60 protein-coding genes and 2 tRNA genes (1 of these 62 cut by a window edge) are annotated in these 54533 nt (G+C 71.0%); 38 read left to right on the top strand and 24 right to left on the bottom strand.

Annotated features, from left to right (window positions below):
• Positions 1 to 191: 191 nt before the first annotated feature.
• Positions 192 to 1385 (top strand): histidine kinase, encoded by a 1194-nt coding sequence (locus ACFVSL_RS14495; RefSeq protein ID WP_386941680.1) that lies wholly within the window; start codon positions 192 to 194, stop codon positions 1383 to 1385.
• Positions 1382 to 2050 carry a response regulator gene (locus ACFVSL_RS14500; protein ID WP_386941681.1) on the top strand — a complete coding sequence of 223 codons (669 nt, stop codon included), beginning with the start codon at positions 1382 to 1384 and terminating at the stop codon, positions 2048 to 2050. Before ACFVSL_RS14495 ends, ACFVSL_RS14500 begins: the two co-directional genes overlap by 4 nt.
• 4 nt (positions 2051 to 2054) lie before the next feature.
• Here ACFVSL_RS14500 and ACFVSL_RS14505 read toward each other — a convergent pair whose 3' ends face one another.
• Complete coding sequence (locus ACFVSL_RS14505) at positions 2055 to 3065, bottom strand: serine hydrolase domain-containing protein (protein WP_386941682.1); 1011 nt, start codon at positions 3063 to 3065, stop codon at positions 2055 to 2057.
• A gap of 104 nt (positions 3066 to 3169) precedes the next feature.
• Between ACFVSL_RS14505 and ACFVSL_RS14510 the strand changes: the two genes are divergently transcribed.
• From ACFVSL_RS14510 to leuA, 3 genes are all read left to right on the top strand, one after another.
• A complete protein-coding gene (locus ACFVSL_RS14510; RefSeq protein WP_386941683.1) occupies positions 3170 to 3931 on the top strand; it encodes an ABC transporter ATP-binding protein in 762 nt (253 codons plus the stop codon).
• Positions 3931 to 5328, top strand: a complete 1398-nt coding sequence (locus ACFVSL_RS14515) for an FtsX-like permease family protein (protein WP_386941684.1) — start codon at positions 3931 to 3933, stop codon at positions 5326 to 5328. The genes ACFVSL_RS14510 and ACFVSL_RS14515 overlap by 1 nt, the downstream gene beginning before the upstream one ends.
• Before the next feature lie 258 nt (positions 5329 to 5586).
• The gene (leuA, locus tag ACFVSL_RS14520; RefSeq protein ID WP_386941685.1) at positions 5587 to 7359 is read left to right on the top strand and encodes a 2-isopropylmalate synthase; all 1773 of its coding nucleotides are present in this window, start codon (positions 5587 to 5589) and stop codon (positions 7357 to 7359) included.
• A 9-nt stretch (positions 7360 to 7368) separates the two neighbouring features.
• On the opposite strand, the gene ACFVSL_RS14525 is transcribed toward leuA, so the two are convergent.
• Complete coding sequence (locus tag ACFVSL_RS14525; RefSeq protein ID WP_386941686.1) at positions 7369 to 8055, bottom strand: trimeric intracellular cation channel family protein; 687 nt, start codon at positions 8053 to 8055, stop codon at positions 7369 to 7371.
• Between the two features lie 52 nt (positions 8056 to 8107).
• On the opposite strand from ACFVSL_RS14525, the gene recO reads away from it, so the two are divergent.
• Together recO and ACFVSL_RS14535 are read left to right on the top strand one after the other, a co-directional pair.
• Positions 8108 to 8860, top strand: coding sequence for a DNA repair protein RecO (recO, locus tag ACFVSL_RS14530; RefSeq protein WP_386941687.1), 753 nt, complete (start codon positions 8108 to 8110; stop codon positions 8858 to 8860).
• 7 nt (positions 8861 to 8867) lie between these two features.
• Positions 8868 to 9674, top strand: coding sequence for an isoprenyl transferase (locus ACFVSL_RS14535; RefSeq protein WP_386941688.1), 807 nt, complete (start codon positions 8868 to 8870; stop codon positions 9672 to 9674).
• 27 nt (positions 9675 to 9701) lie between these two features.
• On the opposite strand, the gene ACFVSL_RS14540 is transcribed toward ACFVSL_RS14535, so the two are convergent.
• From ACFVSL_RS14540 to ACFVSL_RS14565, 6 genes are read right to left on the bottom strand one after another with little or no spacing between them, the layout of a single operon-like run.
• Entirely contained in the window at positions 9702 to 11423 is a 1722-nt protein-coding gene (locus tag ACFVSL_RS14540) for an ABC1 kinase family protein (RefSeq protein WP_386941689.1), read from the bottom strand.
• Between the two features lie 51 nt (positions 11424 to 11474).
• Positions 11475 to 12047: a PadR family transcriptional regulator gene (locus ACFVSL_RS14545; RefSeq protein WP_386941690.1), complete on the bottom strand. Its 573-nt coding sequence runs from the start codon at positions 12045 to 12047 to the stop codon at positions 11475 to 11477.
• 43 nt (positions 12048 to 12090) lie between these two features.
• Positions 12091 to 12639: an AAA family ATPase gene (locus tag ACFVSL_RS14550; RefSeq protein WP_386941691.1), complete on the bottom strand. Its 549-nt coding sequence runs from the start codon at positions 12637 to 12639 to the stop codon at positions 12091 to 12093.
• 29 nt (positions 12640 to 12668) lie between these two features.
• Positions 12669 to 12842, bottom strand: coding sequence for a hypothetical protein (locus ACFVSL_RS14555; protein WP_386941692.1), 174 nt, complete (start codon positions 12840 to 12842; stop codon positions 12669 to 12671).
• Positions 12839 to 13504 carry a DsbA family protein gene (locus tag ACFVSL_RS14560; RefSeq protein ID WP_386941693.1) on the bottom strand — a complete coding sequence of 222 codons (666 nt, stop codon included), beginning with the start codon at positions 13502 to 13504 and terminating at the stop codon, positions 12839 to 12841. The genes ACFVSL_RS14555 and ACFVSL_RS14560 overlap by 4 nt, the downstream gene beginning before the upstream one ends.
• Positions 13505 to 13561: 57 nt before the next feature.
• Complete coding sequence (locus ACFVSL_RS14565) at positions 13562 to 14038, bottom strand: aminoacyl-tRNA deacylase (RefSeq protein WP_386941694.1); 477 nt, start codon at positions 14036 to 14038, stop codon at positions 13562 to 13564.
• Between the two features lie 93 nt (positions 14039 to 14131).
• On the opposite strand from ACFVSL_RS14565, the gene dusB reads away from it, so the two are divergent.
• The 10 genes from dusB (at position 14132) to ACFVSL_RS14615 (ending at position 26292) form a co-directional block, all read left to right on the top strand.
• Entirely contained in the window at positions 14132 to 15304 is a 1173-nt protein-coding gene (gene dusB, locus ACFVSL_RS14570) for a tRNA dihydrouridine synthase DusB (protein ID WP_376944934.1), read from the top strand.
• Positions 15305 to 15308: 4 nt separating this feature from the next.
• Positions 15309 to 16565 (top strand): deoxyguanosinetriphosphate triphosphohydrolase, encoded by a 1257-nt coding sequence (locus ACFVSL_RS14575; protein WP_386941695.1) that lies wholly within the window; start codon positions 15309 to 15311, stop codon positions 16563 to 16565.
• A 73-nt stretch (positions 16566 to 16638) separates the two neighbouring features.
• Complete coding sequence (gene dnaG, locus ACFVSL_RS14580) at positions 16639 to 18519, top strand: DNA primase (RefSeq protein ID WP_386941696.1); 1881 nt, start codon at positions 16639 to 16641, stop codon at positions 18517 to 18519.
• Positions 18520 to 18707: 188 nt separating this feature from the next.
• Positions 18708 to 20333 carry an ABC transporter substrate-binding protein gene (locus ACFVSL_RS14585; protein ID WP_386941697.1) on the top strand — a complete coding sequence of 542 codons (1626 nt, stop codon included), beginning with the start codon at positions 18708 to 18710 and terminating at the stop codon, positions 20331 to 20333.
• A 99-nt stretch (positions 20334 to 20432) separates the two neighbouring features.
• Positions 20433 to 21521 (top strand): ABC transporter permease, encoded by a 1089-nt coding sequence (locus tag ACFVSL_RS14590; protein WP_386941698.1) that lies wholly within the window; start codon positions 20433 to 20435, stop codon positions 21519 to 21521.
• 1 nt (position 21522) lies between these two features.
• Complete coding sequence (locus ACFVSL_RS14595; RefSeq protein WP_386941699.1) at positions 21523 to 22608, top strand: ABC transporter permease; 1086 nt, start codon at positions 21523 to 21525, stop codon at positions 22606 to 22608.
• Positions 22605 to 24293, top strand: a complete 1689-nt coding sequence (locus tag ACFVSL_RS14600) for an ABC transporter ATP-binding protein (protein WP_386941700.1) — start codon at positions 22605 to 22607, stop codon at positions 24291 to 24293. Before ACFVSL_RS14595 ends, ACFVSL_RS14600 begins: the two co-directional genes overlap by 4 nt.
• A complete protein-coding gene (locus tag ACFVSL_RS14605; protein WP_386941701.1) occupies positions 24293 to 25147 on the top strand; it encodes an ABC transporter ATP-binding protein in 855 nt (284 codons plus the stop codon). The genes ACFVSL_RS14600 and ACFVSL_RS14605 overlap by 1 nt, the downstream gene beginning before the upstream one ends.
• Positions 25144 to 26106, top strand: coding sequence for an NAD(P)-dependent oxidoreductase (locus ACFVSL_RS14610; RefSeq protein WP_386941702.1), 963 nt, complete (start codon positions 25144 to 25146; stop codon positions 26104 to 26106). The genes ACFVSL_RS14605 and ACFVSL_RS14610 overlap by 4 nt, the downstream gene beginning before the upstream one ends.
• Before the next feature lie 113 nt (positions 26107 to 26219).
• Positions 26220 to 26292 (top strand) — tRNA-Asn (locus ACFVSL_RS14615).
• A gap of 59 nt (positions 26293 to 26351) precedes the next feature.
• Here the strand turns inward: ACFVSL_RS14615 and ACFVSL_RS14620 are convergent.
• Both ACFVSL_RS14620 and ACFVSL_RS14625 read right to left on the bottom strand, forming a co-directional pair.
• Positions 26352 to 27272 (bottom strand): patatin-like phospholipase family protein, encoded by a 921-nt coding sequence (locus ACFVSL_RS14620; protein WP_386941703.1) that lies wholly within the window; start codon positions 27270 to 27272, stop codon positions 26352 to 26354.
• Positions 27273 to 27464: 192 nt separating this feature from the next.
• Complete coding sequence (locus ACFVSL_RS14625) at positions 27465 to 28049, bottom strand: helix-turn-helix domain-containing protein (protein WP_386941704.1); 585 nt, start codon at positions 28047 to 28049, stop codon at positions 27465 to 27467.
• A gap of 102 nt (positions 28050 to 28151) precedes the next feature.
• Here ACFVSL_RS14625 and speB point away from each other — a divergent pair, with 102 nt between their 5' ends.
• The 7 genes from speB to ACFVSL_RS14660 all read left to right on the top strand — a co-directional run bounded on the left by speB (position 28152) and on the right by ACFVSL_RS14660 (position 34248).
• Positions 28152 to 29144, top strand: coding sequence for an agmatinase (gene speB / locus ACFVSL_RS14630; RefSeq protein WP_386941705.1), 993 nt, complete (start codon positions 28152 to 28154; stop codon positions 29142 to 29144).
• A 136-nt stretch (positions 29145 to 29280) separates the two neighbouring features.
• Positions 29281 to 29703 (top strand): YybH family protein, encoded by a 423-nt coding sequence (locus ACFVSL_RS14635; RefSeq protein ID WP_386941706.1) that lies wholly within the window; start codon positions 29281 to 29283, stop codon positions 29701 to 29703.
• Between the two features lie 35 nt (positions 29704 to 29738).
• A complete protein-coding gene (locus tag ACFVSL_RS14640) occupies positions 29739 to 31142 on the top strand; it encodes a purine-cytosine permease family protein (RefSeq protein ID WP_386941707.1) in 1404 nt (467 codons plus the stop codon).
• Complete coding sequence (locus ACFVSL_RS14645; RefSeq protein WP_386941708.1) at positions 31135 to 31821, top strand: cyclase family protein; 687 nt, start codon at positions 31135 to 31137, stop codon at positions 31819 to 31821. Before ACFVSL_RS14640 ends, ACFVSL_RS14645 begins: the two co-directional genes overlap by 8 nt.
• 72 nt (positions 31822 to 31893) lie before the next feature.
• On the top strand, positions 31894 to 33129 hold the full coding sequence (locus tag ACFVSL_RS14650) for a Fic family protein (protein ID WP_386941709.1): 1236 nt from the start codon (positions 31894 to 31896) through the stop codon (positions 33127 to 33129).
• A complete protein-coding gene (locus ACFVSL_RS14655; RefSeq protein WP_386941710.1) occupies positions 33122 to 33946 on the top strand; it encodes an AzlC family ABC transporter permease in 825 nt (274 codons plus the stop codon). Before ACFVSL_RS14650 ends, ACFVSL_RS14655 begins: the two co-directional genes overlap by 8 nt.
• Entirely contained in the window at positions 33943 to 34248 is a 306-nt protein-coding gene (locus ACFVSL_RS14660; RefSeq protein WP_386941711.1) for an AzlD domain-containing protein, read from the top strand. Before ACFVSL_RS14655 ends, ACFVSL_RS14660 begins: the two co-directional genes overlap by 4 nt.
• A 66-nt stretch (positions 34249 to 34314) precedes the next feature.
• Here the strand turns inward: ACFVSL_RS14660 and def are convergent, their stop codons facing one another.
• Entirely contained in the window at positions 34315 to 34881 is a 567-nt protein-coding gene (gene def / locus ACFVSL_RS14665) for a peptide deformylase (RefSeq protein WP_386941712.1), read from the bottom strand.
• Positions 34882 to 34921: 40 nt separating this feature from the next.
• On the opposite strand from def, the gene ACFVSL_RS14670 reads away from it, so the two are divergent.
• The 5 genes from ACFVSL_RS14670 (at position 34922) to ACFVSL_RS14690 (ending at position 38905) form a co-directional block, all read left to right on the top strand.
• Positions 34922 to 35839 (top strand): DMT family transporter, encoded by a 918-nt coding sequence (locus ACFVSL_RS14670; RefSeq protein ID WP_386941713.1) that lies wholly within the window; start codon positions 34922 to 34924, stop codon positions 35837 to 35839.
• Between the two features lie 157 nt (positions 35840 to 35996).
• A complete protein-coding gene (locus ACFVSL_RS14675) occupies positions 35997 to 37244 on the top strand; it encodes a glycosyltransferase (RefSeq protein WP_386941714.1) in 1248 nt (415 codons plus the stop codon).
• Positions 37245 to 37254: 10 nt separating this feature from the next.
• Positions 37255 to 37328: transfer RNA gene (locus ACFVSL_RS14680), tRNA-Ile, on the top strand.
• Positions 37329 to 37413: 85 nt separating this feature from the next.
• The gene (locus ACFVSL_RS14685; RefSeq protein WP_386941715.1) at positions 37414 to 38253 is read left to right on the top strand and encodes a helix-turn-helix domain-containing protein; all 840 of its coding nucleotides are present in this window, start codon (positions 37414 to 37416) and stop codon (positions 38251 to 38253) included.
• A gap of 61 nt (positions 38254 to 38314) precedes the next feature.
• Positions 38315 to 38905, top strand: coding sequence for a dihydrofolate reductase family protein (locus ACFVSL_RS14690; protein WP_386941716.1), 591 nt, complete (start codon positions 38315 to 38317; stop codon positions 38903 to 38905).
• A gap of 52 nt (positions 38906 to 38957) precedes the next feature.
• Here ACFVSL_RS14690 and ACFVSL_RS14695 read toward each other — a convergent pair whose 3' ends face one another.
• The 8 genes from ACFVSL_RS14695 to ACFVSL_RS14730 form a co-directional block, all read right to left on the bottom strand.
• A complete protein-coding gene (locus ACFVSL_RS14695; protein ID WP_386941717.1) occupies positions 38958 to 39539 on the bottom strand; it encodes a YceI family protein in 582 nt (193 codons plus the stop codon).
• Between the two features lie 137 nt (positions 39540 to 39676).
• Positions 39677 to 40675: a glutathione synthase gene (locus ACFVSL_RS14700; protein ID WP_386941718.1), complete on the bottom strand. Its 999-nt coding sequence runs from the start codon at positions 40673 to 40675 to the stop codon at positions 39677 to 39679.
• The gene (locus ACFVSL_RS14705; protein WP_386941719.1) at positions 40672 to 41853 is read right to left on the bottom strand and encodes a flavohemoglobin expression-modulating QEGLA motif protein; all 1182 of its coding nucleotides are present in this window, start codon (positions 41851 to 41853) and stop codon (positions 40672 to 40674) included. Before ACFVSL_RS14705 ends, ACFVSL_RS14700 begins: the two co-directional genes overlap by 4 nt.
• Positions 41854 to 41971: 118 nt before the next feature.
• Positions 41972 to 42601, bottom strand: coding sequence for a response regulator (locus ACFVSL_RS14710; protein WP_386941720.1), 630 nt, complete (start codon positions 42599 to 42601; stop codon positions 41972 to 41974).
• Positions 42594 to 43850: a sensor histidine kinase gene (locus ACFVSL_RS14715; RefSeq protein ID WP_386941876.1), complete on the bottom strand. Its 1257-nt coding sequence runs from the start codon at positions 43848 to 43850 to the stop codon at positions 42594 to 42596. Before ACFVSL_RS14715 ends, ACFVSL_RS14710 begins: the two co-directional genes overlap by 8 nt.
• Complete coding sequence (locus tag ACFVSL_RS14720; protein WP_386941721.1) at positions 43847 to 44551, bottom strand: ABC transporter permease; 705 nt, start codon at positions 44549 to 44551, stop codon at positions 43847 to 43849. Before ACFVSL_RS14720 ends, ACFVSL_RS14715 begins: the two co-directional genes overlap by 4 nt.
• A gap of 36 nt (positions 44552 to 44587) precedes the next feature.
• A complete protein-coding gene (locus ACFVSL_RS14725; RefSeq protein ID WP_386941722.1) occupies positions 44588 to 45505 on the bottom strand; it encodes an ABC transporter ATP-binding protein in 918 nt (305 codons plus the stop codon).
• Between the two features lie 152 nt (positions 45506 to 45657).
• Complete coding sequence (locus ACFVSL_RS14730; RefSeq protein ID WP_386941723.1) at positions 45658 to 46008, bottom strand: hypothetical protein; 351 nt, start codon at positions 46006 to 46008, stop codon at positions 45658 to 45660.
• Positions 46009 to 46110: 102 nt separating this feature from the next.
• On the opposite strand from ACFVSL_RS14730, the gene ACFVSL_RS14735 reads away from it, so the two are divergent.
• The 8 genes from ACFVSL_RS14735 to ACFVSL_RS14770 all read left to right on the top strand — a co-directional run bounded on the left by ACFVSL_RS14735 (position 46111) and on the right by ACFVSL_RS14770 (position 50358).
• Positions 46111 to 46449 carry an ATP-dependent DNA ligase gene (locus ACFVSL_RS14735; protein WP_386941724.1) on the top strand — a complete coding sequence of 113 codons (339 nt, stop codon included), beginning with the start codon at positions 46111 to 46113 and terminating at the stop codon, positions 46447 to 46449.
• The gene (locus tag ACFVSL_RS14740; RefSeq protein ID WP_386941725.1) at positions 46446 to 46694 is read left to right on the top strand and encodes a hypothetical protein; all 249 of its coding nucleotides are present in this window, start codon (positions 46446 to 46448) and stop codon (positions 46692 to 46694) included. Before ACFVSL_RS14735 ends, ACFVSL_RS14740 begins: the two co-directional genes overlap by 4 nt.
• Before the next feature lie 39 nt (positions 46695 to 46733).
• A complete protein-coding gene (locus ACFVSL_RS14745) occupies positions 46734 to 47054 on the top strand; it encodes a hypothetical protein (RefSeq protein WP_386941726.1) in 321 nt (106 codons plus the stop codon).
• A 188-nt stretch (positions 47055 to 47242) separates the two neighbouring features.
• Positions 47243 to 47584, top strand: a complete 342-nt coding sequence (locus tag ACFVSL_RS14750; RefSeq protein WP_386941727.1) for an ATP-dependent DNA ligase — start codon at positions 47243 to 47245, stop codon at positions 47582 to 47584.
• A 107-nt stretch (positions 47585 to 47691) separates the two neighbouring features.
• A complete protein-coding gene (locus ACFVSL_RS14755) occupies positions 47692 to 48435 on the top strand; it encodes an SRPBCC domain-containing protein (protein WP_386941728.1) in 744 nt (247 codons plus the stop codon).
• 167 nt (positions 48436 to 48602) lie between these two features.
• Entirely contained in the window at positions 48603 to 49358 is a 756-nt protein-coding gene (locus ACFVSL_RS14760) for a hypothetical protein (protein ID WP_386941729.1), read from the top strand.
• A complete protein-coding gene (locus ACFVSL_RS14765; RefSeq protein WP_386941730.1) occupies positions 49355 to 49786 on the top strand; it encodes a phage holin family protein in 432 nt (143 codons plus the stop codon). The genes ACFVSL_RS14760 and ACFVSL_RS14765 overlap by 4 nt, the downstream gene beginning before the upstream one ends.
• Positions 49783 to 50358, top strand: a complete 576-nt coding sequence (locus ACFVSL_RS14770) for a DUF3618 domain-containing protein (protein WP_386941731.1) — start codon at positions 49783 to 49785, stop codon at positions 50356 to 50358. The genes ACFVSL_RS14765 and ACFVSL_RS14770 overlap by 4 nt, the downstream gene beginning before the upstream one ends.
• Before the next feature lie 110 nt (positions 50359 to 50468).
• Here ACFVSL_RS14770 and ACFVSL_RS14775 read toward each other — a convergent pair whose 3' ends face one another.
• From ACFVSL_RS14775 to ACFVSL_RS14785, 3 genes are read right to left on the bottom strand one after another with little or no spacing between them, the layout of a single operon-like run.
• On the bottom strand, positions 50469 to 51227 hold the full coding sequence (locus ACFVSL_RS14775; protein WP_386941732.1) for a hypothetical protein: 759 nt from the start codon (positions 51225 to 51227) through the stop codon (positions 50469 to 50471).
• Positions 51224 to 52435 (bottom strand): globin domain-containing protein, encoded by a 1212-nt coding sequence (locus tag ACFVSL_RS14780; RefSeq protein WP_386941733.1) that lies wholly within the window; start codon positions 52433 to 52435, stop codon positions 51224 to 51226. The genes ACFVSL_RS14775 and ACFVSL_RS14780 overlap by 4 nt, the downstream gene beginning before the upstream one ends.
• Positions 52436 to 52439: 4 nt before the next feature.
• Positions 52440 to 52844, bottom strand: a complete 405-nt coding sequence (locus ACFVSL_RS14785) for a group 1 truncated hemoglobin (protein WP_376945014.1) — start codon at positions 52842 to 52844, stop codon at positions 52440 to 52442.
• A gap of 204 nt (positions 52845 to 53048) precedes the next feature.
• On the opposite strand from ACFVSL_RS14785, the gene ACFVSL_RS14790 reads away from it, so the two are divergent.
• Positions 53049 to 53240, top strand: a complete 192-nt coding sequence (locus ACFVSL_RS14790; RefSeq protein WP_386941734.1) for a hypothetical protein — start codon at positions 53049 to 53051, stop codon at positions 53238 to 53240.
• 24 nt (positions 53241 to 53264) lie between these two features.
• Here the strand turns inward: ACFVSL_RS14790 and ACFVSL_RS14795 are convergent, their stop codons facing one another.
• Together ACFVSL_RS14795 and ACFVSL_RS14800 are read right to left on the bottom strand one after the other, a co-directional pair.
• The gene (locus tag ACFVSL_RS14795) at positions 53265 to 53828 is read right to left on the bottom strand and encodes a dihydrofolate reductase family protein (protein WP_386941735.1); all 564 of its coding nucleotides are present in this window, start codon (positions 53826 to 53828) and stop codon (positions 53265 to 53267) included.
• A gap of 100 nt (positions 53829 to 53928) precedes the next feature.
• Positions 53929 to 54533: the 3' portion of a hypothetical protein gene (locus ACFVSL_RS14800; RefSeq protein WP_386941736.1), read on the bottom strand. The gene runs 166 nt beyond the window's last position; only the last 605 of its 771 coding nucleotides appear in the window; the start codon falls outside the window, past its right edge; its stop codon occupies positions 53929 to 53931.

A 54533-nucleotide genomic window follows, 5' to 3' on the forward strand; every position in this document is an offset into this window, starting at 1 on the left:
GGTGGGCCGTGGGTAGCTCGGCCGGCTCGGGTTCTGATCGGCAGTGCGACTCGGGTGGGCCGAGGGCAGCTCGGCCGGCTCGGGTTCTGATCGGCGCTCCTCGGCCTCAGGTGTGCGCCGCGCGTACGACTCGAGGATGATTCAGCCCGCGAACGGCGAATCCACACCCATCCAGCGCGTACGGTGGATCGGTGCCCACCACGATCAGCCGCGCCAAGCTCACGACCGACATCGTGCTCGCCGGCGTGTTCGCGCTCGTGTGCCTGCCCTTCGCCCTGCTCGGCGGCGCAGCCGACCTCGTGATCCTGGCGGGCTTCACCGGCGCGCTCGCGATCCGGCGCTTCGACGTGCGGTGGTCGCTCGCGATCGCCTGGGCCTCCGCGCTGACGCAGATGCTCCTGCTGCGCGACCTGCAGCTCTACGACGCCGCGGTGCTCGGCGTGCTCTACTCGACCGCGGCCCACGGTGGCCGGGTCGTGAAGTGGCTTGGCCTCGGGTCGGCCGGGGTCGGAGCGCTGCTCGCCACCGGGTACCTCGCCGTCGTGAAGCCGCTGCTCGGCGGGGCGTCGGCGATCGGGGGCGGCGATGCGATCGGCATGCTCGTGCTCACCGGGATGCTCTTCGTCGCCTCGATCGCGGTGCTCGTGCTCGCCTGGACGGCCGGGCTCCTCGTGCGCGCCGTGCGCGACAACCGCGAGGTCGCGCGCCGCGAAGAGGTCGCGAACCGCGAACGCGAGCTCGCGCAGTACCGCTACGTCGTCGAGCAGGAGCGCAACCGCATCGCCCGCGACATGCACGACGTGGTCGCGCACTCGCTCGCGGTCGTGATCGCGCAGGCCGACGGCGCGCGCTTCGCGGCGCGCACGAGGCCCGAGTCGGCCGTCGACGCGCTCGGCACGATCGCGGGGGTGGCGCGCGGCGCGCTCGGCGACGTGCGGCTGCTGCTTGCCGAGCTCCGTCACCATGAGAGCGCCTCCCCGCAGCCCGTGCTCGACGACCTCGGCGCGCTGCTCGAGCAGGTGCGTGCGGCCGGACTCGACGTGCGGTTCTCCGAGTCGGGCGATCGCCCCGAGCTCGGCACGGGTCACCAGATCGCGGTCTACCGCATCGTGCAGGAGGGCCTCACGAACGCGCTCCGCCACGGCGACACGACGAAGCCGGTCGTCCTCGAGCTCGCCTGGGACCAGGCGGGCGTCGAGCTCCGACTCGTCAACTCGCAGCGTCCGGATGCCCCGGCGCCCGACTCGCACGCGTTCCGCCACGGCATCCCGGGCATGCGCGAGCGCGCGCAGCTGACGGGCGGCAGCCTGCACGCGGCGGCCGGCGAGGACGGCCTGTTCCGCCTGACCGCCCGCATCCCCGCCCAACCCGGAAGGTCCGCATGAGCATCCGAGTCGCCCTCGTCGACGACCAGGCCCTGTTCCGCGCCGGCGTGCGCATGCTCGTCGAGTCGCAGCCCGACCTCGACGTGGTGGGCGAGGCGGGCGACGGCGTCGCGGCGATCGCCCTCGCCGCGGCCGAGCGCCCCGACGTCATCCTGATGGACGTGCGGATGCCGCTCGCGGACGGCATCGCCGCGACCGAGCGGATCCTCGCCGACGCCGATCGCGACGGCAGGCCCGCCCCGAAGGTGCTCGTCCTGACGACCTTCGACCTCGACGAGAACGCCGCCCGTGCGATCCGCGCCGGCGCGAGCGGCTTCGTGCTGAAGGACGCCGACCCCGAGTTCCTCCTCGCGGCGATCCGCACCGTGCACCAGGGCAACCAGGTGATCGCCGCCTCGGCGACCCGCGCGCTGTTCGCGCACGTCGGCGCGGCCACCGCTGGTCGCCCGGCCCCGGCGGCCTGGTCCGAGCTCACGCCCCGCGAGCGCGAGATCTTCGCCCTCGCCGCGCGCGGGCTCTCGAACAGCGAGATCGCCGCGTCCGAGTATCTGAGCGAGGCGACGGTGAAGACGCACGTGAGCCGGATCCTCGCGAAGCTCGGCCTCCGCGACCGGGTGCAGCTCGTCGTCTTCGCCTACGAGCACGACCTGCGGTCGGCCGACTGACGCCCTACACGGTGTCCGTGAGCAGCGAGACGACCGGCCATGCACCCTCGGAGCTGTTGCCGAGCACGCTCAGGGTCGTCGCGGTGTCCCGGTTGTGAACTGAACGGAATGACACGCCCGCGTCGTGCCCGTCGATGAAGAGTCGGTGGCGCTTCGCGCCGAGTGAGATGCCCATCCCGTATCGCACGCCCTCGAACCCCGGCCGGGTCATCCGCTCGAGGGTCTCCTCGTTCACGATCCGGCCGTCGGTGAGCGCACGCCAGAACCGGTGGAGGTCGTCGGCGGTGGTCCAGATGCCGCCGTCGCCGTTGCCCCGCACGGGCAGGTGCAGCACGTTGGTGCGATCGCCCTCCTCGAAGAGATAGCCGAGGGCGGCGTCGCCGGGGAGCTCGTCCGACCTCAGGAAGGACGTGCTCGCCAGGCCGGCACGCGCGCAGATCTCGGCGTCGACGAGGTCGTGGTACGGCGTCCGGCTCGCGCGCTCGGCGACCAGCGCGAGCACGATGTAGCCGCCGTTGCAGTATGCGAACCGCGTTCCGGGCGGGGACGCCTGCGGGTGGCCGTCGATGACGGGCACGAACGCCTCGGTCTCGGCGAGGAGGTGGACGGGGGCGGACAGCACGTAGTCGGAGGCATTCCAGTCGGCTGTCTCGTCGAGGTAGTCGCCGATGCCGGAGGTGTGCGTGAGCAGCTGCGCGACCGTCACGTCGTCGTCGATGAGCGGCAGGTCGGTGCCCAGGATCGCGCGGACGCGAGTGTCGAACGAGAGGACGCCCGCTTCGATGAGCCGGAGCACGGCCAGCGCCGTGAAGGTCTTGGCGCCGCTGGCGATCGCGAACCGGGTCCGCGTGGTGTTCGGCACCCGCAACGCGCGGTGCGCGTAGCCTTCGACCCGCTCGAAGCGGCGTTCGTCACCGACGTCGATCGTCACGACTCCGGTGAACGTGGCCTTCCTCACCGCGGCGTCGAGCGCGGCTTCGTCGGGAACCGGGGACGTGGCGGGTTCGGCGTGCATCCTGCGAGCCTAACGGTGCGCCGTCAGCGTCATCCCAGAGGATGACGGCGAACCGTTCGATGGTCGGATGACCCGGGCTGCGGTGCATCCGTAACGTCGAAGACATGCAGATCCAACCCTCTGACCTCGGTCTCATCGCCCGCGTCGCGGGCCTCGCCAAGCGCTACGGCCGCGGTGCCGGCTCGGTGACCGCGCTCGACGACGTCTCGCTCGGCCTCCGCCGCGGTGAGTTCACGGCGATCATGGGGCCCTCGGGCTCGGGCAAGTCGACGCTCATGCACATCATGGCGGGTCTCGACTCGCCGACGGCCGGCCGCGTGTGGCTCGGCGACACCGACATCACCGAGCTCGGCGACGCCGCGCTCACGGTGCTGCGCCGGCGCCGCATCGGGTTCATCTTCCAGTCGTTCAACCTCGTGCCGACCCTCGACGTGCGCGGCAACGTGATGCTGCCGTTCGAGCTCGACGGCCGTCGGCCCACCCGAGACGAGCAGGCGTGGATCGACGAGCTCTTCGACACGCTCGGCCTCGGCGGCCGCCTCACCCACCGACCGCACGAGCTCTCGGGCGGCCAGCAGCAGCGCGTCGCCATCGCGCGGGCCCTCGCGACGCGCCCCGACCTCGTCTTCGCCGACGAGCCCACCGGCAACCTCGACTCCCGCACCGGGCGCGAGGTGCTCGGTCTTCTCGCCGTCGCGAGCGCCCGGTACGGGCAGTCGATCGCCATGGTGACGCACGACCCGGTCGCGGCGAGCCACGCCGATCGCATCCTGTTCCTCGCCGACGGCAGGATCGTGCGCGACGCGGGCCGCTCGACCCCCGAGGAGATCTCCGCGTTCATGCTGTCGATGGAGTTGGCGGCCTGATGCGCACCCGGATGAAGGACCAGTGGCCGACGCTGCTGGTCGCCGCCCTCGCCGGCACCTTCGGCGTGCTGCTGCTGCACGTGACCGGCCTGCTCGCCGCCGCGATCCGCGCCGACGACGTCACCGGGGAGAGCGACACCGTGGCCCTCATGCTCGGCTTCCTCGCGACGGTGTTCGTCGTGATCGCCGTGTACGTGAGCGCGATCGTCACCTCGAACACCGTGGCGACCGTCGTCGCGGGTCGCACCCGCACGATCGCGCTGCTGCGGCTCATCGGTTCGAGCGCCCGCGCGCAGCGCGCCCAGATCGCCAAGGAGGGGCTCGTGGTCGGGATCGCCGGCGCCGCGATCGGCGTCGTCGCCGGCACCGGTGCGGCCTACGGCGTCGAGCAGTTCGCCGTCGCGAACCGGATGCTGCCGCCGACCGAGTACGACTACCTCAATCCCGCCGTGGTGCTGCCCGCCGTCGCGGTCGTCCTCACGACGTGGCTCGCCTCCTGGGTGGGGTCGCGTCGAGTGCTCCGGGTGCGGCCGATCGAGGCGATCTCGAACTCGAACGCGCAGGACCGTGAGGAGCTCGGCCGCCGGAGGGGCCGCAACATCGCGGCGATCGTGCTGGTCGCCATCGGCATCGGCCTGCTCGTCACGGGCGTCGTGGTCGGCCTCACCGACCCGATGGGCGTGCTCATCGGCCTCGCCGGAGGCATCCTCTCGTTCACGGGCGTCGTGCTCGGTGCCGACGTCGTGATGCCGCCCGTGCTGCGACTCGTCGGCCGCCTGTTCGGCCGCTCGCCGGCCGCGCGACTCGCCGCCGAGAACGCCGTGCGCAACCCCGAGCGGAGCTCCCGCATGACGATCGGACTCGTCATCGGCGTCACGCTCGTGACGACCTTCTCGGTGACGATGGAGTCGTACCGGGCGATGCTGCTCGCCGCGCAGGAGGCGCAGCCCGAGGTGTACGCCGGCATCGAGACCATGCTCGACGCGACGATCGCCGTGTTCACGGTGCTCATCGGCTTCAGCGCCCTCATCGCCGCCATCGGCATGGTGAACACGCTCTCGCTGAGCGTGATGCAGCGCACCCGCGAGCTCGGGCTGCTGCGCGCGCTCGGCTTCGACCGGGGCCAGCTGCGCCGCATGATCGTCGTCGAGAGCGCCGCGCTCACGGTCGCCGCGACGCTCACCGGCCTCGTGCTGGGCTTCGGCTACGGCTGGGTCGGGGCGCAGGCGCTCCTCGGCGGGGCCCAGGGGCACCCGGTGTTCGTGCTGCCGGGCGTGCCGTGGATCATGATCGGCGCACTCGTCGTCGCGGCGGGCGTGCTGACGCTCGTCGCATCCATCGCCCCGGCGCGACGCGCGATGCGCGTCTCGCCGGTGGTCGCCCTCGCGGTCGACTAGGGGGATCGCGAGGGACGGGAGGGAAGGGCGGGCGGCGGCCTCGGGGGAGGCCGCCGCCCGCTTCCGTGCGTCGGGCACCCGCGTTCGCACCGCCCGGGCGTCACATGCATGCGGCCGCCGCGCTCGGATGTTAGCCTTGTGCCGTGCTTCACGGCCTGCTTCTCCTTAGCTGCCGCAGCGAGTCCTAGTTCGAAGGCCTCCCTCGCTGCGGAGTTCGTCGTCGGCTGAATCCATCCGAACAAGCGAGAAGAGCACCCCATGCAGAACACCCAGCAGCCCTCGGCGATGCCCGTCCACCGGTACCGCCCCTTCCACGAGCAGATCTCGGTCGAGCTGCCCGACCGCACGTGGCCGTCCAAGCGCATCGAGCAGGCGCCCCGCTGGTGCGCCGTCGACCTGCGCGACGGCAACCAGGCCCTCATCGACCCGATGAGCCCCGAGCGCAAGCGCATCATGTTCGACCTCCTCGTGAAGATGGGCTACAAGGAGATCGAGGTCGGGTTCCCGAGCGCGAGCCAGACCGACTTCGACTTCGTGCGCAGCCTCATCGACGAGCACGCGATCCCCGACGACGTCACCATCCAGGTGCTGACGCAGGCGCGCGACCACCTGATCGAGCGCACCTACGAGGCGATCGCGGGCGCGAAGCAGGCGATCGTGCACCTCTACAACTCGACGAGCATCCTGCAGCGCGAGGTCGTGTTCCGCACCGACAAGCAGGGCATCATCGACATCGCCCTGCACGGCGCGCGCAAGTGCCGCGAGCAGGAGGCGACGATCCCCGCCACCACCGTCTACTACGAGTACTCGCCCGAGAGCTACACCGGCACCGAGCTCGAGTTCGCGGTCGACGTCTGCAACCAGGTGCTCGAGATCCTCGAGCCGACGCCCGAGCGCAAGGTCATCATCAACCTGCCCGCCACCGTCGAGATGGCGACGCCGAACGTCTACGCCGACTCCATCGAGTGGATGAGCCGCCACCTCGCGCACCGCGAGAACGTCATCCTCTCGCTGCACCCCCACAACGACCGCGGCACCGCCGTCGCCGCCGCCGAGCTCGGCTACCTGGCCGGCGCCGACCGCATCGAGGGCTGCCTCTTCGGCAACGGCGAGCGCACCGGCAACGTCGACCTCGTCGCGCTCGGCGTGAACCTCTTCACGCAGGGCATCGACCCGCAGATCGACTTCTCCGACATCGACGAGGTCAAGCGCACCGTCGAGTACTGCAACCAGCTGCCCGTGCCCGAGCGGCACCCCTGGGCGGGCGACCTCGTCTACACCGCGTTCTCGGGCTCGCACCAGGACGCGATCAAGAAGGGCTTCGAGGCGATGGCCGCCGAGGCCGAGCGCCGCGGGGTCTCCGTCGACGAGCTCGAGTGGGCCGTGCCGTACCTGCCGGTCGACCCGCGCGACCTCGGCCGCAGCTACGAGGCCGTCATCCGCGTGAACTCCCAGTCGGGCAAGGGCGGCGTGGCCTACCTGCTGAAGACCGACCACGCCCTCGACCTGCCGCGACGACTGCAGATCGAGTTCTCGGGCGTCGTGCAGCAGAAGACCGATGCCGAGGGCGGCGAGGTCTCGAGCGACGAGATCTGGCGCGTCTTCACCGACGAGTACCTGCCGGCGCCGCAGAACCGCCCCGACGAGAAGTGGGGCCGATTCGAGCTGCTGAGCCTCCGCACCGAGAGCGCCCTCGACGGCGTCGTCAAGGTCCGCGTGGGGCTCCGCGACGGCGTCGAGCGGGTCGAGGCCGATGCGAGCGGCAACGGCCCGATCTCCGCGTTCCTCAACGTGCTGGGCGCCGAGGGCGTCGAGGTGAAGCTCCGCGACTACGTCGAGCACACGCTCTCGGCGAGCGGCGACTCGCAGGCGGCCGCGTACGTCGAGCTCGAGGTCGAGGGCACCGTGCTGTGGGGCGTCGGCATCGACGCCGACATCTCGACCGCGTCGCTGAAGGCCGTCGTCTCGGCCGTCAACCGCGCGCTGCGCGTCCGCACCGCCGAGCCCGAGCTCGCGACCGCCGGCGTCTGATCCCGCAGGTCAGCGGCGGATGACCGGCAGCACGCCGGTCTCCGTCGCGACCTTGCGGCGGTACAGCATGCGCTGCTCGGGCAGCGAGAGGTCGAAGATCACGGCGAGCCAGCGGATGATGCTCGTCACGACGATGCAGACCATGCCCGCGATGAGCAGCGGCACGCCGAAGGCGTCGAGTCCGACGAGCACGAGGCATCCGGCCGCTGCGGCGACCGCGTAGAGGGAGCCGACGTGCATGATCGCGACCGGCAGGCTCATGAGCATGTCGCGCAGGATGCCGCCGCCGACGGCGGCCGCCACGCCGACGAACACCGCGGGGAGGACCGGCAGGCCGAGGTCGAGCGCCTTCGTCGTGCCGAAGGCGCCGAACATGCCGATGACGAGCGCGTCGAGCCCGACGATGACGCCGTTGAGGCGCTGCAGGGGCGAGGCGAGCAGCATGCCCACGAGCGAGGCCGCGACCGCGGTCACGAGGTACCAGTTGCTCTGCAGCGCCCCGATCGGCACGTTGAGCAGCAGGTCGCGGGTCATTCCGCCGCCGAAGCCCATCACGATGCCGACGATCGCGACGCCGAGGAGATCGAGGCGGCGTTCGCCGCGGAACCCGGACGCGAACAGTGCGCCCTGCACGCCGCCGAGACCCACGGCGGTCAGGTCGAGCCAGAGGGGGATCGTGAACTCTGCGGTTTCCACGCTCACAGTGAATCACGGATGCCGCGGGCCGCAGAGATGGGAGAATCGAGCTGTGCCCGTGTACCGAGATGAAGCCGTCGTGCTGCGCACCCACAAGCTGGGCGAGGCCGACCGCATCCTCACCCTCCTGACGCGCGAGCACGGCAAGGTCCGTGCCGTGGCGAAGGGCGTCAGGCGTACGGGGTCGAAGTTCGGCGCCCGCCTCGAGCCGTTCATGGTCGCCGACCTGCAGCTCTACGAGGGCCGCAGTCTCGACGTCGTGAACCAGGCCGAGTCGCTCGGCTCCTACGGCGCCCAGATCACCCAGGACTACGCGGCCTACACCGCGGCGAACGCCATGGTCGAGGCCGCCGACAAGCTCACCGAGTCCGAGGGGTCGCTGCAGCAGTACCTCCTGCTCGTCGGCGCGCTCCGCTCGCTCGCCCGCGGCGAGCACGGGGCGGGCCTCACCCTCGACTCGTACCTCCTGCGGGCCCTCGCCCTCGCCGGCTGGGCGCCGAGCTTCGGCGACTGCGCCCGCTGTGGTCGACCCGGGGAGCACACGGCGGTCGTCGTGCAGCTCGGCGGGGTCGTCTGCGACGACGAGTGCGCCCCGCCCGGCACCCCGCGCATCGACCGCACGACGGTGGCGCTGCTGGGTGCGCTCCTCTCGGGCGACTGGGAGTACGCCGAAGCCGCACCCGAACGCGACCGCAACCAGGCGAGCGGCATCGTCGCCGCCTACACCCAGTGGCACCTCGAACGGGGACTCCGTTCGCTGCCGCACGTCAGCCGCGAGGCATCCGCCCCGCGACCCGCCCTCTGAGGAACCCGTGACCCCGAAGCCGTACACCCACCGCGACGCCGTGCCCTACAAGCCGATCGACTGGACGGGGGTGCACCCGCCCGCCTTCCCGAAGGGCTCGGTGCCCGAGCACGTCGCGATCGTCATGGACGGCAACGGGCGCTGGGCCAACCAGCGCGGACTCACCCGGATCGAAGGCCACAAGGCGGGCGAGGCGGCGCTCCTCGACGTCGTCGCCGGCGCGATCCAGGCCGGGGTGAAGCACCTCTCGGTGTACGCGTTCTCGACCGAGAACTGGAAGCGGTCGCCCGAGGAGGTGCGCTTCCTCATGGGCTACAACCGCGACGTGCTGCACCGTCGGCGCGACCAGCTCAACGAGTGGGGCGTGCGCATCCGCTGGGCCGGTCGCCGTCCGCGCCTCTGGGCCTCGGTCATCAACGAGCTGCAGTTCGCAGAGAAGCTCACGGCGGGCAACGACGTGCTGACGCTCACGATGTGCGTCAACTACGGCGGGCGCAACGAGATCACCGACGCGGTGCGCTCGATCGCCGACGACGTCGCGGCCGGCCGGCTGCGGCCCTCGGCGGTGAGCGAGAAGCTCATCGCGAAGCGGCTCTACGTGCCCGAGATGCCCGACGTCGACCTGTTCGTGCGCTCCTCGGGCGAGCAGCGCACCTCGAACTTCCTGCTGTGGCAGTCGGCCTACGCCGAGATGGTGTTCCTCGACACCCTCTGGCCCGACTTCTCGCGCACCCAGCTCTGGGAGGCGATCGAGATCTACGCCCGCCGCAACCGTCGCTTCGGCGGCGCGGTCGACGCGCCCACGGTCAGCTGAGGGCGACTCCGTCGAGAACGCGCCTCCTCAGCGGCGCCCGCGCCGCCGGCGCTGGACGACGCCGGCGAACAGCGCGTGCAGCAGCGGCAGCGCCGACACGATCATGAGCGTCGTGCCGAGCGCGGGGTTCGGGGCGAGCAGCAGCGCGCCGCCGATGAGCAGGGCCGCGAACAGCACGGCGGACATGATGCGCCGCGCCACGCCTTCGAGGCGATCGAGCCGCCGTTCCAGGCGCGAGGTGTCGAACGACATCCGGCCCTGGTCGGCCTTGGTGATGAGCGCGTCGACGCGCTTCGGCATGCCCCACATGAGGCCGGCGCTCGTCATGGCCTGTCCAAGGAGCTCCTGCACGACGTCGCCGCGCTCCTCGTTCAGGAGCTGCGTCGCGTACGGCTCGACGGCGTCCCACACGTTGAACTCGGGGTCGAGCGAGCTGCACATGCCCGAGGTGAGCGCCATCGCCCGGATGAGCAGCAGCAGGTGCTCGGGCAGCTGCAGCGGCAACGAGCGCATGACGTCGCCGAACTCGACGCCGAAGTCGCGGAACTCGCGCGGGTCGACGTCCTTCAGCTGGGCGAAGCCCATGCCGCCGAAACGCTCGAACAGCTGCGTCAGCGCGCGCTCGAGCTCGGCGGTGTCGGCCGAGGGCATGAGCACCCCGATCTCGTGCGCGGCCTCGATCATGCCGTGGCCGTCGCGCGACGCGACGGCGATGACGAGCGAGCGCAGGCCCGCCCGCAGTTCGCCGGGGACCTCGGCCATCATGCCGAAGTCGACGAAGGTCAGGCGCCACGGGATGCCCGGGGCGGCAGCGCCGTTCGTGCCGGTCGCCTCGTCCGCCCCGAGCGGCGTCACGAAGATGTTGCCGGGGTGCGGGTCGGCGTGCACGAAGGCGTGCGTGAACACCTGGTCGAACATGACCTCGGCGAAGACCCGCGCGACGTCGGCGGGGGAGATGCCGGCGGCCCGCAGGGCGTCGGTGTCGTTGATCTTGATCGCCGTGACGTCCTCGAGGGTGAGCACGCGGCGGGTGGTGCGCTCCCACACGACGGCGGGCGCGTACACGCGCGGGTCGTCGGCGAACGACTCGGCGAAGCGCTCGGCGCTCTGCGCCTCGTGCAGGTAGTCGATCTCCTCGTGGCTCGTCTGCGCGAACTCCTCGACGAGGGCGGGGGCGTCGACGTGGTCGGCCACGACGCGCACGCGCCGGAGCCATCCGGCGACGCGGCGGAGCGCCGCGAGGTCGACCGCCACGATCTGCTCGATGCCGGGGCGCTGCACCTTGACGACGACCGCGTCGAGCCCGGTGTCGGCGGCATCGCCCGCGGCGAGCCGGGCGCGGTGCGCCTGCCCGAGCGAGGCGGCCGCGACGGGGACCTCGTCGAAACTGGCGTACACCCGGTCGAGCGGGGCGCCGAGCTCGGCCTCGGCGAGTGCGCGGATCTCGGGGAACGGCACCGCAGGGACCTCGTCCTGGAGGCCGGCGAGCTCGGAGGTGATCTCGGGCGGCAGCACGTCGAGGCGGGCGGAGAGGAACTGGCCGACCTTGATCATGAGGCCGCCGAGGTCGACCGCGAGCGCGCGGAACCGTTCGGCGAGACGGCGCATCCTCCGTTCGCGCGAGCGGTCGGCGATGCCGCCGAGGCCGAGCTTCGGCAGGACGAGCTCGAACCACCAGATCTGCACGAGCTGGCGCGCCGCGAATCCGAGGATGCTGCGAGAGCGCGCGCGGTGGGCACCGTCGGTCATGCCGCCATCCTCTCGCGTCGCGACGGATGCGGCACCCGGGGCGGCACCCGGTCAGCCCTCGGCGAGGATCGAGTAGAGCCGGCGGCGGGCCTCGTCGAGCACGGTGACCGCCTGCTGGATCTGTTCGGGGGAGCCGCTGCGGCCGAGCTGCGCGGCGGCGGCCGCGAGCTCGACGCCGGACTTCGAGAGCGCCCGATGGGCGCCGCCCCCGGCCGAGGACGACTCCCACGGCGCCGGTCGATCGCCCGCCGCCGCCGCTTCGTCGCGGCCGGCCTCGGTGAGCGAGTACGTCTTGCGGCCCTGCGTCTCGTCGGCCACGATCAGCCCCTCGTCGGCGAGGAGCTGCAGCGTCGGGTAGACGGACCCGGCGCTCGGCTTCCACGAGCCGCCGCTGCGCTCGTCGATCTGCTGGATGATCTGGTAGCCGTGCATGGGCTGCTCGGCGAGGAGGGCGAGCACCGCGGCCCGCACGTCGCCACGGGCCATCCGTCGCATGCCGGGGCGCTGCTCGAACGAGGAGCGCAACTGCTCCATCGCCTCCCAGATCGCGGCACCCGGGTTGCCCGGTCCCGTGCCGCCGAAACCTGCGCCGCCGAATCCGCCGGTCGAGCGATTGCCGTTCATGATGACCTCCCGCGATATGCGAACGATACTCAACGATATATCGCTAGGCCTCGGAAGGGAAGGCCTGCCGGAGCCACGCGTCGGCGTCGCGCGGACGCCCGAGACGCACGACCTCGAGCCCGGGATGGGTTCGCGAGACCTCGGCGACGCGCGACGGCCAGAGCGCGTGCGTGCGCCAGGCCCAGCGGACGATGTGCTCGTGATCGGTGAGGACCGTGGCGAGCGACGGCTCGATGTTGCCGTTCCAGAGCTCTTCACGGCGCACGCGGCGGCTGACGGTCCGCCGGGTCACCTGCCGCATGACCCGCCACCGCGAGTAGTCGAGGAAGACGAGCAGCTGCGCGCGCTCGGCCAGCATCGGCCGCACCGTGTCGTACTGCCACTCGATCACCCAGGCGTCCTGCGCGGTGAACCGGTCGACGTCCTCGACGAAGCTCGGCCTCGGCGTCCAGTCGGGCCCGTGGAAGAGGGCGTCGATCTCCTGGAACGGGAGCCCCGCCGCCACGGCGATGCGGCGGCCGAGCGTCGTCTTGCCCGAGCCGCTCGTCCCGGTGACGAGGATGCGGCGCGGGCGCGTCGGGGAGTCGGGCATCCGACCACTCTAGGTGCGCCCGCGGGCGGCTACTCCGCCGCGAGCCCGGGCACGAAGCAGACGTCGCCCTCGCAGACCATGGCGCCCGCGGCGCCGGGCAGCATGGTGAAGGGCGAGGCGGATGCCCCGGTGCCCGCGCCGCTCGCGGAGCCCGCCTCGAGCGGGGTCGCGCCCGAGGCATCCGTCTCGATCCCGACGCTCACGCGGCCGCGCCGTCGCGCTCGCCCGCGACCTGGGTGAGCACCTGGCCGAAGACCTCGGCGGGCTGCGCGCCCGAGACGCCGTACTTGCCCTCGAAGACGAAGAACGGCACGCCGTTGATGCCGTACGCGCCGGCCTGCGCGATGTCGGCCTGCACGTCGGCGGCGTAACGGCCCGACTCGAGCGCCTCGCGGGCGGCGTCGGCGTCGAGCCCCACCTCGGAGGCGAAGACGACGAGCTCGTCGATGCGGTTCACGCGACCGCCCTCGACGAAATAGGCCTTCAGCAGGCGCTCCTTGAGCTCGAGCTGCTTGCCGTGCGCCTTCGCGAAGTGGAGCAGCTCGTGCGCCTTGAGGGTCTTCGTGTGCGCGACCTTCTCGAAGTGGTAGTCGAGGCCGGCCTTCGCAGCCACCCCCGTGACGTGCTCGAGCATCTGCTCGACGCGCTCGACGGGCATGCCCTTGCGCTCGGCGAGGTACTCGACGGTCGAGCCCTCGAAGTCGAGCGGGGTGTCGGGCGAGAGCTCGAACGAGTGGTACTCGATCTCGACGTCGGGCGCGTCGTCGCCGAGGGCGGCGAGGCCCTCCTCGAGGTGGCGTTTGCCGATGTAGCACCAGGGGCAGGCGATGTCGGACCAGATGTCGATCTTGATGGGGGAAGTCACGATGAATGCGAACGCATCGGGTGCTCGCGGCATTCCCGAAACGGCCGATCCTCTCCGCTACTCGGGATCGCTGAGGTCGGCGACCGTCGCGTCGAGCGCGGTGATGAGCGCGTCGGCGTCGACGAACAGGCTGCGTCCGTGCTCGCCGGCGCCCATCGAGACGCGGCGGCCGGCGATCGTCTCGTCGACGAACACGGGCCACGGGTTCGTCGAGCCGAGCGGCGTGATCGTGCCGCGCTCGTAGCCGGTGGCGGCGAGCGCGAGCGAGGCGTCGGGCAGCTGCAGCTTGTTCACGCCGACGAGCGCGCGCAGCTTCGGCCAGCTGATCTTGCGGCCGCCGGGCACGAGGGCGAACAGGTAGGTGTCGTCGCTGCGCTTGACGACCAGCGACTTCACGATGTCGCCGGGGGAGATGCCCATCAGCTCGGCCGCCTCCTCGAGGCTGCGCGCGGCGGGCCGCTCGATGATCTCGACGTCGAGGCCGCGCGCCTCGGCATCCGCTCGGACCCGCTCGGCACCCGTGAGCTCAGCCATCTCGTCCTCCCCAGTGGTCGACCTGCAGTGAATCCTAGGCTCGCACCGCGCCATCGGGCGAGCGGGCCGCGATCTCTGGGAGAATCGACGGTGATGTCCTCAACCACCACGCTTCCCGCAGGCCCGCTCGCGATCGGCGGCATCGAGCTCGACGTGCCCGTCGTGCTCGCACCGATGGCCGGCATCACCAACACGGCGTTCCGCCGGCTCTGCCGCGAGTTCGGCGCCGGGCTCTACGTCTCCGAGATGATCACCTCGCGCGCGCTCGTCGAGCGCACGCCCGAGTCGATGCGCCTCATCACGCACCACGAGTCCGAGACGCCGCGCTCGATCCAGCTGTACGGCGTCGACCCGAAGACGGTCGCCGAGGCGGTCACGATGCTCGTCGCCGAAGACCGCGCCGACCACATCGACCTCAACTTCGGCTGCCCCGTGCCGAAGGTCACCCGCAAGGGCGGCGGCTCCGCCCTCCCGTGGAAGACGGGCCTGTTCCGCGACATCGTCGAGGGCGCCGTGCGCGCCGCGGGCGACATCCCGCTGACGGTGAAGATGCGCAAGGGCATCGACGCCGACCACCTCACCTACCTCGAGGCCGGCCGCATCGCCGAGGGCGCCGGCGTCTCGGCGGTCGCGCTGCACGCGCGCACCGCCGCCGAGTTCTACTCGGGCCAGGCCGACTGGTCGGCCATCACCAAGCTGAAGGAGACGGTGACGAGCGTCCCCGTCCTCGGCAACGGCGACATCTGGTCGGCCGCCGACGCGCTGCGCATGGTCGACGAGACCGGGTGCGACGGCGTCGTCGTCGGTCGCGGATGCCTCGGGCGCCCCTGGCTCTTCGGCGACCTTGCCGCGGGGTTCCGCGGTGAGCTCGCGGGCGACGACGGGGCGCTGTTCCAGCCCTCGCTCGGGCAGGTTGCGCAGACGTTCCGGCGGCACGCCGAGCTCCTGACCGAGTTCTTCGACAGCGAGGAGCGCGGGTGCCGAGACATCCGCAAGCACGTCGCCTGGTACTTCAAGGGGTACCCGGTCGGCGGCGACCTGCGGGCGCGCCTCGCCACCGTCGAGTCGCTCGCGATGCTCGACGACCTGCTCGGCACGCTCGACTGGTCGATGCCGTACCCGGGCGAGGGTGCCGAGGGGCCGCGCGGCCGCGCGGGCACGCCGAAGAACCCGACCCTTCCCGAGGGCTGGCTCGACTCGCAGGAGCTCGTCGGCCACGACCGGGTGACGCTCGTCGACGCCGAGCTCGACACGAGCGGCGGGTAGCCCGGTGGCAGATCGACTCTTCGGCGGCTACGAGGCCGTCGACACCGAACGGCTGCTGCCCGAAGAGCACTCCTCGCGGCGCAGCGACTTCGCCCGCGACCGCGCGCGCCTGCTGCACTCGAGCGCGCTGCGGCGCCTCGCGGCGAAGACGCAGGTGCTGAGCCCGACCCAGGGGCTCGACTTCGCACGCAACCGGCTGACCCATTCGCTCGAGGTCGCCCAGATCGGCCGCGAGCTCGCCGCGAACCTCGCGCTCGACCCCGACGTCGTCGACACGGCCTGCCTCGCCCACGACCTCGGCCACCCGCCGTTCGGCCACAACGGCGAGAAGGCGCTCAACGACTGGGCCGCCGACATCGGCGGCTTCGAGGGCAACGCGCAGACCCTCCGCCTGCTCACCCGACTCGAGCCCAAGGTATTCGACGACGACGGCCGCAGCTACGGCCTCAACCTGACGCGGGCGAGCCTCGACGCGAGCTGCAAGTACCCGTGGCCCGAGGCGACGGGCGTCGCAGACCCCTCCGGGCGGCAGAAGTTCGGCTTCTACCACGACGACGTCGCGGTGTTCGAGTGGCTGCGCGCGGGCGCGCCCGAGCGGCGGCTCTGCATCGAGGCGCAGGTGATGGACCTCTCCGACGACATCGCGTACTCGGTGCACGACTTCGAGGATGCGATCGTCGGCGGCTACATCGACGTCGCGGCGCTCGGCGCCCGCGTCGACCACGACGAGCTCGTCTCCTCGATGCACAAGTGGGTCGGCGGCGCGATCCCGCACGACGAGCTCATCGCGGCGTTCGACCGCCTCGACTCGCTCGACGGCTGGCTCGACGAGTGGACGGGCAGCCGCCGTGACCAGGCGAGGCTCAAGAACCTCACGAGCCAGCTGATCGGGCGCTTCGCGCACGCGGCCACCGAGGCCACGCGTTCCGCGTTCCCGCTCGCGAGCCTCATCCGCTTCGACGCCGACGTCGTCGTGCCCCGCGAGATCCAGGCCGAGATCGCGGTGCTGAAGGGCATCGTCGCGGCGTTCGTGATGTCGCGCAACACGCGTCAGCCGATCTACCTCCAGCAGCGGCAGGTGCTCGCCTCGCTCGCCGACGCGCTGCACGCGAGCGGCGACGAGCACCTCGACGCGGGCTTCGCCGAAGACTGGTCGGCCGCGGCCGACGACGCCGCGCGCAAGCGGGTCGTCGTCGATCAGGTCGCGAGCCTCACCGACCAGTCCGCGCTCAGCTGGTACGAACGGCTCGTGCAGCGCTGAGCGGCCGGCCCGGCGCCGATCGGCCCCGAGCCGACCCGCCCAGCGAACCGTCGACCGAGATTAGGATGTGAGCATGGCGGGCCGAATTCGACAGAGCGATGTCGACGAGGTGAAGGCCCGCACGAACATCGCCGACATCATCGGCGACCACGTCAGCCTGAAGTCGGCCGGCGTCGGCTCGCTGAAGGGGCTGTGCCCCTTCCACGACGAGCGCAGCCCGAGCTTCAACGTGCGGCCGGGCGTCGGGTACTACCACTGCTTCGGCTGCGGCGAGTCGGGCGACGTCTACACCTTCCTGCAGCGCATGGACCACGTCTCGTTCACCGAGGCGGTCGAGCGGCTCGCCGGGCGCATCGGCTTCGAACTGCACTACGAAGACGGCGGGCAGGCGCCCGACCACGGCAACCGCGCGCGGCTGCTCGCGGCGAACCAGGCCGCGGCCGAGTTCTTCGTCGAGAAGCTCGGTGCTCCCGAAGCCGAGATCGGCCGCCGGTTCCTCGGCGAGCGCGGCTTCGACGCCGAGGCCGCCCGCCGGTTCGGCGTCGGCTTCGCGCCGAAGAGCTGGGACGCCCTGACGAACCACCTCAAGTCAAAGGGCTTCTCCACCGAAGAGCTGAGTGCGGCGGGTCTCGTCTCCCAGGGTGACCGCGGCGTCTACGACCGGTTCCGCGGCCGGCTCGTCTGGCCCATCCGGGATGTCACGGGCCAGACGGTCGGCTTCGGCGCGCGCCGCCTGCTCGACGACGACAAGGGCCCCAAGTACCTCAACACCCCTGAGACGGCGGTCTACCACAAGTCGCAGGTGCTCTACGGGCTCGACCTCGCCAAGCGCGACATCTCGAAGACGCACCGCGTCGTCGTCGTCGAGGGCTACACCGACGTCATGGCCTGCCACCTCGCCGGGGTCACCACCGCGATCGCGACGTGCGGCACGGCGTTCGGCGTCGACCACATCAAGGTGCTGCGGCGCGTGCTCGGCGACGACTCGGGCGTCGGCGAGGTGGTCTTCACCTTCGACGGCGACGCGGCGGGCCAGCAGGCCGCGATGCGCGCCTTCGCAGAAGAGCAGCGCTTCGCCGCGCAGACCTTCGTCGCCGTCGCGCCCGACGGACTCGACCCGTGCGACCTGCGACTCGCCCGCGGCGACGGCGCGGTGCGCACCCTCGTCGAGTCGCGCACCCCCATGTTCGACTTCGTGATCCGGCACACCCTGAACCGCTACGACCTCGAGACCGTCGAGGGTCGAGTGGGCGCGCTCCGCGCCGCGGCGCCCATCGTCGCCGAGATCCGCGACGCCTCGTTGCGGCCCGGCTACACCCGCGAGCTCGCGCGCATGCTCGGCATGGAGCTCGGGGAGGTGACCCGGGCGGTGCGCGGCGCCGGCGGGGGAGGGCGCGGTCGCGGGCCCGCCGCAGCGCAGGGCACTCGGGCGGAGGCATCCGCACCGCTCGCCGCGAACGCGGGCGAGGCGACGGAGCGCCCGTTCTCGATCGCGACGCTGCCGAACGACCCGTCGACGAGGCTCGAGCGCGACGCGCTCCAGGCGATGCTCCAGTACCCCGACCGGGTCGGCGACGAACTGCTCCGGCACGCGGTCGACTCGCGGTTCGGGGATGCGACGCTCGCCGTCGTGCGCGACGGCGTCGCGGCGGTGCTGGGCTCGACCGACCCGGGGCTCCGCGTCGATCGCGTCGTCGCCGAGGTCCCCGCCCCGTTCGCGGGCGTCGTGCAGCAGCTCGCCGTGCTGCCGGTGCCGCAGCGCAACGACGCCGAGCTCGAGGCCTGGGTGCGCGGCGTGGTGAGCTCGCTCATCGACCGCGAGCTGCTGCGCCAGAAGTCCGAGCTGCTCGGTCGGCTGCAGCGGTTGTCGCCGGGCGACCAGGCGACGTTCTCCGCGCTGCAGCGCGCGCTCGTCGAGCTCGAGCAGGAGCGCCGGGCGCTGCGCGCCGACTGACGAAATCCGTCGCCGTGCGACGCCGTCCGACGATCCGTTGCGTGCAAGGTTGCAGATCGGTAAACATTCCGACGTTCGACGGCCCCTCCCTGCATGACTCAGGATCGTTGTGCTACCTCTGAGTGATACGAGAACGCGCCGTGGTAGCCGCGGTGCGCTTCAGTCCTGACAGGAAGAGGTAGACGGATATGACATCCGCAACCAAGAACCGCCGCGCGCTCCTTGCGGTGGCCGGATTCTCGGCGGCCGCACTCGTGCTCGCCGGCTGCTCGGCCGGCGGCGGCGGCGACGACAACGCTTCGGGCGGCTCGATCACGGTCGGCACGACCGACAAGGTCACGACGCTCGACCCGGCCGGTTCGTACGACAACGGTTCGCTCGCCGTGCAGACGCAGGTCTTCCCGTACCTGCTGAACACCGACTACAACAGCACCGACGTCGTGCCCGACCTCGCCGAGACGGCCGAGTTCACCGCGCCGACCGAGTACACCGTCACCCTGCCCGCCGGCCTCAAGTGGGCGAACGGCAACGACCTCACCTCGTCCGACGTGAAGTTCTCGTTCGACCGTCAGCTGAAGATCGCCGACCCGAACGGCGCGTCGAGCCTGCTCTACAACCTCGAGAGCGTCGACGCCCCCGACGACACCACCGTCGTGTTCCACCTCAAGGCCGAGAACGACCAGGTCTTCCCGCTCATCCTCACGAGCTTCCCGGGCGCCATCGTCGACGACGAGGTGTTCTCGCCCGACGCCCTCACCTCCGACGACGACATCGTCGCGGCGAAGGCGTTCGGCGGCCCGTACCAGATCGCGAGCTACGACTTCAACAACCTGATCTCGTTCAAGAAGAACCCCGAGTACAAGGGCCTCCTCGCCGACGCGTCGACCGACACGGTCAACCTGAAGTACTACGCCGAGTCGTCGAACATGAAGCTCGACGTCCAGGAGGGCAACATCGACGTCGCGTACCGCAGCCTGTCTGCGACCGACATCGAAGACCTCAAGGGCAACGACGAGGTCAACGTCGTCGACGGCCCCGGCGGCGAGATCCGCTACATCGTCTTCAACTTCGACACGCAGCCCTACGGCGCGAAGACCCCCGAGGCCGACCCGGCCAAGGCCCTCGCCGTCCGTCAGGCCGTCGCCGACCTCATCGACCGCGAGGAGCTCGGCGAGCAGGTCTACAAGGGCACCTACACGCCGCTGTACTCGTACATCCCCGCCGGCCTCGCCGGTGCGGTCGAGCCCCTGAAGGAGCTCTACGGCGACGGCGCCGGCGCCCCCGACGCCGCGAAGGCGAAGGAGGCCCTCGAGGCCGCCGGCGTCACCACCCCGGTCGAGCTGAACCTCCAGTACTCGAACGACCACTACGGCCCCTCGTCGGCCGACGAGTACGCGCTCATCAAGGACCAGCTCGAGGCCGACGGCCTGTTCACGGTGAACCTGCAGACCACCGAGTGGGTGCAGTACTCCGAGGACCGCGTCGCCGACGTGTACCCGGCCTACCAGCTCGGCTGGTTCCCCGACTACTCGGACGCCGACAACTACCTCACGCCGTTCTTCCTCAAGGCGAACTTCCTGAGCAACCACTACGACAACCCCGAGGTCAACGACCTCATCCTCGAGCAGGCCGTGACGACCGACGTCGCCGCGCGCACCGCGCTCATCGAGGAGATCCAGGAGAAGGTGGCGGCCGACCTGTCGACCGTCCCCTACCTCCAGGGCGCCCAGGTCGCAGTGACCGGCACCGACATCGACGGTGCGGTCCTCGACGGTTCGTTCAAGTTCCGCTTCGCCTCGCTCACCAAGGGCTGAGCGACATGAGCGACTAGAGTCGCTTGCAGACCGGAACGGGTGGCCCGCTCTTCGTGAGCGGGCCACCCGCATTCGAGCCACACCCCTGATTGGCGAACATTGACCTCAACGACGACGGCCGCCACCGGCGCTGGTCCCACCCCGAAGCGATCCACGAGATCCTCGGGCGGCAGCCTCGGCCGCTACATCCTCATCCGCGCACTCCTCATCATCCCCACGGTGTTCATCCTGGTGAGCGTGGTGTTCCTCCTCATGCGCACCACCGGTGATCCGATCACCGCGGCGCTCGGCGGCCAGCTGCCGCCCGACCAGCTCGCCGAGCGCATCCACGAGGCGGGCTTCGACCGCCCGCTCATCGTCCAGTACCTCGAGTACATGGGCGGCGTCTTCACGGGCGACTTCGGCATGACCATCAGCGACAACCGGCCGGTCACCGAGGTGCTCGTCACCTACGGCAGCGCCACGGCCGAGCTCGCGTTCTACTCGCTGCTCGTCGCCTTCGCGGTCGGCATCCCCTTCGGCCTCATCGCGGCCTACTTCCGCGACAAGGGCCAGGACGCCCTCCTCCGCGTCTTCGCGATCCTCTGCTACGCGACGCCGGTCTTCTTCGCGGGCCTCCTGCTGAAGCTCGTGTTCGCCGTCTGGCTGAAGTGGCTGCCGGTCGCCGGCCGCGCCTCGACCGGGGCGACGATCGAGATGGAGTTCCTGCCGAACAAGACGGGCTTCTACACCATCGACGCCATCATGACGGGCGACCCCGCGGTGCTCGGCGACGTGCTCGCGCACGCCGTGCTGCCCTCGATCGCGCTCGGACTGCTCACCGCGGGCGTGTTCCTCCGCCTCGTGCGCACGAACGTCATCGGCACGCTCGGCACCGACTACGTCGACGCGGCCCGCTCGCGCGGCGTCGCCGAGTCGCGACTGCTGCGCAAGCACGCCTATCGTCCGGCGCTCATCCCGATCATCACGGTCATCGGCCTCCAGATCGCGCTCCTCCTCGGCGGCGCGGTGCTCACCGAGACCACGTTCGAGTGGAAGGGCCTCGGCTTCCAGCTGGTCGAGTACATCCAGGCGCGCGACTTCGTCGCCGTGCAGGGCATCGTCGCCCTGCTCGCCGTCATCGTGGCGCTCACGAACTTCATCGTCGACATCATCGCGGCGCTCATCGACCCGAGGGTGAGGTACTGACATGTCGACCACGCAATCGACCCCCATTGCAGCGCCGGTGCAGAAGCGACGGCTCCGCGACCGCATCCCCGTCGTGCACCAGCTCCGGCAGAGCGTCGGCCTGCAGCGCGGCATGCTCGTCACGGGCCTCGTCGTCACCGCGCTCTTCATCCTGACCGCGATCTTCGCGCCGCTGCTCGCGCCGTACGGCTTCGCGCAGCTGCGCGACGCCGACGGTCCGTTCGGCAGCCAGCAGCCGCCCTCGGCCGAGCACGTGTTCGGCACCACCGTCGGCGGCTACGACGTGCTCTCGCGCGTCATCTGGGGCGCCCAGACGGCGATCCTCGTGATCATCATCGCGGTGACCCTGTCGCTCGTCGTCGGCGTGCTGCTCGGTCTCGTGTCGGGCTACTTCGGCGGCTGGCTCGACCGGCTGCTCGTCGTGATCTGCGACGCGATCTACGCGTTCCCGTCGCTCCTGCTCGCGATCGTCATGGCGATCGCCATCTCGGGCGGGCAGTCGAACCTGTGGGGCGGCGTGTTCGCCGCGGCGCTGTCGATCACGGTGGTCTTCATCCCGCAGTACTTCCGCGTGATCCGCGCCGAGACCGTGCGCATCAAGGCCGAGGCCTTCGTCGAGTCGGCGAAGGTGCTGGGCGCCTCGAACAGCCGCATCATGTTCCGTCACGTGCTGCGCAACGCGACCCGCACGCTGCCGCTGATCTTCACGCTGAACTCGTCGGAGGCGATCCTCACCCTCGCTGGCCTCGGCTTCCTCGGCTTCGGCATCGAGCCGACCGCGGCGGCCGAGTGGGGCTACGACCTCAACAAGGCGCTCTCCGACGTCACGAGCGGCATCTGGTGGACCGCGCTCTACCCGGGTCTCGCGATCGTGCTCGTGGTGCTCGGCATCACGCTCGTCGGCGAGAGCCTCAACGACCTCGCCGACCCGCGCCTGCGCGGGCGGCGCAGGGTCGCGCAGTCGGCCGGCGTCGTCGCCGAGACCTCGGTCGTGCCCGGCGGCACGCTGACGGCGGGGCCTGGCGGCCTCTCCGGACTGGAAGACGAAGCCACATTCGACGAACACGGGATCGAGGTCAAGCCGTGAGCACGGTGGTCAGCATCGAAGGGCTCGGCGTCTCGTTCGCGACCGACGCCGGCGCGGTGAAGGCGGTCGACGGCGTCTCGCTGTCGGTCGAGCGCGGCGAGGTCCTCGCCATCGTCGGCGAGTCGGGCAGCGGCAAGACCGTGACCGCCAAGACGATCCTCGGGCTCCTGCCCGAGACCGCGACGGCCAGCGGGGCGGTGATCCTGTCGAACAAGGCCGGCACGGCCGAGCACGATGTCGTCTCCGTCCCGAAGCGCACGCTGCGCGCCATCCGGGGCACCGACGTCGCGATGGTCTTCCAGGAGCCGTCGACGGCCCTCAACCCGGTCTACACGGTCGGATGGCAGATCATCGAGGGGCTCCAGGCGCACTCCGACCTCTCGAAGAAGGAGGCCCGCGCGAAGGCGATCGACGTGCTGCGGCGCGTCGGCATCCCCGAGCCCGAGGTGCGCATCGACCACTATCCGCACGAGTTCTCGGGCGGGCAGAAGCAGCGCATCGTGATCGCGATGGCGCTCGTGCTCGACCCCGGGCTCATCGTCGCCGACGAGCCCACGACGGCGCTCGACGTGACGGTGCAGGCCGAGATCCTCGACCTGCTGCGCCGCTGCCGCGACGAGTTCGGCATGGGCATCGTGCTGATCACCCACAACATGGGGGTCGTCGCCGACCTCGCCGACCGCGTCGCCGTCATGTACCAGGGCAAGGTCGTCGAGGAGGCCGACGCGAAGCAGCTCTTCTCGGCTCCGCAGGCCGACTACACCAAGGCGCTGCTCGCCGCCGTGCCGTTCGTCGGCACCGGCTCGGCCAAGGCCGAGGCACGCGCCGCGGCACGACCCGAGGGATGGGCCGAGCAGGCGCCCGTCGTCGCCGCGCAGGGGCTCGAGATCGTCTACCCGGGCCGTTTCGGCCGCCCCGGCTTCCGCGCGGTCGACGGCGTCGACCTCGCGATCCGGCCCGGCGAGGTGCTGGGGCTCGTCGGAGAGTCGGGCTCGGGCAAGACGACGATCGGGCGCGCGATCGCCGGACTCACCAGGGTCTCGGGCGGCTCGCTCCGCGTGCTCGGGCACGAGATGAACGGGTTCTCCGAACGCGAGTTCCGGCCGCTGCGCAGCCGGATCGGCTTCGTCTTCCAGGACCCGGCGTCGAGCTTCAACCCGCTGCTGACGATCGCCGAGTGCGTCGCAGAGCCGCTCATCATCCACGGCCGGGCCGGCGACGCCGCAGCGGCGCGCCCCCGCGTCGACGAGCTCCTCGAGGCGGTGCAGCTGCCGAAGGCGTACGGCGACCGCTACCCGCACGAGCTCTCGGGCGGCCAGCGCCAGCGCGCGAGCCTTGCGCGTTCGCTCGCCCTCGAGCCCGAGCTGCTCATCGCCGACGAGCCGACGAGCGCGCTCGACGTCTCGGTGCAGGCCCGCGTGCTCGAGCTCTTCGCCGAGCTGCAGCGCGAGTTCGGCTTCGCGTCGCTGTTCATCAGCCACGACCTCGCCGTCGTCGACCTGCTCGCCGACCGTATCGCGGTGCTGTACCACGGGCGCCTCGTCGAGGAGGGCACGGGCGCCGAGGTGCTCGGTGCGCCGAGCGACCCGTACACGCAGCGCCTGCTCGCCTCCCTGCCCGTGCCCGACCCGGTCGCGCAGGCCGAACGCCGAGAGGAACTCCGCCGACTCCGGGAGGCGAACTGATGCGCGGCACGGCCCACGGGTACCCGATCGTCCTGAGCGACCTGTCGCTCGAGTATCCGCCGCGCGGCGCCAGTCCGGCGCACGTCGCCGTGCACGGCCTGTCGCTCCAGGTCGCGCCGGGCGAGGTGCTCGGAGTGCTCGGCAGCGCGGGCAGCGGCAAGTCGACGCTCGCGAAGGTGCTCTCTGGCGCCGCCTTCGAGACGCGGGGCAACGAGGCGCGCCCGGTGATCACGGGCGGGCAGGCGACCGTGCTCGGGCAGCCCCTGCGGGGGCTTCCCAAGCGCAAGGTGGCCGAGTACCGCTTCCACGTCGGCTACCTGCCCCAGGACGCCGCGTCGACGCTGCCGCCCGACCACAGCGTCGCCGAGATCATCGGCGAGCCCATCCTCGAGCGCGACCGCCGGTACAACGCGAGGGCGCTCGCGACCCGGGTGGCCACCATGCTCGACGGGGTCCGTCTGCCGCTCGGCATGCTCGAGAAGTACCCGTACGAGCTGAGCGGCGGGCAGCGTCAACGCGTCGCCCTCGCACGCGCGCTCGTCCTCGGGCCGTCGGTGCTCATCGCCGACGAGCCGACGGCCGGCATCGACCTGACGGTGCGCGACGCGGTCGCGCAGCTCATCGCCGAGCTCGGCGAGCGTCACGCCTTCTCGGCGGTGCTGATCAGCCACGACCTGCCGGTGCTGCGCAGCATCGCCGACCGCATCGCGGTGCTCGATCGCGGCGAGCTCGCCGCGATCGGCACGATCGACGAGGTCTTCCACGACCCGCACCACCCCTACGTCCAGGCCCTCGCAGGGGCGCTCGACGGCGGGCACGCGGTGATCGACGACCTGGCCGAGCCCCTGGCATGACGGATGCCTCGGCCGCGCGCGGCACCCCGGGCGCCCGTGGCACGATCGCGGTCGTGCCCGATGCCGAGCCGGGGCTGGTCGGCGCGGTCGAGCGGGGCGGGGGAGTCGTCGCTCCGCTCGGGCCGACCACGCGCGGCGTGGTCTGGAGCGGCTCGTCGGGCGGCACCGCCCTCGTCGAGGCGCTCCATCGCGCGCCTGACGCCGGGTGGGTGCAGCTGCCCTGGGCCGGCATCGACCCGTTCGCCGACGTGCTGCCGTCCTTCCGCGGTGACGGGCGGGTCTGGACGAGCGGCAAGGGCGTCTACGCCGCACCGGTCGCCGAGCACGCGCTGACGTTGACGCTGGCGCTGCTCCGTCGGCTCCCGCGACGAGTGCGCGCGGGCGAGTGGCGCCGCGACCACGCGAGCCGCAGCCTGCACGGTACCGAGGTCGTCATCGTCGGCGCAGGCGGAATCGCGACCGAGCTGCTCCGGCTGCTGACGCCGTTCGGTGCGCGCGTCTCGGTCGTGCGCCGGAGCGACGGCGACGTCGAGGGTGCCGTGCGGACGGTGACGCTCGACCGTCTGAAGGAGGTCGCGACGGGGGCCGACGCGCTCATCGTCGCGGCGGCGCTCACGAGCGAGACCCGGGGCGCGGTCGACGCGGACGTGCTCGCCGCGCTCGCGCCCGGAGCCGTCGTCGTGAACGTGGGGCGCGGGCCGATCGTCGACACGGCGGCACTCGTCGCCGCGCTCGACTCGGGGCACCTCGGCGGTGCGGGGCTCGACGTCACCGATCCCGAGCCGCTCCCGGCGGGCCATCCGCTCTGGAGCTCGACCGACTGCGTGATCACGCCGCACGTCGCCGACGCGATGGCGACCACTCCCGCGCTGCTCGCGGCACGGGTCGAGCACAACGTGCGGGCCTTCCTCGGTGAGGCCGAATTCGTCGGGCGCATCGACCTCGACGCGGGCTACTGAGCCCCGACTCGAGGGCACTCAGATGCGAGGTCGCCTCGAATTGGGAGTCGGGGCATCCCTTTGCTACAGTATCTCTGCACGCAAGCGACGCCGTGAGGCCAGTATGCGCGTGATCCTCCATAGCTCAATTGGCAGAGCAATCGGCTGTTAACCGATAGGTTCTTGGTTCGAGTCCAAGTGGGGGAGCGAACAAGCCCCGCATCTCCGCGAGATGCGGGGCTTCTGCGTTCGCGCCGTGGTGCGGTTCAGGTCCAGAAGGGCCGGATCCGAGCGGCGACGGCGACGCCCTGCTCGTACCCGGCGCGAGCGGCGGCCGGCCGCAGCGACAGGTCCATCGCATCGGCGCCGAACAGGTGCTCGGCGTCCCGACCGGGGAAGATCGTCTCGACGAGGCTGCCGCGGGCGCGGAGCGCGTCCAGCTGGGTCGAGAGGTGCGTGCCCCACTCGATCGGGGTCAGCGATCGGCCGCCGAATGGCGAGAGCACGAGCACGCGGTCGTACCCGGCGGCGAGGTCCGCGTTCTCGGCGTTCGACCTGAAGCCGCCGTCGAGATAGCGGTGGTCGCCGATCGCGTAGGCGAAGCCGCTCGAGCAGCTGGCGGCGACGGCGTCGACGAGTTCGACGCCGCTGTGCCGGTCGAACGCGACCGGCTCGCCGCTCTCGGCGTCGATCGCCGTGAGGAGCACCTCGTGTTCCGGCCAGTCGGGCTCGGGCAGCCGCGCGGCCACGGTGGCGCGCCACTGCGACTGGCGGGCGGCGTCGCTCGAGCCCGGGAGCTCGCGAGCCGCCGCGCCGACTCGGCGGCGCAGTTCGGCGGCGTCGCCCGAGGCGTCGATGAGGCGCTGCATCCGATCGAGGTGGTCGTGCACGGCCGTGCGTGCATCGGGTCGATGACCGCTGGCGGCCTGCGGGCGGGGCCGTGCCGGCAGCGGTGCGAGCGCGGCTTCGTACAGTTCGCTCGGCCGCGCGCCGGCGAGCTGTGCGGCTGCCGTCGATCCGGCGGAGGTGCCGACGGTCAGCTCGGCTCGTGTCACGTCGAGCCCGCCGGCGTCGAGGCCTGCGACGACGCCGATCAGCCAGGCGTTGCCGGTCGATCCACCGCCGCCGAGCACCAGGGCCCGGCGCAGGGTCGACGAGGGAGATGCGGAGAGGGAGTTCGAGTTCATGGGAGTCGCCTTTCGCGATGCGTAGAGGGCGCTCCGGGTGGCGACTAGCCCAGTCGCGCGATCGTGGACGGCGGGGGAGCACCCACTGCGGATACTGCGTTCATGGGTCTCACCTCCTGTCGACGGGTCACGATCGACCCGACGCTAACACAGGAACGGATCGTCGGCGTCGCAGAACCCTGCGGGTGGGGGCTACGCGGCGCCGCTCCAGGGCGCGGGGACGATGATCCAGGCGACCTCGGCGCCATCGTCGCCCGCCTCCCAGCTGTGCGGCTCGCGACCGGGGAAGGTGAGCGAGTCGCCGGCTGCGAGCTGAACGGAGCGGTCGACGAAGCGAGCCGTCACCGATCCCTCGAGGACCTGGAGCACCTCGACGTCGCTCGAGATCGTGTAGAGCTCGGCGCCGCCGGATGCGCCCGGCGCCATCGAGGAGCGGATCACCTGCACCCGCGACTCGCTGCGCGGCGAGACGAGCCGCTCGACGACGCCGGTGCCGCCGAAGTTCACGCGTGGTGCGTCGTGCAGTGAGATGTGCTGGATCTCGGGTTCCGCGAAGAGCGAGCCCATGGTGAGCGACAGCACCTGGCAGAGCTGCACGAGGGTGGCCACGCTCGGGGAGGTCTCGTCGCGCTCGAGGCGGCTGAGGAACCCCTTGGTGAGCCCGCTCGCCTCGGCGACCTGCGCGAGGGTGAGCCCCTGCGCCGTGCGGGCGTTGCGGATGCGGGCGCCGATGGCGAGCGGGGAGTCGCTCGGGACGGGCGGAACGGGTCGGGGCACCTGCGCCTCCTCGGTACGGACGGCTCGCTCCCGTTGACAGCCCGCCGTGGGCGTCGTAGCATGGCCGCAAAGTTTCCCCAAGGATACCAAAGGTTTACGAATATGCAACACAAAGAGTCGGCCGGCACCGCAGGTTCCGGCGCAGCCGCCGCGAGGCCCGAGCCCATCGGTCCCGTCGACGCGAGCCGGGTGCCGCGCTTCGCCGGCATCGCCACCTTCGCCCGCCTGCCGCGCCTCGACGAGGTCGCGCACGCCGACATCGCCGTCGTCGGAGTGCCCTTCGACAGCGGGGTGAGCTACCGCCCCGGCGCCCGCTTCGGCCCGTCGCACGTGCGCGAGGCCTCCCGCCTGCTGCGCCCGTTCAACCCCGCCCAGGGCGTGCTGCCGTTCGCCGTCCAGCAGGTCGCCGACGCCGGCGACATCGCGGTCAACCCCTTCGACATCGACGAGGCCGTCGCCGACGTCGAAGCCGGCGCCCGCTCGCTCGACGCGCACGCCGACCGGCTCGTCGTCATCGGCGGCGACCACACGATCGCCCTGCCGCTGCTGCGCGCCGTCACCGCGAAGCACGGCCCGGTCGCGGTGCTGCACTTCGACGCGCACCTCGACACGTGGGACACCTACTTCGGCGCTCCCATCACCCACGGCACCCCCTTCCGCCGCGCCTCCGAGGAGGGGCTCATCGACCTCACCGCGAGCATGCACGTCGGCACCCGCGGCCCGCTGTACGGCGTCGAGGACCTCACCGACGACGCGCGACTCGGCTTCGCGATCGTGACCAGCGAGGACATCGAGGAGCAGGGGGTCGAGACGGCGATCGAGCGCATCCGCGCCCGCATCGGCGACAAGCCGCTCTACATCTCGATCGACATCGACGTGCTCGACCCGGCGCACGCGCCGGGCACGGGCACTCCCGAGGCCGGAGGGCTCACGAGCCGCGAGCTCCTCCGCATCATCCGCGCCCTCGCCGACAAGCGCATCGTCGGCGCCGACGTCGTCGAGGTCGCCCCGGCCTACGACCACGCGCAGCTGACGGCGGTCGCGGCATCCCACGTCGCCTACGAGCTCATCAGCGCGATGGCGCCCCGATCCTGACCCATCACGCCGCCATGCCATCGGAGATCACCGCAACCTCGGACCGGATCGCGCCCGCGCGACCGGGTCTGCGGTGATCTCCGAAGCAGTGGCGGCCCGGAACCGACCGCCCCGACCCCGATCGAAGGAGATCGACATGACCACCCGTGAACCCGCCCACGACGAGGTGCTCGCCGCCGCCGACGCCATCGTCGACGCGTTCGCCGCGACCGACGGCACCCGGTACTTCGCCGGCTTCGCCCCCGACGCGAGCTTCATGTTCCACACCGAGGCGGCCCGTCTCGACGACCGCGCCGCCTACGAGGCCCTGTGGGCCGAGTGGACGGCGGGCGGCTGGCACGTGCTCTCGTGCGAGTCGACGAACCGGCTCGTGCAGGCGTACCCCGGCGGCGCCGTGTTCTCGCACGACGTCGCCACCCGCGTCGACACCGGCGACGGGGAGGACGCGTACCGCGAGCGGGAGACGATCGTCTTCCGCGTCGACGGCGACGCGCTCCTCGCCGTGCACGAGCACCTCTCGCCCCTGACCGGTGCCGGCGCCGCGGCGCCCACCGACTGACGACCCACCCCGACCTCCACCCCCGAGGAGAAGCAATGTCGCTCTACACCCGTCTCGACCGCCGCCTCGCCGAACAGGCCGACAACTCCGGGCCCGTCCGCGGCACGCTGTCGACGCCGCGCATCGGCATGATCTGGCTGGCGGCGAACCTCGTCGTCACCACCCTGCTCACCGGCACCCTCTTCATCCCCGCCGTCGACTTCGGCGTCGCGATCACGATGATCGTGCTCGGCACGCTCGGCGGCGCCGTCGTGCTCACGCTCGTCGGCAACATCGGCACCCGCACCGGCCTGCCGACCATGGCGCTCACCCGCGGCGCCTTCGGCACCCGCGGCGGCTACCTGCCGATGGCGGCCAACGTCATCATCCTCATGGGCTGGAGCTGGGTGCAGGCGATGCTCGCGGGCGTCACCGTGAACTACCTCGTCGAGGGCCTCACGGGCTTCTCGAGCCCGATCCTCTTCTCGGTGCTGTGCCAGACGATCGTGGTGATCCTCGCGATCTTCGGCCACGAGGGCATCGCACGCGTCGAGCCGTGGCTCGCCGTGCTCATGCTCGCGATCATCGCGTGGATCTTCGTGATCGCGTTCTCGAGCTTCGCACCGAGCGCCTACCAGGCGATCCCGGTCGACCTCTCGATCGGGTACACGCCCGCGATCGTGCTCGACATCGTCATCGCGACCGCCGTGTCGTGGACGGTGCTGTCGGCCGACTTCAACCGGCTCGCGGTCTCGAGCCGCGCCGGCATCCTCGGTTCGGGCATCGGGTACACGCTCTCGACGGTCATCGCGATGACGCTCGGTGCGACGGCGATCGGCTACGTCATCCTCTCGGGCGGCGAGGCCGCCGCGTTCGATCCGGGCGTGCTCGTCGCGGCGTTCGGCGCGCCGATCGCGATCGTCATCTTCGTCTCGGTGATGGCGACGAACTCGATGGTCGTCTACGGCATGACCACCTCGATCGTGAACGCGAGCGCCGGCCGAGCGAAGCTGCGCTTCCTGCCGACCGCGCTCGTCGTCGGCGTGATCTCCATCCTCGGATCGACGTGGCTCGCGCTGCTCGACCAGTTCACGACGTTCCTGACCGTGATCGGCGCCTTCTTCGTGCCCGTGTTCGCGATCATGATCGTCGACTACTACCTGATCAAGCGCTCGTCGTACACCCGCGACCTGCTCGAGCCGCGCGGCGGCCGGTACTGGTACCTCGCGGGCGTCAACTGGATCGCGGTCGGTGCCTGGGCGATCGGCGCGGTCGCGTCGTACCTCATGGTCTACGTGTGGCCGAGCCCCGTCGGCGCGACCATCCCCGCGTTCGTCATCACCTTCGTGCTGTACCTGCTCGCCATGCTGCCCGAGCGGGCCCGCCACGTGGGCGAGCCGAGCGTGCACCTCGCCGAGATCGAGGCGAACGACGGCGCGGATGCCGCGGCGCATGCGTGAGCTCAGCCGGCCCGTCACGGACGGGATGCGGGTCTACCCGGGCGATCCCGACGTGCGCGTCGAGCCGGCGCTCGAGCTCGCGGCCGACGGCGTCGACGTGGCCCTGCTGCACCTCGGCTCGCACACCGGCACCCATCTCGACGCGCCGTCGCACACGGTGGCGGGCGGGCGGACGACCGGTCGGGTCGATCTCGACGAGCTCGTGGGGGAGGCGCTCGTCGTGCACCTCACCGGGCTCGCGCCGCGCGCCGTCTACGGGCTCGCCGAGATCGAGGCGGCGCTCGGCGAACCGCTCGCCGAGCGGGTCGAGCCGATCGTGATCGTCGACACGGGCTGGGCGCGGCACTTCGACACCGACGCGGCGCTCGAGCACCCCGCACTCGACGCGGCCGCGGCGGCCGAGCTCGTGCGACGTGGCATGCACGTGCTCGCCGTCGACACCCTGAGCCCCGACCTCACGGGCGGCGACGGCGGGTTCCCGGTGCACGACGCGGTGCTCGGTGCCGACCACCTCATCGTCGAGAACCTCAGCGGGCTCGACGGGCTGTCGGCGCGGGTGCGGGTGGGGTTCTTCCCGCTGCGCGTGGATCTCGACGGCGCGCCCGTGCGGGCCGTCGCCTTCGACGTCGACCTCGCGGAGTCGCCCGCGGGTCGGCTGCCGCGCGAAGTGCAATCTTGAGACGCATTATGATCACTTAGCTGCCCGAACTGATAGTCTCGAACGAGAGATGTTCAGTTGGAGGGAGTGCAGGTGACGCATCCCGTCGAGACGCGCGACTGGCCCGCGCACGAGGTCGAGCGGCTTCCGTGGCGGCAGACGGTGCGCGGCGGCAGCCGCGACGACCGCACCCTCGACCACGTCGACGCGAGCGTCCCGCCGATGATCGCCGAGCTCGATCTCCAGGCGCCGCCGAGCCTCGCAGCGGCGTGCGAGCGCGCCGTCGTCGAGATCGCCCGCGCCGAGCACGCGACGGGCGGACTCGCCGCGCTCGGCCGTTTCCTGATGCGCACCGACTCGGTCGCCTCGAGCCGCATCGAGTACGAGGACGCCAGTGCCGAGGACTTCGCGCGCGCCCTGGCCGGCAGCCGGTCGAACAGCTCGGCGCAGAGCATGGTCGCCGCGACGCGGGCGCTGGCCGGTCTCGTCGACGACGCGGGCGCGCGCCGCGAGATCACGTGCGACGCGATCCTGGAGGCGCACCGCCGGCTGCTCGGCGACGACCCCCTCGACGGTCGCTACGCCGGCCGCTGGCGCACGATGCAGAACTGGATCGGCGGAAGCGACCACGCGCCGCGCGCGGCGCTCCACGTGCCGCCCGCTCCGGGTCGGGTCGAGGCGCTCATGGAGGACCTGGTCGTCTACCTCAACCGCGACGACGTGCCCATCGTCGTGCAGGCCGCCGTCGGGCACGCGCAGTTCGAGTCGATCCACCCGTTCACCGACGGCAACGGACGGATCGGCCGCGCCATCATCAACGCGGTGCTCCGGCGCCGCGGGGTCACCGGTACGAGCGTGGTGCCGGTGGCGAGCGCGCTGCTCGCGCAGCGCGAGCGCTACTTCGCATTCATCGACGAGTACCGGGCAGGGCGGGTCGCGGCGTTCGTCGCCGACCTCGCCGAGGGGCTGCGGCTCGCGGCCGAGGAGTCGCGGGTCTCGGCCGAGCGGCTCATCGAGCTCCCGCACGCGTGGGCGGAGGCCGTTCCGTTCCGCGCCGACTCCGCGGGCGCGAAGCTCATCGCGGCGATGCTCGATCACCCGGTCTTCTCGATCGACGAGATCGGCCGCGTCACCGGGTCGGGCCCGGCCAACCTCGCCCCAGCTGTGGCCCGGCTCGAGGAGGCCGGCGTGATCCGCGAGATCACGGGCCGCAAGCGCGACCGGGCCTGGCTGGTGACCGACGTCTCCGGCGAGCTCGACGACCTCGAGCTGCGCATCGCCGGCCGCATCGCCGCCGACACCGCGACGACGGGAGAGCGCGATGCCTGAGCAGCCCGACGAGGTCCTTCCCGAGGACACCGAGAGCACCGAGGGCACCGAGAACATCGCGAACGCGGACGGTGCGGGGAACGCCGGCGAGCCCGCGCCCGAGGAGGTCGCGGCCGCCCGACGCGCCGCCCGCCGTGACGGCTTCGCCGTCGGCCTCGCGACCGCGGTCTACGGCATCTCCTTCGGCGCGCTCGCGGTCGCCTCGGGCCTCGACGTCTGGCAGACCTGCTTCCTCAGCCTCGTGATGTTCACCGGCGGCTCGCAGTTCGCGCTCGTCGGCGTGCTCGCCTCGGGCGGCGTCGCCGCCGGCGGTTCGGCGATCGCCACGGCGGCGATGCTCGGCATCCGCAACGTCATCTACGGCATGCGCATGAAGCCCCTCGTCGCCGCCCCCGGCCCCGACGGCCGCCCGGCGAGCGTCGGGCGCCGCGTCGCGGCCGCCTGGCTCACGATCGACGAGTCGACCGCCGTCGCGCTCGCGCAGTCCGACGACCGTGCGGCGCGCACCGGCTTCTGGGTGACGGGCATCGTCATCTTCATCGGCTGGAACGTCACGACGCTCGCCGGCGCGCTCATCGGCGACGCGATCGGCGACACCCGCGCCTGGGGCCTCGACGCCGCCGCGGCGGCCGCGTTCCTCGGACTCCTCTGGCCGCGCCTCAAGCGGTTCCAGGCGGGCGCCGTCGCCGTCGGCGCCGCCGTCGTCGCGACCCTCACCACTCCGGTGCTGATGCCCGGCATGCCCGTGCTCGTCGCCGCGGTCGTCGCCGTCGTGGTGGGCTGGTTCGACCTGTTCTCCCGGAGGCGCGCGGCATGACGACGTGGCACATCATCCTCGTCGCGTCGGCCGCGACGCTCGCGCTCAAGCTCGCGGGTCACCTCGTGCCCGCGGGCTTCCTCGAGCGGGAACGGCCGGCGCGCATCGCCGACCTGCTGACGGTGGCGCTCCTCGCGGCGCTCATCGCCGTGCAGACCCTCGGCGCAGGTCAGGACATCGTCATCGACGCGCGCGTCCCCGCGGTGATCGTCGCGGCGGCGCTCTACGCGCTCCGCGTGCCCTTCGTCATCGTCGTGATCGTCGCTGCGGCCGTCGCCGCCGGCATCCGGGCGTTCACCTGATCGGATGCCACGTGCGCGCCGCCGCACGTCCGTGCGACGGGCCGCGCGTGGCATCCGCCGTCGGACTCAGCCCTCGAGGTCGTCGACCCCGGGCATCCACTGCTGGCCGGGGCGCCCCCAACCGAGCTTGCGGCTGATCTTCGCGACGATCTTCTGGTCGCGCTCACCGAGCCGGTCGGTGTAGAGGATGCCGTCGAGGTGGTCGAACTCGTGCTGGAAGATGCGGGCGAGCCATCCGTGCGCCTCGATCTCGAAGGGCTTGCCGTCGAGGTCGGTGGCGCGGAGGATCGCGTGCTCGGCGCGGCGCAGCCCGAAGCGCTCGCCCGGGAACGAGAGGCAGCCCTCCGACTCCTCGTCGAGGTCGGGCTCGCCGGCGGGCGGGGGAGTGATCCACAGCTCGGGGTTGATGGCGACGCCGCGCCACTTCGTGCCCTCCTCGTCGACCCAGCCGTAGGTGAATAGACGCAGGCCGACGCCGACCTGCGGAGCGGCGAGCCCGACCCCGGGCGCCTTGTCCATCGTCTCGAACAGGTCGTCGACGAGGGTGCGGAGCTCGTCGTCGATCGTCTCGACGGGGCGGGCGGGGGAGTGCAGCACCGGATCACCGGAGATTCGAATGGGGAGCACGGCCATTCGGCAAGGATATCCGGCGGTGAACGGGTAGGGTCGTTGCGTGGATCCCGACCTGACCGAAATCGTCGAGCAGATCCCGCTCGACCCCCAGACCTTCATCGGCATCCCGCTCGCGCTCATCGGCGCGGTCTTCCTCTCGCTCGGCGCGCAGTTCCAGCACCGCGGCGTGGTCAAGGTCGAGTCGAACACCGTCGACACCCTCGGCAAGGGGCTCAACCTCAAGCAGCTCGCGCTGCTCCTCGCGCGGCCGTCGTGGGTCATCGGCACGCTGATGCTCGGGCTGGCGATCGTGTTCCAGCTCTCGAGCCTCTACTTCGCGCCGCTGATCGTGGTGCAGCCGCTCGGCGCGATCGCGCTCGTCGTCACCTCGATCGTGAACTCGCGCGTCAACCACGTGAAGCTGAACCGCAAGTCGATCATCGCGATCATCATGTGCGTCGGCGGCGTGTTCCTCTTCGTCGGCGTCGCCGCGTTCACCGCCGTCGACAAGCCGGTCACCGACCGTCAGCTGATCATCATCCTCATCATCCTGGCGGTCGTCCTGGCGATCGCGGGCATCACCTTCGTGCTCTTCCGCGCGAAGATCCGGGCGATCTACTACGTGATCATGGCCGGTATCGTCTACGGCTTCGTCGCGACCCTCGCGAAGGTCGTGCTCGGCAAGATCGAGCAGGGCGAGTTCGGCTGGCTCACCGTGCTCTGCATCGGCGGCCTGCTCTCGGCGACCGCCATCGGCGCGTACTTCGTGCAGAACGCCTACGCCTCGGGCCCGCCCGACCTCGTCATCGCCGGCCTCACCGTCGTCGACCCCCTGGTGGCGGTCATCATCGGCATCGCGGTGCTGGGCGAGGCATCCCAGGCGCCGCTCTGGGCGATCATCATCTACATCGTGTCGGGGGCGATCGCCGTGTGGGGTGTCTTCCAACTCGCGAAGAACCATCCGCAGACGCGGCTCTGAGCACCGCTCGCGGCGAGCTTCCGACATGCGCGCACGGCACCCGCACGGCTGCGCTGCGTAGACTAAGGTCGGATTCAGTCCGCCGCGCCCATCGCGCGCGCCGCGCACTCGACGGGACCGACCGTCCCGCCCCCAGAACTGTGAGGAAACACGACCCGTGTCTGACACCCCCGGTGCGAGTACGCCCGCCGGCGCCGAGCCCGATCGCCCCCTCAAGATCCTGATCGGCGCCGACACCTTCGCCCCCGACGTCAACGGAGCAGCCCGGTTCGCCGAGCGCCTCGCCGCGGGCCTCGTCGAGCGCGGTCACGACGTGCACATCATGGCTCCGGCCGCGAGCCGCAAGCACGGCACGTGGAAGGAGGTGCACGAGGGGCAGGAGCTCACCGCGCACCGCCTGCTGAGCTGGCGCTGGTACCCGCACGACTGGCTGCGCTTCGCGCTGCCGTGGCGCATCAAGCAGAACAGCGCCCGCGTCCTCGACCGGGTCAAGCCCGACGTCGTGCACTTCCAGTCGCACTTCGTCGTCGGTCGAGGGCTCTCGATCGAGGCGCAGAAGCGCGGCATCCGCATCATCGGCACCAACCACGTCATGCCCGAGAACATGCTCGAGTTCTCGCTCGTGCCGAAGGCCTGGCAGGAGTGGGCCGTCGGGCTCGCCTGGAAGGCCGCCGGTCGCACCCTCGGTCGCGCCGAGGCCGTCACCACGCCGACCCGTCGCGCCGCGCAGTTCCTCGAACGCCACACCGACCTCGCGAACGTGCACGCGATCTCCTGCGGCATCGATGCGCACAAGTACTCGCCCGACTGGGAGCCCCGCACCGAGAACCGCATCCTCTTCGTCGGCCGCGTGACCGGCGAGAAGCAGATCGACGTGCTGCTGCGCGCCCTGACGCTGCTGCCCGCCTCGCTCGACGCGAAGGTCGAGATCGTCGGCGGCGGCGACCAGAAGCGCAACCTCGAGCACCTCGCGGTCGAGCTGGGCATCGCCGACCGGGTGACCTTCACCGGCTACGTCACCGACGAAGAGCTGCGCGAGGCCTACCACCGGGCATCCGTGCTCGCCATGCCCTCGATCGCCGAACTGCAGTCGATTGTGACGATGGAGGCCATGGCCTCCGCGCTGCCCGTGGTCGCCGCCAACGCGATGGCGCTGCCCCACCTCGTGCACGACGGCGAGAACGGCTACCTCTTCGAACCGTCGAACCCCGAAGACCTCGCGGCGAAGCTCCGCACCGTGCTCGAGGCCTCGCCCGAGGAGTACCGGCGCTTGAAAGAGGAGTCGATCCGGCTCATCGCCGCGCACGACATCCAGCGCACGCTCTCGACGTTCGAGAGCCTGTATCGTGGGAGGCCGGTGACCGACCCGGTCACCGACGTCGCACCGGCAGCGCTCCCCGAGTGATGCGGCGCGCGGGGCGGTAGCTCAGCCGGTCAGAGCAGTGGACTCATAATCCATCGGTCACGGGTTCAAGTCCCGTCCGCCCTACGAACATCGCTTCATCCGGGCTTCTGACGGCGAACGAAGCCGTCGCCGCCCGATTCTGCATGGGGCCGTCGGCCATACTGACAGCGTGGAGTACGTGTCCAGGGTGCCCGGCCCACCGCTCGACGGGCTGATCGACGACCTCTACTATCTGGAGGGCGTCCCGCCGTACTCCCGGCTGTTGCTGCCGGCGGCGCCCGCGCCGCTGCTCATCGTCAACCTCGGGGTACCGTTCCTCGTCCGAGCAGGCACCGACATCGGCGATGTGGAGTACGCCGACGGCTGCGTGGTCGCCATGCCCACCCGCGCGTGGGAGTTCGGCTACCCGACCCCGACGAGATCCGTGGGCGTCCACTTCAGGCCGTGGGGGCTGGCCCCGTTCATCCCGATGCCCGCGGCCGAGTTGTCTGACCGACCGGCGACGGTGGAGCAGGTCTGGGGCAGGCCCGCCGTCGCCCAGCTGAGAGACCGCCTGATCGCGGCGAACGCACCGCACGGGATGCTGATGCTGCTCGAGGAGGAACTGGTGCGACGGCTGCGCCCGGTCGACGGACTGGACCTCGTCGGCAGGATGGGCAGCGCCATCGCGGAGACCGGCGGAGCGGTGCCCATCGGCGACCTCGACGTGGCCTCCCGCCCCAGCAGCACGTACGTGGCGAAGCGGTTCAAGGAGATCGTCGGCGTGACGCCGAAGCGGCTGGCGCGCAGCTACCGGTTCACCGCGACCGTGCTGGCGATCGACGTGGCGGCGCCGATCGACTGGGCAGATGTCGCCGCCCGCGCAGGCTACTTCGACCAGGCCCACTTCGTCCACGAGTTCCGGGAGTTCACCGGGCTCACGCCGACCCGGTACGTGGAGGTGCGGCTACGCTTCCTCCGCGAACATCCCGACCACGCGCTCGAGGGCTGGCCGCTGCCGGCCGAGTGATTTCCTACAAGCGCGCGCCCGCACGATGCACGAGACTCGGGAATCGACAGAGGAGGAACCCATGGGCAACGTGGTCATGAACGCGTCGGTCTCGCTGGACGGCTTCATCGCCGCTGAGAACGACGATCCCGGTCCGCTGTTCGAATGGTTGGTCAGCGGCGACGTGCCGTTGGACGACAGTGGCGCGCTCAACGTGTCGCAAGCCTCCTACGATCACATCCGCCCGTACTGGGATCAGATCGGGGTCACGATCGCCGGCCGCCACGTCTTCGATCTCACGGACGGCTGGGACGGGAAGCCTCCGAGCGGGGTGGACCACGTCGTCGTCGTGACGCACCGGCCCGCACCCGAGGGCTGGGACGCCAGTGCGCCGTTCCATTTCGTCGACGGTATCGAGACGGCCATGACCACGGCGAAGGAGCTCGCGGGCGACCGGACCGTCGAGGTCGCTGCCGGCGACGTCGGCGGCCAGATGCTCGCCGCGGGCTTCGTCGACGAGGTGCGCCTGGACGTGGCACCGGTCGTGCTCGGTTCCGGCAAGCGCTACTTCGGCGCCGTCGACACGCAGCATCTGCTGGAGGACCCGGACATCGTCGTCCAGGGCAACCGGGTGCTTCACCTGCGCTATCGCGTGCGCCGTCGAGCGGCCTGAGCAGATCACGCAGTTGGCTCGAGATCGAGCCGCGTGAATCGGCCCGCCGGGGTCAGCGAGCCTCGGCCGAGCCCTCAGCGTCGCCCGTGCGCTTGATCACCGAGATCTCGAACTCCAAGGTGATCTTCTCCGAGACGAGCAGGCCGCCGGTGTCCAGCGGCATGTTCCACTCGAGGCCGTACTCGCGGCGGTCGATCCGGCGAGTGCCCTCGAAGCCGGCGCGGAGCTCGCCGGCGGCGTCGGTCTGCGCGCCCGTGAACTCGATCGGGATAGTGACCGGCTTCGTGACGTCGCGGATCGTCAGGTCACCCGAGACGACGAGGGCGTTGTCGTCGACCTCCTCGATCCGGGTGCTGCGGAAGACGATGTCGGGCCACTTCTCGGCATCGAAGAAGTCGGCGCTGCGCAGGTGCTCGTCGCGCTGCGCATTGCGGGTGTCGACACTGGCGACCTTGAGCGTCATCTCAGCGGTGGACTCGCTCGGGTCGGAGAAGTCGACGTGGAAGCTGCCGGTCACCTCGTTGAACGCGCCACGGACCGTGGTCACCATGGCGTGCTTCGCCGAGAAGCCGATGCGGGTGTGCGCCGGGTCGATGTCCCAGTCGCCGCTCAGGTCGGGTCGGTCATCGGTCATGACGTTCGATTCCAATTCGTTCGACATAGGCGACCAGTCTTTCACGGCCAGGCTGAGTGTCGGGTCCACGGAGCCCGGATCGACGTCGCGTTCCCGGCGACCGGGTGGCGGGGGTGGCGCTGGTTCGGCAGCGCACGTCAGGAACCCGCTCCCGCACGGCTCTCGAGGGCTTCGATGACGGTCTCGGCGATGTCGATGCCGTAGAGCCGCTCGACGCTCTGGAAGCCGCCGGGACTCTCGGGGTTGATCTCGACGACCGTGCTGCCGATCACATCGATGCCGACGAGGAACATGCCGTCGGCGCGGAGCTTGGCGCCCATCGCCTCGACGATGCCGAGCTCGGTCTCCCCGAGCTCGAGCGGCACCGAGCGACCGCCGGTGCTGATGTTGGCGCGCGGGTCGTTGCCCGTCGGCACGCGCCGGAAGGCCGCCGGCTTGCCGTCGCGCTCGAGGACGCGGCCGTCGAGCAGGAAGAGGCGGACATCGCCGTCCTTGGCTCCGTCGATGAACTCCTGGACGATGGCGTAGCCGTCCTGCAGGACCGCCTCCGTCATCTGCGCGAGGTTGGTCTCCTCGGGGCCCTCGATCATGAAGACGTTGCGGCCCTTGGCTCCGTAGAGCGGCTTGACGACGCTGTGGCCGACCTCGTCGACGAACTGCTGGATCGCCTCGGGATCGCGGGTCACGAGCGACCTGGGCCGGACCCGCTCGGGGAACTCCTCGAGGTAGAGCTTGCTCGTCGCGCGATGGAGGGTGTTCGGGTCGTTGACCACCATCACGCCCCGGGCCGCGAGCATCTGACCGAAGACCACGCCCATCGGGCTGGCCCAGGGGCGCACCTGCAGGTCGTCGATCGACTCGTTGCGCAGGACGAGGACGTCCAGTTCGTCCAGAACGATCCGCTCGGCGTCGCGCGCCTTGATGCCCTCCATGAAGCTCGCGAGGGTGTCGTCGTCCTTCCACCGCGCGGCGCGTGCGCGGCCGGCGAACAGTCCGTCGCTGCTGCCGAACTCGAGATCGCCGACTCCGAGGTACCAGGTCTCGTGCCCACGCCTGGCGGCGGCCCTGGCGAGCCGGGTGGTCGTGTACTCGTCGATCTCGGTGTCGACGTCGTTGACCAGGAACGCGAGCTTCATGCCGCCATCCCCTTCTCGTAGAGATCGGTGACCGTCGCGCCCGCGCGGAGCTTCTCCAAGCGCTCCTGCGCCCCGGGCACGTCGAGCCAGCGTGGTCGGATCCATGGCTCCTGCAGCACCTCGCGGTCGAGCAGGTCCTGCACCAACGGGATGTGGTCGAGGGAGAGCTTGCCCACGAGCAGGACCTCGAGGCGGCTGCCCTCGGCGAGCGCATCGAGGATGCGCGTGATCCCGCGCAGGTAGATCGCGTCCTTCACCGAACCGCCGCCGACGACGACGCGGACGGCGATCGACCACGCGGTTCGTGCCGGGATGTGGTGGTCGGCTCGCAGCGACTCGAAGATGTCGAGGAAGCCGGCGCCTTCGAGCATCTTGCCCACGGCGACCACTCGGGCGGCGAGCACGCGCAGCCGCCGCGGGTCGAGACCGCCGGCCAGGAACTCGGCGAGCACGGCGAGACCCTCCTGGGTCTCGTCGTAGCCGGGCAGTCCGATGGTCAGCAGGGTCAGCGGCTGCCGGGCCCCGTTCTGATAGGTGACCACGTGGGTGCCGACCTCGTGATGCAGCAGCGGCTCGACCCGGTCGGCCCGGAAGGCCGCGGACTCGGGGATGAGCAGATGGCCGAACGACACCATCAGGTCGGCGACGTCGTCGCGGACCTCGACGTGCACCGGGAATTCGGGGTAGAGCTCGCGGTAGCGCTCGAACTCCGCACGCGCCGCGTCGGCGAACGCCCCGGCGGTGACCGTCTGGGTGCTGGGCGCCTGCGGGGGGATGGCCTCGAGCAGCTCCTCCGCAGCCGAGGCCAGTGGCGGGGCCACCGTTCCGTAGAGCTGGAGCGACCCGTAGAGGAACCTCGAGGTGTCGCGGTCCTCCAGGGCGGTGATCTGCCGGGTGATCTCGTCGCGCTTGGCCCGGAAGAGGGTGTGCAGCGCCGGGTCCTCGACCTTCTCCACCTCGAGGTCGTACAGCTCGCGGTGCGTCAGGTCGGGATCGAAGTCCAACGGCCGCAGCCGCAGCGTGGGGGCCGTGCTGAAGTCACTGCGTTCGAAGTCCGCCCACGCCTCCGCCGCGTTGAGCGGCGTGAGGTTGACGAGCAGGTTCACGCGCCGTTCGATCTCGGTGAGCCGGGCATCGATGTCGAGTGCGGGTGTCAGCTGCTCGGAAAGTGATGACATGTCACGAAAGTAGCAACGCGTTCGCGACCGCCCAACCCCTTGCGCACCCGAGCATCTTCGGTCAAGACGGCTTCCGGCGGGGCGCGCGCGAGCTGTGCCGGGTGAGCCGAGCCCCGAATCAGTCGAGCAGCCCGCGCTGGAACCCGACGGCGACCGCGGCCGCACGGTCGTTGACGTCGAGCTTCGCGTAGATGTGCAGGATGTGCGTCTTGACCGTGGCCTCGCTGATGAACAGGCGGGCTGCGGCCTCTCGATTCGTCGTGCCCGCCGCGATCAGGCGCAGCACCTCGAGTTCACGGGCGCTGAGCGGCGACTCAGGCTCGCGCAGACGACCCATCAGCCGCGTCGCGACGGCGGGGGAGAGCACGGCCTCACCGCGGGCCGCGGCCTCCACGGCGCGCATGAGCTCGTCGCCCGGTGCGTCCTTCAGCAGGTACCCGGTCGCTCCGGCTTCGATCGCGGGCAGCACCTCGCTGTCGGTGTCGTAGGTGGTGAGCACGAGCACCCGCGTCGTGAGTCCGAGCTCGCCGAGCTGCTTGATCGCGCTCACCCCGTCGACGCGCGGCATCCGCAGGTCCATGAGCACGACGGCAGGCTCGAGTGCGCGTGCGAGGGCCACGGCCTCGGCGCCGTCGGCGGCCTCGCCGACCACGTCGAAGCGGGGGTCGCCGGCGAACATGCCCCGAAGGCCGTCCCTGACGATCGGGTGGTCGTCGGCGATGAGCACCCGGATGACGGACTCAGGCATCGGCACTCCTCGTCGGCGGGGTCGGCGGTGACGCGATCGGCACGCTCGCGGAGATCGCGGTGCCCGCGCCCGGCTCCGACTCGATCTCGAACGCGCCGCCGACGCCGGCCACGCGCTGACGCATCGAGGTGAGGCCGAACCCGCGGTCGGCCTCACCGCCCGACCGCGTGGCGTCGAAGCCCGCGCCGTCGTCGCGGACATCCAGCGTGACGACGTCGTCCATGTAGGAGAGGGTCAGTCCGACCCTGCTCGGGGCGGCATGCTCTCCGGCGTTAGCGAGCGCGGCCTGCGCGACGCGCAGCAGGGTCACCTCGACCTCGGGATGCAGCGGCCGGACCTCGCCCGTCGTGGTGAGTTCGACGGCGATCTCGTGCCGTCGGGCCCACTCGGTCGCGACGACCGCGATCGCGTCGGGCAGACGCGCCGATTCGAGTTCCGGCGGAGCGATCGCGTGCACCGAGCGGCGAGCCTCGGCGAGGCTCTCGCGGGCGAGCGTCTCGGCGGTCGCGAGGTGGCGGCGCCGCACGTCGTCGCTGCCGAGTTCGCCGGCGCGTTCGGCGGCCTGCAGCTGCGTGACGATGCCGGCGAGTCCCTGGGCGATGGTGTCGTGGATCTCGCGGGCGAGCCGCTGGCGCTCGTCGAGGATCCCCGCCTCGCGGGCCTGCACGAGCAGTTGCGCGTGCAGGCCCGCGTTCTCCTGGATGGTCTCCTCGAGCTGCGCCACCATGCGTTCGCGCTCGGCGCTCTGCGCGCTCGTGGCATCCCCGATGCTGCTGAACAGCGCGACGACGGCGACGATCGCGCCGATGAAGAGGACGTACGTGAGGACCGGCACCGGGGCGGGCTCGGGCAGTCCGCCCATGTAGGTCGTGACGGTGATCGCGGCCGTGGCGGTCAGCCCGACGAGCCGCCACCACCCGCGGAGGTACTGCCAGGAGTGGAGGTACCCGACGAAGCCGAACAGTCCCGCGAACCATGCATCCCTGGTGCACAGCACGGCGATGAGCAGGAGGAGCCCGGTGACGTACACCGCGCCCGGGGTGCGTCGCCGGCCCATGAGCCACATCCACGCCGCCGCCAGCAGCACGAGCGACAGCGTGACGAGCCGATCGTCCCAGTCGTGCGAGCCGGTGAGCATCGCCAGCACGGTCGACGCGGCGAGGAGCAGGTACGGCGCGACGGCCATCACACGCAGCAGCCGCTGCTCGCGGAGCGCGAGCTGCTTCGCCGTCGCCGCCATCGTGCTCACTCCCAACGGAAGAACCTGGCTGCTGCGAGGCTCACGACCACCGCGAAGACGGCCATGACCCCGAGCAGCAGGGGATCGGGCGCCGCTCCCGTCCAGACCTCGTGCAAGCTCTGGCGTAACGCGCCGAGCGGGGTGAACTCCCCGACCTCCACCAAGATAGCGGGCATCTGCGAGACCGGCTGCATGAGTCCGGCGAGGTAGGCCATCGGGAAGTACAGGAGGACGCCGATGCCGTTCGCGGCGCGCCCGCTCGGCGCGAGGGCGGCGATCAGGAGCCCGATCGCGAACATCGACGCCGTGCCGAGGGCGAACACGGCGACGAAGCTCATGGCGTTCGCCGGGAGCCGCGCGCCGAGCACGGCACCGGCGACGGCGAGCAGTGCGCCGCAGCTCACGAGCGCGAGCACGAACTGGAGGAGCAGCTGCACCACCAGCAGGCTCGCCGGTCGCACGGGCGTGGTCGAGAGCCGACGGAGGATGCCCTTCTCGCGGTACGTCGCGAGGGCCGTCGGCATGAGGTAGAGCCCGACGAGGCCGATCGCGACGGCGATCGTCATCGGCAGCAGGGTCGTGTCGTCGGGGCCGATCGAGCTGCCGAAGACGATGAGGATGAACATCGGGATGAGGACGGTGAACAACGAGCCGGGCTCGCGGACGAGCAGCCTGGTCTCGACGACGGCGAGCTTCGCGGTTGCAGACATGAGGGCCTCCAGAGAACGGGGTCGGATGCGTCGGGGTCAGACGTCGAAGTCGCGGCCCGTGAGGGCGACGAAGGCGTCGTCGAGGGTGCGCGTCTCGATGCGCAGGTCCGAGACGAGCACGTGCTCCCGGGCCAGGAGCGACGTCACTCCCGTGGCGAAGTCGCCTCGGCCCGACACCGTGACCACGGCACCGCTGCGTTGCACCGACGCGACCCCGGGCAGGCTCCGCACGGCCACGAGGGGCTCGTCGGAGGCATCCGATGCCAGCCGGAACCGCATCGCATGCTCGGCGTCGACGCCGTCGATGAGCCCGGCCGGCGTGTCGAGCGCCACGATGCGCCCGCGATCGACGACCGCGACGCGATCGCACAGCTCCTCCACCTCGTCCATGAAGTGACTGACCAGCACGACGGTCACGCCGCTCGCCCGCACCTGCTCGATGAGCTCCCAGGTCGCACGGCGGGCCTGCGGGTCGAGTCCTGTGGTGAGCTCGTCGAGGAACGCGACCCGCGGCGCGCCCACGAGGGCGAGTGCGATGTCGAGGCGCTGCTGCTGGCCACCCGAGAGCTTGGCGAAGCGGGTGTTCCGGAGCTCGGCGAGCCCCCACTCCTCCAGCAGCTCGCGCCAGTCGCGCGGGCGCTCGTAGAAGGAGGCGTAGAGGTCGAGTGCCTCCCAGACCTTGAGATGGTCGGGCAGATCGGTGTGCTGCAGCTGCACGCCGATGTGCTGCTTCAGTCTTCGGCCATCGGCGGCGGGGTCGAGCCCGAGCACCCGCACCGATCCGCTGTCGGCGGTGTGGAGTCCCTCGATGATCTCCACCATGGTGGTCTTCCCAGCGCCGTTCGGTCCCAGGATGCCGAAGATCTCACCCTCCTCGACCGAGAGCGTGATTCCGTCGAGGACGGTGCGGCCGCCGTGGCGCTTCGTGAGTTCGGTGACGTCGATGACTGGCATGACTCGAGCCTCGCGGCATCGCCGGCGGCCGTCATCGGCCCGGTGGCGCCGATCTCAGCGACCGCGGATGATCTCGGAATCCACCGATCGGTCGATGCGCCGGGGTCGCGGAAGCGGCGAACGAGGGACGGGTGGAGCGTGCCGCCGGGAGCTCACCTCCCGAACGGGCTCTCGAGGTCCTCGGGGTCGAGGCCGATGTCGAGCATCTCATCGGGCCATGCGACGGTGGACGGCTGGATCTCACGCGTGCGCCGTTCGAGGTCGTCGACGAGCTCAGGATCGGTGAACTCCTCGATGGAGTCGGCGATGGGAGTCGAATAGAGCTGGCTGGCCGGTCCGATCAGCATGTGCACGGAGATCACCGCGCCGCCTTCGCCGAGCACCGGGATGGTCACGATATCGGAGGTGTGCACGTCGGCGAGGGCGCGTGCGTAGCGGAGCACGGCCTTGCTCACGGCATCCGGGGTGATCAGATGCCCGTTCGCGTAGTGGAGTCGCCTCATGCCCCGAGTATGCGCGCATCGTCCCCCAGCGCAAGGGGGGTTGCGCGGCGGCGAAACGGTGTGAAACTGTGCCCGATCGCTACTCGTAGGAGGGAGTCTGCCATGGGCAAGTTCATGTACGAGGCGCTTCGCGTGGACTTCGAGGATCGCGTCCTCGCGCATCTGCAGTACGTCATCGGGGCGAAGCTGCGCCGGGGCGAGTCCTTCCACTTCTCCTGGCGCGACGATGCGTCGATCGGCGACGGCCGGACGACGATCTGGATCCATCCGTCGGCGACGATCGTGTACAAGTACTACGGCTCGAGGCCGCCGGCGATCAATCGCGCCTGGATCGAGGCGCTGAGCCAGGCAGCGAACTCCGCGTCGGGCCTGCACCTCGTTCCCGAACCCGACGAGCCGGCGAGGAGACCCGACGAGCAGGCGAGGAGCGGAGAGCTATGAAGCGGATCGACGTCTACTACGGCGGCCAGCACTACTCGATCTCGGGGCGCGACTACGAGGACGTCCAGCACGAAATCCTCGGCGCCGTGTCCGCTGGGCCGTCCTGGCTCCGGGTGAACATCGGGGAGGGGCGGAACGTGGCGGCCGATCTGCTCATCACGCCCGGGGTGCTCCTGTCGTTGGTGCCGATCGAAGACCCGGCCATCGACGACCCCGCCAATGGGGACCACACCATCGACGACTGACCTGTCCCGGGCCCGAACACCGGAGAGGATCTCGAGCACATGCAGCAGGTCCGCGTGCGATTCGAAGGACGGGAATACCTCCTCCCGCGCACCGACGACCCCGAGGTCGTCATGGCGAACATCACCGCGCTGGTGCGCGCCGGCGGCGGCTTCGTCGAGACGGTGCACACGGCCACGCGGAGGGTGAGCATCTTCGTCTCCCCGGGCATGACGCTCTCCGTCGAGGTGGTCGAGGTCGACGACGGGGACGGCGACGAAGACGAGGTGATCGGCGCCGCGGCGCTCGAGTCGTGGCTCGCGCGGCCGCAGACCGAGCAGGTCGACGACTTCGACGAGCTCGACGAGTTCGGCCTCGGGTGAGCGCGCCGGCCGTGCCGCTCTCACGCAGGGGCACCGGGCAGAACGTACCGAACGTCCCACGAATCCCCCGAACTGGGGGTGGAGCGAATAGCGTCGATACCGCAACATCTCCGTCGCGAAGTTCTCTCGGCATATCGGTTTCGGCCCCGGTGACCGATCCATGCAGAACTGCACGGAGGCGAACGGCAATGGGTACGTTCATCTACAATTCGACGCTCGAGATCGAGATCGAAGATCGAACACTCACGCATCTGCAGATCGTGATCATCGACAAGTTCCGGCGCGACGAGCGCTTCGCCGCGAGCTTCCGGCACGAGGGGCGCGCGATCACGATCTGGCTGACCTCTCGGTCGCCTCTCGAGTTCGTGTACGCCGGCAATCGCGTACCGTCGGTCAACCACGCCTGGCTCGAGGCGCTCTCCGACGTCGCCGGCATGTCCGGAGTCCTGCGCATCGTGAACGAGCCGCCCGAACACGCGCGGCCGGTGCCCGGCGTCCCGCGTCGCGAGCACGAGCCCGCGGTCTCCTGAAGCGAGCCGGCGCGCTGTCAACCCCGCGAAGACTCGCGCGCCGGTCGCGAGCTTCGGAGGGGATTCGCCGCGGTTCCGCGCGCGGACCGGCACCGGGAGGGGACGGGATGTCGCGCAACGTCCGGATCCTGCGATGCGAGCCGTCGGCGGTGTTCGAGGTGCTGTCTGACGGATGGCTCTACCCCGCGTGGGTCGTGGGCGCATCGCGCATGCGCGACGTCGATGCGGCGTGGCCCGCGGCGGGCAGTTGGCTCGCGCACTCCGTCGGCGTCTGGCCGGCGGTCATCGACGACGAGACGGTCGTCGTCGAATGGCGGCCGCCGCATCGCGTCGTGATGCGCGCGAAGGGCTGGCCGATCGGTGAGGCGCGGGTCACCATAGAGGTCCGCGAGCATCGCGAGGGATGCCTCGTCCGGATACAGGAGGAGGCGGTCGAAGGTCCGGGCTCGTGGGTGCCGCGTCTGCTCACCGACCCGCCATTGCACCTGCGCACCGCGAGACGCTGCATCGGCTCGCCTTTCTCGCCGAGGGGCGCCGGAAGAACGGCGAGTCGTGACGGCAGGTGGTCGGCCGTCGGGGTGGTCGCTGGCTACCGCCCGTCGCTCGGCGGAAGCAGCACCCACGTCTCGCCGCACCGCACGCAGACGGCCATCGATGGCGGCCGAGGAAGGTTCGCCTTCGCGGGCGACGCCCGCATGATCCGCACGCCCGGGGCCCTGCAATTCCGGCAGATCATCTTCGACACCTCCTCGCCGCGATGGTGGGATGCGGATCGACGCCGGCGGGGACGTCGCCGCGGCCGACGGTGCGCTCACGGTAACTGCGGGGCGGGGCATGGAGTAGGGGCTTGACACCGAGCCCCCCTCGACCGCTCGACGAGGTCGAGGCACGACGCCGGGCCCCGCGCTGCGGCTGCGCCCGCGCGGTTATACGCGCTGATCGCGCGGATGTGAAGTCCCTCCTCCAGAAAAGTTCTCCGACCTAACGTGACCGTGAAGCACGAAAGGAAGGCAGGCCCATGAGCAATCTGAATGCAACGGACGCCGAGGGCGGCTGGCCCGCCGACACCACCGGGGCGATGCGCTCGAGCGACGACCGCAACCGCGGCACGCAGTCGGCCGGCGCAGATGCGGGCGAGGCGGCGCACCACGTCGTGGACACCGCGAAGCAGGAGACGCGATCGGTCGCATCGGAGGTCGGACGGCAGGCGAAGAAGCTCGCCGGACAGGTCGGAGACGAGTTCCGCGGGCAGGCTGCGATGCAGCAGACGCGTGCGGCCGACGCCCTCCACGCCGCGGGCACGTCGTTCTCGAGAATGGCCGACGGATCCGATGACAGCGGCTACGCGCCCCAGATCGTGCGGGCCGCGGGCGAGCGGGTGGATGCCGTCGCCACCTGGCTCGGAACACGTGACCCTGCCGGCGTCGTCGATGAAGTGAAGCGCTTCGCGCGTCGTCGGCCCGGTGTCTTCATCGCCGTCGCCGTGGGCGCCGGTCTCGTGGTCGGACGTCTGGTTCGCGCACTCGCGTCGTCCTCGAACGACGAGCCGTCGGGCTCCACGGCCGGTGCTCTCGACCCCGGCTCCACGACGCGGTCCGGCGCCGCGACCGGCCTTCGACCGGGCGACTCGGTGCCGAGCGACCCCTTCGACGCGCCGAGCGTGCCTCCGCTGCGTGAGACCCCGGCGCGCGGTGCCACCACGGTCGGAGTCACAGGCACCGGCAGTGGGGGACCGGCCCCCGGCGTCGGAGGCGAAACAGGTGATCTGCCGTGAGCGATCCGAGATTCCCCGACCCGCGCACGCCCTCGGAGCGACAAGCTGAGGAGAGCACGATCGGACAACTCCTGTCCGAAGTCTCCCGCGACATCTCGACGCTCATGCGCCAAGAGGTCGAGCTGGCGAAGGCGGAGCTCAAGGAGTCCGCGGGGAGAGCAGGGAAGAGCGCCGGCATGTTCGGCGGCGCGGGTGTCGCCGGCGTCCTCGCCCTCACGTTCCTGTCGATCGCCGTGTGGTGGGGGCTCGGGTACGTGATGGGCAACGCCTGGTCCGCGGTGATCGTCGCGGCTGTCTGGGGAATCGTGGCACTCGTGCTCGCGCTCGTCGGGAAGCGCGAGATGGAGTCCATCACCGGCATGCCCGAGACCGTGGAGACGATCAAGGAGATTCCCGACGCACTGAAGCGAAATGAGGAGAACCGATGAGCAACCCCGACGTGATCCGCGAAGACATCGAACGTACGCGGACGGAACTCGGCCAGGACGTCGACGCCCTCGCCGACAAGGTGAACCCGAGCAAGGTCGCCGAGCGACAGGGACGGAAGGTGAAGCACGCGCTCACGAGGCTGAAGGATCGCGTGATGGGCGTGGCCTCAGATGCCGGCCACGACGCGCGGGACGCGATGTCGGATGCGGGCTCGGCCATTGCCGACGCGCCGCGCAAGGTCGCGGCGACCGCACAGGGCAACCCCATCGCCGTCGGCCTGATGGCGTTCGGTGCGGGCTTGCTCGCCGCCTCGCTCATTCCTGCATCGAAGGCGGAGGAACGAGTCGCCGAGAAGGCGAAGGAGGCAGCCGAGCCGCTCGTGGACGAGGTGACCGAGGCCGTCAAGGACTCGGCCGGCCATCTGAAGGAGCCGGCGCAGGATGCGGCGATCGCGGTCAAGGACCGTGCCGCCGAGGCGGTCGAGACCGTCAAGGAGGAAGGCGCCGACGCGCTCGACGGCGTGCGGACGCAGGAAGTCGCCGGTCAGCAGGACGCCACGGGCCGTTTCTGAACGCGTGCGCCGCGATGCGGGCCGGGCCGGTCGCGGTCTGGACCGCATCGCATGCCGGCGCCGGTGAACGCCCGTGCGGCCGACGCCTCCGCCGGCCGCACCGAGCGCGGTCAGGGCTTGATGTAGGTCTGTCGCTGGATCGCGGGCTCGGGCGGAACCGCGGGCAGCCAGTCGGGCTCGTCGTCGATGACGTCGTGGTCGTCGACGACCGCGGCCGGAGCCCCGCTGGCAGGCGCGCCGTCGGGATGCGGCAGCGTGCCGAGCCGATCGACCTGTTCGGCGAGCGCCTCGAGCACCGAGCGCAGTTGCACCTGCGCGACCTTCGCGTAGGTGCGCACGTACTCGATCTCGGGCATCGATCCGTGAGCTGCGGCATCGGGCGCGGTGGCACCGGCGACGGCGTGCGCCTCTTCGGCGCGCGCAGCGCGCTCCAGCACGTCGCGGTACTCCTCGCGCGCGGCGAGCACGAGGTCTCGCGCGTACTGCTCGGCGTCGGCGACCGCGCGGTCGGCGATCGTCTGCGCCTGAGAGAGCAGGTCGACGGCGCCGAGCGTGACCTCCTCGTCGTGCTTCGCCTCGGCGGTGGAGCTGAGTCGCGCGTTCTCGGCGCGCAGCGCGTCGATCTCGCGTCGATCGTGCTCCGCCGCGTCGCGCACGGTGTCGATCGCCTCGTTGAGCTCGGCGAGGAACTCGTCGATCTCGGAGCGGTCGTAGCCCGCCCCGATGTGGCGCACGGTGAATTTCGCCGGGTCGGTCTTGGGAAGCCGGGCGATGGCGTGGGCGAGGTCGACGACGGCCACCGGGTCGGGCGCGGGCGGCGGCGTCGAGAGGGCGTCGGGCTGCAGTTCGTTCTCAGGGTCGGGCGTCATCGTGCACTTCCCAATCGTTCGGCGGGCTGCGCTGACGGCTGCCCATCTCGGATGTCGCGACGGGGGCCGCTCGCACCGTCGTCCTCGAGCGTCGCGAACTGCTCGAATCGGAGATCACCGGCCTTCAGGCCGGCGCTGCGGAGTTGCGTGAGCGTGTGCCGCACCATGGCGGGGGAGCCGCAGACCATCGCCAGGGCGTCGGGACGAAGCCCCTCGGCCACCGCGACCTCGCCGACCAGCCCCGTGCGACCCGGGTAACTCGGGTCGTCGGAGACGACCGGCGTGTAGGTGAACCAGGGTCGGCCCGCGAGGCTCTGCAGCAGGCGGTGCTCGTACAGGTTCCACGGCACGCGTGCACCGTGGAAGAGGTGGACGCGGGGCGCCCGCCCGGTCTGCTGCCAGTCGAGGTCGATGCGCTCCAGGTGCGCGCGGAGCGGCGCGAACCCGGTTCCTCCGGCGACCATCAGCAGGTCGCGACCGTGCTCGTCGGAGGAGAGGGTGAGCTCGTTGCCGACGGGCGCCCCGAGGCGCAGCACGTCACCGGCCTTGAGCTTGCGCACGATCGCGCTCGACACCTGGCCGCCCGGCACGAGCTGCACGTGGAACTCGAGCGAGCCGTCGGGCCGGGGCGCGTTCGCGATGCTGAGATACCGCCACAGGCGAGGCGCGTAGCTCGTCTCGACCGCGACCGACTGCCCTGGCTCGAAGGTCAGCGCGGGCTCGGGGCGCACCTGCACGATCGCGAGCTCCATGCTCCGACGTTCGACGGCGGTGACCAGACCCTCCCAGAAGGCCGGGCTGTCGCTCTCCGACTCCTCGGCGGCCTGCACCATCGCGGTGGCGATGACCCCGTACGCCGCGGCCCAGTCGGCCGCGAGCTCGGTCGTCCACTGGTCACCCAGGAAGTGCTTCAACGTCGTGAGCAGCGAGAGGCCGACCGCGTCGTAGTGGCCCGCGACCACTTGGAAGCGCCGGTGATCGCGACCGAGCTGCTGGATGAACGCGGTGACCTCGTCGAGCTGGTCGACGTTCGACACGATGCGACCCAGCGCGCCGACGAGCCGGTCGCGCTGGGTCGCCATCGACACCGGGAACATCCCCCGCAGTTCGGGGTGGGTGTAGAAGAGGTGCGAGTAGAAGAACAGCGGGACCTCGTCGCCGAGCGACTCGGCGAGCGACCAGCTGTGCTTCAGCGCGGCGGTGTCCACCGCATCACTCCTGCGTCGAGGTGACCTCGACGATGTCGGGCTGCGTCGCCGCGACCGCGCTCACGGTGCGGTCGATGATCTCGGCCGGCACGCCCGCCTCGGTCAGCGCGGTCACGAGGTGACCCGCGACGGCCGCGAAGTCATCGGCGGAGATGCCCATGCCGGCGTGCGCCGTGCGCACGTCGCGACCCTCGTACACGACCGGCCCGCCCATCACGTGCGAGACGAGCGCGACCTGGTGCCGCTTGAGGCGGACCATCTCGATGCCGTCGAAGTAGCGCACGAGGTCGTCGTCGCCGAGCACCAGCTCGTAGAAGCGGTTGACGACCGCGGTGATCGCCGGGGCGCCGCCGACTGCGGCGTAGTCGCTCAGGGCTTCGGGCTCGGTCTGCAGGGTGGAGGAACTCATCGTCGGGTCCAATCGTCGTGCCGATAGGGGGCGCACCCTTCCTAGCAGACGAGGTCTCGCCGAGCCAAGACGAAGCCCCGGATCGGCGTCACGGAGCCCCGTCGCCGAGACGCCGGATCTCGCGACGCGATCGCCCTTTCCGTCGGCCTCGGCTCGGAGTAGGTTGCAGCTGACGGGCGGGCCATCGATTCGTGGAGGCGCGAGATGAACGAGAAGAGCTCCAACACCGGATGCTTCGCCGGCGGCGGCGCCATCTACGGCCTGGGCGTCATCGGCGCCTGGGTGTTCTTCTTCCAGCGAGCCGACGAGTTCTGGCTGTTCATCTGGGCGTTCTTCCAGGGCATCTTCTGGCCGGCCTTCATGGTCTACGAGCTCTTCACGCAGCTCGTCGAGTAGGGCGCGTCGATTGCGCGCTGCGCGTCACGCAGCTCCTCGCCCGGCGAGCCGGTAGCGCTCGTAGATCACCCGCGACGCGAACGTGCGCGTCTCGACGAGCTCGAGGTCGACCTGCACGGTCACGGGCGGCAGCAGCGGGGTGCCGCCGCCGACGATGACCGGGTTTCGGAAGATGCGGAACTCGTCGACGAGCCCGAGCTCGATGGCCTGGCCGGCGAGGCCCGCACCGCTGATCTCGACGTGCTTGTCGGTGGCCGCGAGCATCGCGCCCACCTCCTCGGCGAGCGACCCCTCGGCGAGCCGCGCGTTGCCCTCCACGCGGCCGAGGGTGCGGCTGAACACCACTTTCGGAAGCGCATTCCACGCTTCGGCGAATTCGGCACCGAGTTCATCGTCGCGCAGCGACGGATCGTTCTCCCACGGGAGCATCACCTCGTAGAGCCGCCTCCCGCACACCACGCCGCCGAGCGACCGGGTCTCCTCGAGGTGGAAGCGGAACTGCTCCTCGCTCGGCACCGACCAGTCGAAGACTCCGTCGCGGTCGGCGATGTAGCCGTCGACCGAGGCGCTCATCGAGTAGATCAGCATGGTGCCCCCTTCATCGGTGCGTGACTTCATGATGCCGCCGGTGCGGAATCGCCGCCATCGGGAAGGCGCCGCTCAAGGCAGTCGACTCCCGGCAGCCGGTTCACGATGACGCGGCGACCGGCGCGACTCCGGCGACCGCGAGCGCGTCGACGGCGGCATCGCCGCGAAGCCGGCGCATGATCGCGACGACCTCGTCGACGACCTCGACGGTCAGGGCGCGGCACACGATGCTCGTCGGGCTGATCGCCTCGAGACCGCCTGCGCGAATGCGGATCACGTCCCAACCCACCTCGTGCAGCGCCTCGTCCTTCTCGAGGTCGGACGCGGCCTTCAGGCCCGAATGCGCCCGCCGCGAGCGACCGGGGTCGTCGTACTCGACGGCGATGCGCAGCTGCGGCACGAGGATGTCGGGCCAGACCTCCTGGCGGCCGTAGAACGTCCGGGCGATGCGCACGGCGTTGACCCGATGGTGCAGGCGGATGCGTTCGCCGAGCAGGATGCGCAGTCGCTGCTCGGTCGCCGAGGTGCGAGTGCGCAGCCCGTGGTTCATGTACGCGAGCCCGGCCTCGCGGGCGGCGCTCGGCCCCGCGGCGTTGCGTCGGCACTTCGGGCAGCCGGGGCTCGTCAGCGCCTCGCGGACCGTCGCGGTGTAGCGGTCGTGCCCGCGCTCGCACCGCCAGTCGTACTCGGCGCCGATGCGGGTCT

Source organism: Agromyces sp. NPDC058064 (genome assembly GCF_042885275.1).
Lineage (GTDB): Bacteria > Actinomycetota > Actinomycetes > Actinomycetales > Microbacteriaceae > Agromyces.

Excerpts from the sequence above, each read along its gene's own strand:
- ACFVSL_RS14500 (WP_386941681.1), top strand. The coding sequence starts at position 1,382 with ATGAGCATCCGAGTCGCCCTCGTCGACGACCAGGCCCTGTTCCGCGCC.
- ACFVSL_RS14505 (WP_386941682.1), bottom strand. The coding sequence starts at position 3,065 with ATGCACGCCGAACCCGCCACGTCCCCGGTTCCCGACGAAGCCGCGCTC.
- ACFVSL_RS14510 (WP_386941683.1), top strand. The coding sequence starts at position 3,170 with ATGCAGATCCAACCCTCTGACCTCGGTCTCATCGCCCGCGTCGCGGGC.
- ACFVSL_RS14515 (WP_386941684.1), top strand. The coding sequence starts at position 3,931 with ATGCGCACCCGGATGAAGGACCAGTGGCCGACGCTGCTGGTCGCCGCC.
- leuA (WP_386941685.1), top strand. The coding sequence starts at position 5,587 with ATGCAGAACACCCAGCAGCCCTCGGCGATGCCCGTCCACCGGTACCGC.
- ACFVSL_RS14540 (WP_386941689.1), bottom strand. The coding sequence starts at position 11,423 with ATGACCGACGGTGCCCACCGCGCGCGCTCTCGCAGCATCCTCGGATTC.
- ACFVSL_RS14545 (WP_386941690.1), bottom strand. The coding sequence starts at position 12,047 with ATGAACGGCAATCGCTCGACCGGCGGATTCGGCGGCGCAGGTTTCGGC.
- ACFVSL_RS14550 (WP_386941691.1), bottom strand. The coding sequence starts at position 12,639 with ATGCCCGACTCCCCGACGCGCCCGCGCCGCATCCTCGTCACCGGGACG.
- ACFVSL_RS14565 (WP_386941694.1), bottom strand. The coding sequence starts at position 14,038 with ATGGCTGAGCTCACGGGTGCCGAGCGGGTCCGAGCGGATGCCGAGGCG.
- dusB (WP_376944934.1), top strand. The coding sequence starts at position 14,132 with ATGTCCTCAACCACCACGCTTCCCGCAGGCCCGCTCGCGATCGGCGGC.
- dnaG (WP_386941696.1), top strand. The coding sequence starts at position 16,639 with ATGGCGGGCCGAATTCGACAGAGCGATGTCGACGAGGTGAAGGCCCGC.
- ACFVSL_RS14585 (WP_386941697.1), top strand. The coding sequence starts at position 18,708 with ATGACATCCGCAACCAAGAACCGCCGCGCGCTCCTTGCGGTGGCCGGA.
- ACFVSL_RS14595 (WP_386941699.1), top strand. The coding sequence starts at position 21,523 with ATGTCGACCACGCAATCGACCCCCATTGCAGCGCCGGTGCAGAAGCGA.
- ACFVSL_RS14605 (WP_386941701.1), top strand. The coding sequence starts at position 24,293 with ATGCGCGGCACGGCCCACGGGTACCCGATCGTCCTGAGCGACCTGTCG.
- ACFVSL_RS14610 (WP_386941702.1), top strand. The coding sequence starts at position 25,144 with ATGACGGATGCCTCGGCCGCGCGCGGCACCCCGGGCGCCCGTGGCACG.
- ACFVSL_RS14620 (WP_386941703.1), bottom strand. The coding sequence starts at position 27,272 with ATGAACTCGAACTCCCTCTCCGCATCTCCCTCGTCGACCCTGCGCCGG.
- speB (WP_386941705.1), top strand. The coding sequence starts at position 28,152 with ATGCAACACAAAGAGTCGGCCGGCACCGCAGGTTCCGGCGCAGCCGCC.
- ACFVSL_RS14635 (WP_386941706.1), top strand. The coding sequence starts at position 29,281 with ATGACCACCCGTGAACCCGCCCACGACGAGGTGCTCGCCGCCGCCGAC.
- ACFVSL_RS14640 (WP_386941707.1), top strand. The coding sequence starts at position 29,739 with ATGTCGCTCTACACCCGTCTCGACCGCCGCCTCGCCGAACAGGCCGAC.
- ACFVSL_RS14645 (WP_386941708.1), top strand. The coding sequence starts at position 31,135 with ATGCGTGAGCTCAGCCGGCCCGTCACGGACGGGATGCGGGTCTACCCG.
- ACFVSL_RS14655 (WP_386941710.1), top strand. The coding sequence starts at position 33,122 with ATGCCTGAGCAGCCCGACGAGGTCCTTCCCGAGGACACCGAGAGCACC.
- ACFVSL_RS14660 (WP_386941711.1), top strand. The coding sequence starts at position 33,943 with ATGACGACGTGGCACATCATCCTCGTCGCGTCGGCCGCGACGCTCGCG.
- def (WP_386941712.1), bottom strand. The coding sequence starts at position 34,881 with ATGGCCGTGCTCCCCATTCGAATCTCCGGTGATCCGGTGCTGCACTCC.
- ACFVSL_RS14690 (WP_386941716.1), top strand. The coding sequence starts at position 38,315 with ATGGGCAACGTGGTCATGAACGCGTCGGTCTCGCTGGACGGCTTCATC.
- ACFVSL_RS14695 (WP_386941717.1), bottom strand. The coding sequence starts at position 39,539 with ATGACCGATGACCGACCCGACCTGAGCGGCGACTGGGACATCGACCCG.
- ACFVSL_RS14700 (WP_386941718.1), bottom strand. The coding sequence starts at position 40,675 with ATGAAGCTCGCGTTCCTGGTCAACGACGTCGACACCGAGATCGACGAG.
- ACFVSL_RS14705 (WP_386941719.1), bottom strand. The coding sequence starts at position 41,853 with ATGTCATCACTTTCCGAGCAGCTGACACCCGCACTCGACATCGATGCC.
- ACFVSL_RS14710 (WP_386941720.1), bottom strand. The coding sequence starts at position 42,601 with ATGCCTGAGTCCGTCATCCGGGTGCTCATCGCCGACGACCACCCGATC.
- ACFVSL_RS14720 (WP_386941721.1), bottom strand. The coding sequence starts at position 44,551 with ATGTCTGCAACCGCGAAGCTCGCCGTCGTCGAGACCAGGCTGCTCGTC.
- ACFVSL_RS14725 (WP_386941722.1), bottom strand. The coding sequence starts at position 45,505 with ATGCCAGTCATCGACGTCACCGAACTCACGAAGCGCCACGGCGGCCGC.
- ACFVSL_RS14730 (WP_386941723.1), bottom strand. The coding sequence starts at position 46,008 with ATGAGGCGACTCCACTACGCGAACGGGCATCTGATCACCCCGGATGCC.
- ACFVSL_RS14735 (WP_386941724.1), top strand. The coding sequence starts at position 46,111 with ATGGGCAAGTTCATGTACGAGGCGCTTCGCGTGGACTTCGAGGATCGC.
- ACFVSL_RS14740 (WP_386941725.1), top strand. The coding sequence starts at position 46,446 with ATGAAGCGGATCGACGTCTACTACGGCGGCCAGCACTACTCGATCTCG.
- ACFVSL_RS14745 (WP_386941726.1), top strand. The coding sequence starts at position 46,734 with ATGCAGCAGGTCCGCGTGCGATTCGAAGGACGGGAATACCTCCTCCCG.
- ACFVSL_RS14750 (WP_386941727.1), top strand. The coding sequence starts at position 47,243 with ATGGGTACGTTCATCTACAATTCGACGCTCGAGATCGAGATCGAAGAT.
- ACFVSL_RS14755 (WP_386941728.1), top strand. The coding sequence starts at position 47,692 with ATGTCGCGCAACGTCCGGATCCTGCGATGCGAGCCGTCGGCGGTGTTC.
- ACFVSL_RS14760 (WP_386941729.1), top strand. The coding sequence starts at position 48,603 with ATGAGCAATCTGAATGCAACGGACGCCGAGGGCGGCTGGCCCGCCGAC.
- ACFVSL_RS14770 (WP_386941731.1), top strand. The coding sequence starts at position 49,783 with ATGAGCAACCCCGACGTGATCCGCGAAGACATCGAACGTACGCGGACG.
- ACFVSL_RS14775 (WP_386941732.1), bottom strand. The coding sequence starts at position 51,227 with ATGACGCCCGACCCTGAGAACGAACTGCAGCCCGACGCCCTCTCGACG.
- ACFVSL_RS14785 (WP_376945014.1), bottom strand. The coding sequence starts at position 52,844 with ATGAGTTCCTCCACCCTGCAGACCGAGCCCGAAGCCCTGAGCGACTAC.
- ACFVSL_RS14790 (WP_386941734.1), top strand. The coding sequence starts at position 53,049 with ATGAACGAGAAGAGCTCCAACACCGGATGCTTCGCCGGCGGCGGCGCC.
- ACFVSL_RS14795 (WP_386941735.1), bottom strand. The coding sequence starts at position 53,828 with ATGCTGATCTACTCGATGAGCGCCTCGGTCGACGGCTACATCGCCGAC.